Below are 57,671 nucleotides of genomic sequence, written 5' to 3' on the forward strand. Positions count from 1 at the left end.
TCAAAATGACAACCTTGTTAGGGATGAGTTTTGGTTGTGTCAACTTTTATAGTAAACAGTGACGAAATGTGACAACCAATTTTAGGATAAGTCAATTTCCCCAAAAAAACGGAACCAAAAATTCATTTGATAATTATCGAATGATCGTTTCACAATTATGGAATGATCATTTGATAATTATAGAACCATCGTTTGACAATTGTCAAATGAATCTTCCCTCCACAGATTTTTCTGAAAGCCAAGTGTCAGTTTTATAAAGAGATCTGTCAAAATTCTTAATTGCATCAATCAGTAGAAAGTCTATTTTTGTAAAAAAACAACCTGACTCTAATCAGACAATAATACTATTCAGATGAAAACAATTTTCCACACCTTCGTTTGTCTATTTATGATGGTCGCATTGACCAACTGCTCCAACACCAGACAACATCCACAGAATGAGTCCATTGAAGCTATTTTCACGAACGCCCCCGACTCCATCCAAACTTCTATTTATTGGTATTGGATATCCGATCACATTTCGGAAGAAGGAGTCGTAAAAGATCTACACGCCATGAAAGAAAAGGGCATCAACCGGGCCTTTATCGGTAATATCGGCCTGAGCGATGGGGAATCAGGAGTAGGAAATATCAAATTTTACAGCGAAGAGTGGTGGCGTGTATTACATACTGCTTTACGAACCGCAACGGAGTTGGGTATAGAGATTGGCATCTTCAATTCTCCCGGCTGGAGCCAGTCGGGAGGACCTTGGGTAAAACCGGAACAAGCCATGCGCTATTTGGCCTCAACAACAACACAATCCGAAGGTGGCCGTCTGATCAGCCTTACGTTACCCAAACCCGATCACCCCTACAAAGCCCACTTTCAAGATGTTAAAGTAATTGCATACCCATCCATTGAGAACAAACACGCGTTACTTACTCTGGCAAATACCGACATTCGATCAACTCCTGCCTTATCTGGCATTTCGGCCATTATGGACGGGAACAAATCGACAGAAGTACTCCTTGCCAACAGCAATGAAAAACAAAAAAATGTCACTATTGATTTCAAAGCCAAAGAGCCTTTTCTGCTCAGGAGCGTTAAAATATATGCCACACAAGCTGCTATTAACTGCCCGGCTAAAATAGAGGTAAAAGAAAACAACAGCTATAAAACAGTGACCGAATTCATAATCAGCCGCTACAATTCGCAACTAAACGTGGGGTTTGATCCGTATGCCCCTATTGTGCTTTCTATACCGGAGACGACGGCTACCGAATTCAGATTGGTTCTTCCTGAAGTCACACCCGGAAGCGGCATAAAAGAGATTGAGTTTGCTTCTACTCCTATCGTCGAACGTTATCCGGAGAAAACAATGGCTAAAATGTTTCAGAGCCCTCTCCCCTACTGGCATGAATATCAATGGGATCCACAACCTGTCATTACCGACAAATCGTTGGTGGTTGACCCCTCAAACGTATTGGATATTTCAGACCATCTGAAAGGCGACCTATTAACTTGGGATGCCCCGGAAGGCCATTGGAATATTATGCGCATGGGGATGCTTCCAACAGGAGTAACCAACTCCCCTGCCCGACCGGAAGCGACAGGTTTAGAGATCGACAAGATGAGTAAGCAACATGTGGAAACACATTTTGAAGCTTTTTTGGGAGAAATATACCGACGGATACCTGAAGCCGATCGCGCGTGTTGGAAGGTGGTCGTACAAGACAGTTATGAAACCGGAGGACAAAACTTCACGGATGAGTTCCTGACTGCTTTCAAAGAGAGATATGGCTATGATCCGATCCCTTTTTTACCTGTGTATGCCGGTACAGTTGTGGAGAGTGAAGATATATCCGATCGGTTCCTTTGGGATATGAGGCGGTTGGTGGCCGATAAAGTGGCTTACGACTATGTGGGCGGCCTGAGGGAAGTCTGTCATAAATATGGACTAACGACCTGGCTGGAAAATTATGGACACTGGGGATTCCCCGGTGAGTTTCTTCAATATGGAGGTCAGTCGGATGAAATCGGCGGGGAGTTCTGGAGTGAAGGAGAGTTGGGTGATATAGAAAACCGGGCGGCCTCCTCATGCGGACATATTTATGGAAAAAACAGAATTTCGGCAGAATCCTTTACCGCCGGAGGAGGTGGATACCATCGTTACCCGGCCATGATGAAACAGCGGGGCGACCGCTTCTTTTCAGAAGGGATCAACAATACATTATTACATCTTTATATCGCCCAACCTTATGAAGATCGCGAGCCAGGGGTTAATGCCACGTTTGCCAACGAATTTAATCGAAAAAACACCTGGTATCCTCATCTTGATCTGTTTACAGCTTACTTGAAAAGAACCAACTTTATGCTTCAGCAAGGTACGAATATCGCTGATGTAGCTTATTTTATCGGAGAAGACGCGCCTAAAATGACTGGTATAACAGATCCGGCACTACCTAAAGGGTACCAGTTTGATTACATCAATGCTGAAGTGATTGAACGAGATATGCAGGTAAAAAACGGACTTTTAACCCTTCCCCATGGTACGCAATACCGCCTATTAGTATTACCCAAACTGGAAACAATGCGACCGGAATTACTCCGTAAAATACAGCAACTCCTTGAAGATGGAGCGACCATACTCGGCCCTGCTCCCCTTCGTTCCCCCAGTTATGCAAATTATCCTCTGGCTGATCAGGAGGTGCAACAGATTGCACACGTTTTATGGTCGAATATAGACCCAGCCTCCGGATACGCAAAAATAGGCAAAGGAACTTTAATTGACGGAATGACGATGGAAGATGCATTGGCGTTGATCAACTGTGTCCCTGACTGCAAACTGTCACCGGACGATCCTGTATTATACGGACATCGTTCATTGGAGGGTATGGAGATCTATTTTATCTCCAACCAGAGCGATCAAAAAATTACGATCCGACCGGAACTACGGGTCAAAGGGTTTAAACCCGAACTCTGGGAAGCTACCACCGGATCGATCAGACCATTACCGGCTTATTCAACAACTCCAACCGGTACTCTTATCCCGATGAAGCTGGACGCATTTGAAAGTGTATTTCTCGTATTCCGGGAAAAAGCCCCAAAAGATCCTGATTCCAATGATATCCAACTCAATTACCCCACTGCAGAAACACTGTTGACAATCAACGAACCTTGGTTGGTCTCATTCGAAGAGAGCCGTCGGGGACCGGCAACACCCCTATTGATGAATGAGCTTGCTGATCTGACCTCTTTTAAGGACTATGATATACAACATTATTCCGGGCAACTCATATACACAACACATTTCAATTTGGAGCAAACACCTGTTAACGAAAGGTTATATCTCAATTTAAATGATGTAACGGCTATGGCTAAAGTAAATATCAATGGACATTATGCGGGTGGTGTATGGACTCCTCCTTATCGTGTCGATATCACAGACTATGTGACAAAAGGAAAGAATAATATAGAAATAGAAGTGACCACCACTTGGAAAAACCGTTTGATAGGAGACTTAAAACTTCCGGAAAACGAACGAAAAACATGGGTAGCCTATCAACCTTGGAGAGCGACAGAACCGCTTCAGAAATCAGGTTTGATCGGGCCTGTTACTCTTGAAAAATATACATACAAAAAAGAGTAACTCCCTCCTTGCTACTTATTTACGAATCTTTGGACGAACAAGAGTTTCTAAAAAACTACACTTTCGTGAACAAAATACGTTCTCGATTGTTATATATATGAGTAAATAAGCTATAGAATCAATCTTTAATAAAACCAAAAGAGATAAATTGAATCGATTCAATTTGTTTTTTTAGTGTATTTAACCGTTAATTATTATTTAAACACCAGTAGTCCAAAAGATTACACTAGACTCTATTATTATGGCAGATGCATCGTGCATTAAACATGTGATAACAAAAGTGCTCACTTTGCTTTTTCGCTCGGATAAAGAAGAAGATATAAAAAAAGCACTTGAACTGCTTATTGACCATTTCAAAGCAGATTGGATATATATTGCCGATTTTGAAGAAAAGCAAAAAAACATCCGTCTGTTATATAAAGCAAAATCACCTTATACACAAGAGAAAAGTGAATCCGAAACAGTAAAAGAGTTTTCAACGATTCCCTGGACCATGGAGAAATTATTAGATGGTCAGAATATCGTTATCAACCATATTGATGAACTTCCCGAAGAGGCTGCTGTGGATAAATCTTATTTTAAAAGTCTTCATTTTATCTCTTTATTAGTCATTCCATTATCGGTACATGGCCAAGTAAAGGGATTTATCGGTTTTGACTATATCCATTCACAAAAACAGTGGCAACAAGCAGAAGTAGAAGAGCTGAAATTACTCGCTAATATCTTCTCCATCATTATAGAAAGGCTTCATAACAAAGAAAGTGTCGAAGAAGAAAAGCGAAGAAACGAACAAGAATTACAAAAAAAGTTTGAAGCGGATAAACTGAAATCAGCCTTTCTGGCCAATATGAGTCATGAAATCCGGACACCATTGAACGCAATTGTTGGTTTCTCCGGTATCATCACGGAAATTGAAGACATTGAAGAGCGTCGGAATTATCAGGAGATTATTAATAAAAACAATGATTTATTATTGCAGTTAATCTCCGATATTCTTGATTTTGCAAGTATTGAGTCGGGCACTCTCAGTTATCAATATACAGAGGTCAACCTGAAAAAAATATGTACGAAGATACATCAAACCTATACAGCACGCAGAAATTCAAATGTCAAGTTTATTTTCGATGCAGATATACACCCTGAAATAACACTGCATACAGATGCACAAAGAGTCATGCAAGTTATCTTGAATTTCATATCCAACGCATACAAATTCACAAAAAAAGGAAATATTGTACTATCTTATAAAGCGTTATCTGACCATATATTAATTGAAGTTACAGATACTGGGATAGGTATCGAACAGAAATATCATAAGAGTATATTCAACCGGTTTATCAAAATAAACAATTTCAGCCAGGGTACTGGTTTAGGATTGACAATCTGTAAAATGATAATAAAAGCGCTACATGGTGACATCGGAGTAAAATCTCAACCAGACAAAGGATCTACTTTTTGGATTACTCTCCCGTTTTCTCCTCTGGAGCAGAAAAAAAATCACCGAAAAACGAGTGCGCATTATCTGATATAAGCTATCTATAGATGTTATAAAATTTATCAATCAGAATAAGAGTAATAAAAATAAGGAACAAGCTATCTTTGCTAAAAGAAATATCCTCCTTTAGCACGCCAAATAGTATCTACTAAATCGTTGATATTTTCTCATTATCCCTTTTACTTTTTCCACTCAGATGTTGTATATCTAATCGCATAACCGCTGTTCGATGGAATGAACCTGCAATATATTTTTCTCCAACAGCAGTAAAAGTGGGCGAATACTTCTGAACCAGTAAACGTAGCGCTCGAAGCCGTTCTTCCTTAGACAGATCAAGTTGCATTTTCCCAAAAACAATAACACTCTCATATTCCGTCGTAAATTTTCCGGATAACACATGTGTTCTTCCTACCACACAGAAACTCACACACGGATTTTCCTTTATAGACTCCAATTTATAACCTTCCGGAGCACAATGAAAATAAAGAGCGTCTCTGTCTTTTACAAAGTTAATCGGAATACCGTATCCATAACCGTTTTTCCCAGCCATAGCTAAAAAGCCATACTCGCCTATCTCCAACAATTTTATTGCCTCTTCATGACCCAACAGGCGATCTTTTCTTCTTACTTCCTCAAACATAAACTTCTATTTTTTTCACAAAACTATCAAAAATGAATTACTTTTGTGTGATATAAAAACAGACTATTTCTATTAAACATGAAACACGCATTTATTCTTGTCCTTATCACCTTTTGTTTTCAACTAAAAGGATATGCAGGTAATTTCGATCAATATTTCGACAAAAAAAGTCTACGCATAGACTTTATATTAAGTGGTAATGCTGAATTTCAGACAGCTTCTCTATTACAATTACGCCAGGAACCCACCTGGGGCGGACCTGTAAAAAATCTGATCGATCAATTTTATTATGGAGGTTATTATGTCAATATTTACGACCCTAAAAGCAACCAATTGATCTATTCCAGAGGATTTAACACACTCTTTGAAGAATGGCGATCTACGGAACAAGCACAATCAGAAACACAGGCTTGGACAAATAGTGTTTCAGTTCCTTTCCCTAAATCAACCGTTGTATTGGATATCACCGCACGGAACAAAGAAAATATGCAGTTTGAGTCTATACTGAAAATGAATATAGACCCGACAAGTATCTTTATCGATCGTGGCAAATTGACTGATCATCCGATAACTCAGATACAGTATAAAGGCGATAGTGCAGATAAAATAGATCTTGTTTTTTTGGGTGAAGGATATACGGATCAGGAACAGGAGAAATTTATCGCCGATGCCAAACGGTTTACCGAATCTCTATTCAAGACTCCCCCGTTTGCGGCTTATCAGGATGACTTCAATGTCAGTGCCGTTAGTTTAATTTCCGAAGAATCAGGTACAGACTTCTCCGGAAAAGGTATTTTTAAACATACCGCTTTAAACGCAGGTTTCTATACATTCGGAGTAGACCGTTACCTGACCACTCCAGATATGAAGTCCATCCGTGATGCGGTCTGGAACGTACCTTGCGACGCAATCTTCATCTTAGTCAATACCGAAACATACGGCGGAGGAGGAATGTATAATTTCTACGCTATCGGTTCGGCCGATAATGCCCGGACAATCGAAGTCTTCGTCCATGAGTTCGGCCATAGTTTTGGAGGATTGGCGGATGAGTATTTTAGTTCGGAAGTTGCTTATGATGAAGAGTACTACAACCTGAACCATGAACCTTGGGAACCCAATATTACCACACTTGTCGACTTCAATAGTAAATGGAAAGATATGTTGCCTACCAACACCCCTGTGCCAACACCTTTGGAAAAACCTTTTTCAGACAAAATTGGGGTATTTGAAGGAGCCGGATATATGTCGAAAGGTATATATCGCCCGGCAGATCATTGTATGATGCGTGATCTTGTACCTTTCTGCCCGGTATGCAGTAGAGCCATTGTCAGAATGATTCACTTCCTATCGGACAGGGAGTATTAATCACCCCCTCTATGGGGATATCAATCATTCCGTTTTATTAAAATTACAGAGGAACTTTGAACATCACCTCCTATTGGCGGATTTAATTTAGATAATTTTAACTCTATCGCATTAATCTGAGGAAAGGCAGTCATTATTGACCGAATTATTCGTCCTGCAACATGCTCCAACAGATTGGATGGAAGATCCATTTCCTCTTTTACAAGCTGATAAATTTCCGCATAATTAATTGTATCATCCAGATTATCAGTAGCAATGGCACGATCCAACACAGCTTCTAAAACAAGATCCACCTCAAAATTATTACCGACGATTCTCTCCTGTTGACCAACTCCATGATACGCATAAAATTTCATGGATTTCAGTTCTATTTTTGAGACCATAATTATGTATTTATATGCAAATGTAGATAAAAGTAGGGTTTCGTGCGAAAAAATAACTTATATTTGCAAAAACACACGCATTAAATATGATAGGAATAAAGCAAAAGGAAGATGTCCCTGTTTCCGGATTGCATAATACCATGGCCGCAGGTACAACAATCAAAGGCGATATTATTACTGAAATTGATTTTCGTTTAGATGGTAAAGTTGAAGGCGATATAACCTGTAGAGGAAAATTAGTGATTGGCCCTAAAGGAAAGATTACCGGCAAAGTGATTTCTACTAATGCCGAAATAATGGGCGAAATTGAAGGATCTGTTCAGATAAAAGGAAAGTTGGTACTCAAATCGACCGCCATTATCAAAGGTGACATCGTCACTCAGATGCTTGAAATTGAACCGAATGCACGATTTAACGGTGTTTGCACCATGTCGAGCGAATTCCGAGAAAACAGCAACGAAAAATAAACTGTATTTCTATAAAGTGTCTCTCTCTGACACTTTATTTCTTTCCCTCTTGATTAGCCCCTCCATAAGCAAGACTATTACTTCTTACCATTTTTTCCCTGAATTTCACGTATTTCAGATGAACAAATAGACCTTAAAACTCAGTTATATCAATAGTCATTTGAGCTCCGTCAAAGTCTATATTAAATAATGTAGAATAAGTCTCAACACGAATTTTACCCAATAATAACATCGAGAAAAAACAACAGACACAGTCAGATTCTCTCTAAATGATTAAAAATACCTATCTTTGCAAAAAAGAGAACCGATGTTTGAGGATATATCCCTCAATGTTGTCAGTAGTCTGTTACTCACAAACAAAAAAATTATCGACTCCTTTTAAGTATCAATTCGTTATAAAAATCTGGGGCTGACCGGTTTTGACAGCGGGTAGAAGTGGTTTGTAAGCATGTAGTGCGTCGTTGGCTTGCACTTAAATCTCAGACAACAGAATTTTAACTGGCGAAAATAATTACGCTCTCGCTGCTTAATCGAAGCATAGTAGATTAAAGCTTTATTCCGATACAAGGTGTTGGAACGAGACATCACCCGGATGCTGTGGCTCCGAAGCGGTCTGATCAGGTGGTGCAGCAATATCGGAGATAGTCTGAAGTAAGTCTCGGACTTCGGGCGAAAATTTAGAGACTAAGGTTTGAGTTGGTAGCTTCGGTCTTGCTCTTTCCCGACAATCTAAGCGAAGATAAACATGTAGAAAGCAAATTAGTTCCTCGTTTGGACGAGAGTTCGAATCTCTCCAGCTCCACCCAAAAGATTTACGAAAGTTTTCAAAAAGCTAAAAAGCACTGCAAATCAACAAAATAAAGATTGCGGTGCTTTTTTACGTTTATCTATAATTGTTTGTAATTGTCGAAAATGGTACTTATTTTTGTGGTAAGAAGTACCGAGTTTTACAAAAAGTACCAAATATGGAGATCCGACACAGAATATTATTCTTTCTGCAGAAGGTGTATAAAGACGGAGAAGAAAGAAAAGAGGGACCTATACGCATGCGTGTATCGTGGAACACGCTACGTTTGCAAATAAATGTAGGGTATAGTATAAGTCCCGATAAGTGGGATAACAAAGCACAAAGGGTAAAGAAAAGTACCACCAATAAGAATAAAGATTCAGCCTTTAATATCAATAAGGAAATTCAACGACTTGAAAATTTAGCCGAAGATATATTCAAAGCGTTTGAAGTGTCCGGGCATACCCCTACACTGGAAGAATATAAAGAAGCGTTCAACCGTGCCGAAAAGAAAGACAGAGGAGAAAAGGAAGAATCAAGAGAGATAGGCTATTATTTGACTTTATTCATGTCTGAAACTGGCAAAGAGCATAGTTGGTCGGATGCAACCTATAATAAGTTTAGAGCCTTAGGAAAGCATCTGAAAAAGTTCCGGCCGGATCTGAAATTAGAACAACTGACAAAACCGGTTTTCTCTGATTTTGCCGATTACCTTTTAAACGATGCCGACATGAAGAACACCACTATTATAAAAAACATTAAGTTCATCAAGTGGTTTTTAGGCTGGGCTGTAGAGAAAGGACATTTAACCTCAACGGATTGGAAAGAGTACGAACCTAAGTTCAAAAAGCTGTCGAACAAGGTTATTTATTTGGAATGGGATGAACTTATGAAGCTATACGAATGTAAGTTCCCGGAAGAGAAAAAGTACCTTGATCGTGCCCGTGACCTGTTTTGCTTTTGCTGTTTCACCTCATTACGGTACTCCGATGCCGTTGCACTCACCCGGTCGAATATTGACCTTAAAAACGGTGTAATCAACGTAGTTACGCAGAAAACAGATACGAGGCTCACCATAGACTTGAATAAGTATAGTACCGCCATACTGAAAAAGTACCAAAATGAGGTTTACGATAAAGGCAAAGCGTTACCCGGCATAACGAACCAACGGGCAAACGAATACATAAAAGAGGCTTGTTTTGTTGCCGGTATAGATACCCCCATAGAAACCGAGTACTACAAAGGTGTTGAACGAATAAAAGAAACAACACCTAAATATAAGCTGATCGGCACCCATTCGGGTAGGCGTACTTTTATTTGCAATGCGCTTATTATGGGGATACCGGCCAGTACTGTTATGCAGTGGACGGGACACACTGATTATAAATCTATGCAGCCGTACATAAGTGTGGCAGATAGTGCGAGAAAAGAAGCAATGAGTAAATTTAATGAGTTATGACAGACGGAACACGTGTAACATTATCGCGAGAACAAACGCGAAAAGTATTTGAAATTAAATTACGTGAAATTACCCCCGACAATATCGCCGAAAGATACCGCGTACACTTTAATGCTTTTTGCTATTATATGAGCGCCTCGGTCAAGGTGAACGGCAAAGATATTTCTAAAGGGTTCGATCGTTATTTTTATGCTTTGGATCCAAAAAATGATGGCCAATCCGTTACATGCATCCCCGTGCTGTCTAACGGGTTTCAAATCCGTGAATCCGATTTTTTAGGCTACGAAATAGATACATTTGCGACACTGTTAGATATGTTCGGTAAAGAAATCGAATTCGGGTTAAGAGCGGCCGCTAACGCTTACTTATCTTTTTTGAGAGCCAAACAGGTAGAAATAAAAAAAGGTGTTTCAGGGGGGCTCGATTCTCCGCAAAATCTCTTTACATTTAATACGGAGGACTGCAGACACCTATACACCGAACTCACTAAAAACGGATCTTTTTTACCTGAAAATACAAAAGAAAGTCATTTTAATTTTGTCTTTAGCGGGGGAGCAATCCCCAGTGATTTTACACCCCTTCAGTGGAAAAAGGGCAAAAACGCATTGAGCGATTTAGTTGTGTTTCTTGCATCCATTAAAGCCGCCCCTGAACAAATCGACAAAACAGTGAAAGCCGTCCCCGCATATATCAATAAAGCAGCGGGGGGGGTATTCGTACTATTTCGTAGTGGAGGAATAACACCAATAGGAACACTCAGCAATCCCGGGCGTAACAGGGTGTCAAGTGAGTACAAAACACTGGAAACAATCATAGCAGGTATAAAATCTACACCCGGCACAACTATCTGATTATCAAAATCAATTAAACAAACACCCTACCCCACCTGTCACCCGCCCGGGTGGACATTCCACTGGTATTTACGCCTTAAAACGATTTTCCGCGATTACATTTGCTGTCATATTGATCGATATAAACGAATTATTAATTCAAAAACTCAATATTATGCAAATGGCAATAAATCAAACATTAGCGCCCACCCTTAATAAAAGGGTGATCGATGCTACCGTGGTCGAACTGGCTGAAGCCGTCGCACAAATAATAGGCGGTGCGCAACATGAATCACAAAAAGAAAAGAAGTATGTACGCGGTATTCCCGGTATAATGGACACATTCCATTGTTCCCGGTCCAAAGCGTCTCAAATGCGAGGAAGCGGTATTCTCGATGCCGCCATTATTGAAGATGGCAGAATCTTTTTACTCGATGTGGATAAGGCTTTGGAATTGGTAGGACGTAAACAGGGAGGGCGTAAATAATGACAGTCAAAAGAAAAGCCGCCCCAAGTGGAAACGGCAATCCTTATTCTATCGGCGTGCGCAGCAAAGATATTAAACCCCGTCGAATAAAGCAAAATATCCTACATACGATTGACGTATGGAACGGAGAAATAAAAACCGGCAAATATGATGATCTATTTATTTGGCCGAAACGTGGATTGTTCGCATTGATGATGTACGGAAAAAATAAACGGTTATACTTAGCCGGGCCGCCAAACAAATGGCATTGTGACGCTTTTATAATTGCTGTTAACGCGGGGGTTAAGTGTATTAATTTGGTAGATTCCGATGATGCGCGACAATTGGACATACCCGAAAGTTTAGGAGTTGAGGTATGTCGGGTGTAATAGACTTCAGTAAGTTCGATCAAAGACGGTCCGCGTCTTCATGGAATGATTATGCCATCGATTTAACCCATGATTACCCGCCGGTGGACTTCCTGTTGAAGTATAACGGCATCGGGTGTATTCCGCGTGGTGATCTGCAAGTCATAACCGGTAAAATGAAGACAGGGAAGACGTTTGCCGCTCTTTCGTTAGAGGTCGCCCTGTTACGCGGCGAATTTATGGGATTTGAAAGCCCTAAAGAAAATATTAGGGTGTTGCACATCGACACGGAACAAAGTGCGGGAAACGTGGTTAAAAAGATTAAGACGGCACACACTCTCTGTGGTTGGCACGAATCGGTCAACAGCGAACGGTTTCAAGTTCTATCCCTGCGGGAATGCTCATACGAGGACAGGATACGGATAACGCTCGAAGCCGTTGAGCAATTTCGCCCGTATTTTGTTTTCATAGACGGGATTCGCGACCTCTGCGAGGATTTTAACGATATCGGAGAATCTGCGGCACTCGTGGGCGAACTAATGCGTGTCAGCAGTCTGCAGAAATGCGCTATAATGTGTGTGCTACATGAGAATAAAGGGGACGGCAACATGCGCGGACATCTCGGGTCGGAATTAGCCAACAAATGCTCCGAAGCTTATCAAGTCACAAAGAAAGAAGATATCATATCCGTGGAGCAAACCGTATGTCGTAACATGCCGATTGAAAAGTGGGCGTTCCGCATTGACGACAACGGAATACCGGTACCCGACTTTGCGAATACGTTAAGCCAGGTTCAAGTAAAACGAAACTCGACCCTCGTTTCAGTCTTCAAAGACAAAAGATCTTATTCATACGCTAAACTGGTGAAAGAGTTCGGCGAGATATACGGATGCGGCGAACGGACGAGCAAATCACATATTGCAAATGCGCGTGCCGATGGATTTTTAATAAAAGACAAAAACGGGTTTTATTCTTACACAGATTTCGAAGATGATGAAAACGATATTTTCAAGTAAAAAATTAGCAGCAAAAAAATACGGCAAAGGGTGGTGCAATAGTGCAAATTGCACTAAAATTGCACCATTGCACCAACTGACAATCAATCAGTTATGAAAAACATATTAAATACAACAGTTAGTTTTTATCGGTGCAATACGGATATTCAGCCAAAGACACAAAATTTGTATGATTGGCTGACATCTTCGGAGTATAAAAACGTGATCGAAAAGATTCGTAATTGTACAAACGATGACAAAGTAAAAAAGTTGAAATCGAAGTTGCCGGCCGTAACACCTTCGGGGTTGTTTCTCCAAAGAAACGCCAACGGTCTGATCCGACACAGTGGTTTTATCTGTATTGACATTGACGGAAAAGACAACGTCAAACATCGTAATTTCGACAGAATGAAAGAGTTTATAACCGTCGTTCCATATGTAGCATATTGCGGCTTATCTGCTAGCGGAATGGGATATTTTTGTATTATACCCATTGCCCGACCCGACAAACATAGGGAGCACTTTCTTTCCCTACAAGAAGATTTTGCCCGATGCGGGGTTACGATTGATAACGGATGCAAGGATATTTGTCGTCTCCGTTACGCATCATACGACCCTAAACCATACATCAACCTCAACGCGAAAACTTATACCTATGTATGGGAACCTCAACACCGGCGAGATGTACGAAAGGGTAAAATAAAACCGTCCGGGATAACGGCAAAAGAAGTAACAGGAATTATATCAGTGATCGAAACAAAAGGAATAGATATTACGGGGGATTATCACCAATGGTGGGAAATCGGTTGCGCTTTGGCGAACGAGTTCGGCGAGTCCGGCCGGGGTATGTTTCATTCGATTAGTCAATTTGGAGATTACGATCCGGACATAACAGATGACAAATTCGATGAGGCATTAAAAGGCTATGATTTTAGTATCGGTACATTTTTCCATTACGCCAAACTCTATGGGGTGGACGCTATAATGGATTTTCAAGAATATTTGAAATAAAACGATTACACAATGAAAGGGGTGGCAATAGTAGAAACCGATGAGTACATAGAGATCGAACCCGGCGACGGTCTACGGTATCGTTATTGGTTCGACACCGGAGAATATTATGTATGTCTTAATGATAATTTTACACGTATGCAATGGGGTTATTCCTTATCAGAGGCCCGGGATAAAAACCGTGTATTGAAAGGGGTTAACCAGCTGCGATTATCCGGCATAAGCGAAAAATTACTAACGATTTTCGAACAAGCATTGCAAACTAAACAACATAGACGAATATGGATACAAAAAAGAACCCCGGCGGACGACCGCCTAAATTTAAAACAGCGATTGAATTAGAGATTGCAATCGATACGTATTTTCTTGAATGTGACGAGAAATGTTTTGTACGTGGCAAAACCGTAGATTCTACGCCTTATACCGTTGAGGGTTTATGTCTTGCACTTGACATAAGCCGCGAAACACTGTTATGTTATGAGAAAGGCGATGCCGGGTTTTCTGACACGATAAAAAAAGCAAAGATGCGGATTCAACAGGATGTTATGGAACGGGGGTTATCCGGTCGTAGTAACCCGGCGGTAAGTATATTCAACCTCAAAAATAACTTTGGATACGTCGACAAACAGGAGCACGAGGTAAACAACAGGATCAATATTGAACAAATAACAGGGATGAAGGTTATTAAATGATTATTTTGTTATTCATCGGTAGGTTTAACATACCCTATCGGGTTCCGGGGTTTATTCACTTGTTTATGCTTTGCTGCCAGTTCGGCCAATGCGATGTAAATATCGTCAAACTCTTTTCGGTTATCCTCTGACAGATCATTGATAGCTGCTAAAGTTTCCTCACTGACTTCTTCTAAAGCCTTTATACGGTCCATAAGAGCCGGTAACAGGTCATTTTCTTTTATGGTAGCTAGGACATTGCGCATTGCAACGAAAGCACGCATGATGCTTCTATTGATTTCTATAGCCGTATTACTGTTCAATACACTAGAAAGCATTGATACTCCTAATTCGGTAAAAGCAAAAGGTGCATATTTGAAGTTATATCCTCTTCCTTTTTTCAAGATCACAATTTGTGATGTTGAAAGTTCCTCTTTAGTGAGTTCAAACATAAAGTCATCTCCTTCAAATCGCTTAAAGTTACGCCTAACAGCTTGTTTGAGCACCCTTGTTTCAATACCGTACATCTCTGCTAGATCAAAGTCTAACATTACCCGGACACCCCGAATTTCGTATATCTTACTTTGAATAACTTGTATTTCCATAAATAGAGATTTTCGTCAAAGGTAATTATTCTATTATTTGCCCCCAAATGAAGTCTTTCAGTTCGTCGATACTGTCGAAACGGTACAACTTACCCCCGTGGTCGATTAAAGCGGTAAAGTCACCCCTATTATGTGAAAACAATTCTATAACTTCAACACCGAGGGCGACGGCGATCTTTTCGAGCGTAGACAATGTAGGGTTGCCGTTGATGTTTCGGGTGAGGGTGATCCGGGTTACACCCAATTTAGTAGCCAAATCTTCCATTAACATACCTTTCTGCTTGCAAATCTCTTTAACTCTTAATTCCATTTTAATAAAACATTATGATGTTACACCGCAAATATAGATAAAAACATTTAAACGTATCTAAAATCAAATAAAAATCATCATAATGTATCTTTTTTCGTTTAAAACATTTTGACAATAAAACATTATAATATATCTTTACGCTATTAAAAAAACAATAAACTGTTACAACCATGGCAACAACATCAAAATACAACCGCAGCGAGATAATGAGAAACGCATGGAACATATACCGGTTCAATCGTAAATTCAACTGGTCATTCGGCAGATGTTTAGCTATCGCGTGGCAGAACGCTAAAAATCGGATCGCCGTTGAGGAAGCAAACGAGAAAAGAAGAATAGCAGACGAAACGAGAAAGGCGGCCTATCAGACAAACGCCCTTAAATATGTTTACGGAATCGAAAGTTACTACCTGAATGGAGTTTATTCGGGTGATTAAATAATAATTTAAATACAAACAAAATGGAAAATTACAGCGAAGAAATGAAACGACTTTTTGAAGAATTGAAAGATTCACCATTGGTAAACGAAGATTTCCCCCTCGCCCTATCAAACCTTTGCGGCGCAATTCAAGACATCGGAGATTCGGTGTTAGGGTATATTGATTTCTTAGAAAGGGACATTAAATATGGATTACCTCCCAATGACCGCATTGATAACCTCCGACAGCGAATATACCGTATTCATACTTTAGCAGATATCATTGATAGTAAAATTGTCACAGATGATTTTATAGGTATCTCTAATCTAATGCACGAATATAAAAAGTCATAAGTCCCATGGATACAAACGAAGAATACGGCACCGCTGCATATTGGAAAAATGCGTATGATCGCATGTTAGATGTCGCCAATACAAACGCAAAACTTTGTGCAGACATGAGCGAAAAATATGCAGATCTACTGGCGGAACGGAATAATGAGACCCTGTACCGGCTTGATACCTCAACGCGGAAGAATCCCTTTTCGTCCAGTAGTGCGAACGAGAACAACGAAGTAGATAATAATATTTATTCAACATCGGACGGTAGGGGGGTGTATGTACGAGTAAACAAAATGGTTCAGGTCATTAAATATCTTTCCCCTGTAAAAGATGATGGTATGGTTTATCAAATATCACTCACCGGTTACGCTAACCGTGTTATTCTCGATCAAGAAACAACATTAAAGGTTATTTCAGCATTAGAGGTATTAATGAAAGATTCTTCGGTAAAGGAAATTTCCCCTAAAGGTCCCTTGATCGTCGACCTGAAAACACGGCGCTTAGTGGAGTAAAACAGATAACCCCGCAGCCGGAGCGCGAAAAATGGTATACGGCTACTGAAACGGCGAAAATGTTATGTTACAAATCGACCGAAGCACTTCGTCGGTTACGTGTGTCGGGTAAGATACATGCTAAAATCGCGCATAATGGCCGGTGGGTATTTCCCGAAAGCGAGATAATACGGCTGCAAACGCCCATGTCTTATGAGGAATACATCAAAAAACTTTGTGAGGGGTAGGTATTGCTTTTGCTCGCTTCGAAATAATAATTATCTTCGCATTGTATAGAGCAACAAAAAACATTGATTATTTGATATTTGGTACTTCATACGGTACTTTACAACTATAAATCATTAATTATCAGAGTAACGGTTAGTATCTCCAGCTCCACAATAAAGCCTGATATTCAGGCTTTTGTTGTTTTTACACCCGGTTTTACACCCATTATTGATGCTTTGAATGTTATTCACTTGCTAAAAAATTACCAGATTAAATTTCAATATTTTTTAATCCCAGTCTCCGACAGGATCTGTTTCTATGTCGATACTATTACACTCAGGACAGATTATAGGATTATCTAAACTGTTGCAATATCCTCCACACTCACATCTGAGAATTGGATTATTACTTTTATCTAAAGAGATCTCTTTACCACACTCTGAACAATGATAAAATATAGCCATCATTCCCTCTCCTTGATACCTAATCCAAGAGTTATCACATTTTTTACATTTGCAGTCTATCAATTCTCCCATAATTAGTTATTTATATCCTGTATTGAAAACCAATTCCCAATTTGTATTATCTCCATTCGGATTAGGAGATTTACCTGGTAGATACTCCTTTAAAAGTTCATCCTTCCATACGTTATAAGAATCTTTCAAGCTCTTTTCAGTATTGAGCCCATCCAAGTAAGAAAAGTGAAAATCTCTTTCATAATACCAGAAAGCAGCAGCCATAGGACGCTCAGTGTCTCCTATATATGGATTATCGCTCTCACCATTGTACCATTTGTAGTTGGAATAGTCCTCTGTTATACCAGAAGTCTGATTTAAAGTATTCATAATCTTTATAAAGAAACTTGTTGCTTTTCCCAAATATCATCAGCTACTGTATAACCTATAATATTCCCCATAAGATTGTTTAAAGCACATATCTCGGCATCAGCTTCACTTATCTCAAAATTATACATTTCGTAAATAACGGCATTATTATTTAAATTATCAATATTGCTTCTCAACGCTTGAAGATCTCTCATGATGCCTACTATATATGATCTAATCTTATCTCCATTTGTGTCATCTGAGATCTTTTGAATTTCTGTGTTCTTTTTCATGACTTGTAATTTATCGGTTTATTATGGAATCTAATTTATAAGCTACTTCTATACCTATGAGCTCTGATCTGGAATAAAGAATCTTTGATCTAATTGTGGATCCACTTCTTTTTACCTCCTTAATTAATCCTTGTTTTACCCAGTTTTTAATCTTTGCTTCACCATAAAGCCTATAGGCTTCCCGTTGTGAAATTTGATCTGTTGTAGGCTTGATCCTTTTTACATAGGATGCTACTCCCAACTCAGCCATTTCCATGGAAATGTTTTTGAGCTCATAAAGTTCTAATGTTATCATATCTGTAGGAATTATAATTAATTTAGTACACAAATAGAAACGGTGTGCCTTTCCCGTTTGCTATCACCTATTACAAAGGCTGTGATGGCATTAACCATTCACACGGGGGTACACACCGCTAATATTTTTAGCATAATACCTAACTAATGAATACTAAAAATCCACTGTTGTAGAATCAGTGGACATATCCACCTTTGTAATATGTGATAGCATGACAAAAATAGTTTTTTTGTTTTTATCGAACAAATATTTTTTCATATTTTATTGATTACCATTGAAATATGTGTTTGTCAAACACACTTGTTAAATCCTTCCATCATCTTTTAAGATTTATGCCTCTGGTGTTGATAGAACTTATATCCTCTTTTACCTCTTTAAATTATTATTCATAGTAGATATATTATGCCCTATTGCCTCTAAATGAGCTGTATTGTTTTGTATCCCTGATAAATACTCCAAAGCTTTAGCTGAATGATGAGTTAATTCTTTCATACCCTCACTAATTGTATATGTATGTCCTTGTATGGCTGTTGCACGTCCGTTTAATTCACTGACAGTTTCCTGGCTGGCTGTTGCTATCCCTTTACTGGATCCTTCTCTTGTGCTACTCCAGAGGTCGAGCCCCTGCTTGTTAGCCTCCTCTTTCCATTCTTGCATCCAGTTTTGGGCATTTTCCATGTCGCTACTGATACCATTATAGAATGAAGAAACCAGATCACGAGCATCTTTAGCTATCTCTTCCTCTGTTTTACCACTACCATATATTTTTTCAAGATCAGCCTGTAGCTTTTTGAACTTATCAGAGAAGAATAGAGAATAAGCAATTTGCTTGCCCAGATCTTCTAATACCGATGATCCAGCCTCTCCAAATTTTTCCCAGGCACTAATGCCATTGTTTTCTATGGCTGCTGTAATAGAATCCATTATACCATCACCAAGAGAACCAAATGTATCTTGTAGATAGCTCCTAAGCTCTTCCTGTGCTTTTTCTGCCTGTTCCTGTAATTCGATGAGAGCCTGTAGCTGTTCTTTACTTGCATCACTCATTTCATGTGCATCCATGATAGCTTTAGCCCGTGCTATATCCAAATTGCCCTCCTCTGTCACAAGATCCTTGTACACTTCCAGGACAGGAGTCATTACGTCATGCTGCTTTTTCCAAAACCAGGCACCAGTAGTATAGCTACCTGTTTTGATTTGAATGTCATTGAGAACAGCCCCCATTCCTGTCTTAAAATTCTCCAGTTTAATGAGGTATGAATCAGCTTCCCTATTGGTAAACTGTTTGAACATCTGCTCAAATTTATTCCGCTCAGGATATACACCTTTTAAGGTTTCCTTAAATTTGTCGATAGCATCCCTATAAACCTCAATAGACCTGACTGCTTTAGCTATTTGATCCTCTCCAAAGATGGAAGTAGCTTCTTTCATCAACAGATTTTGCTCCATAAGCAATAAGTTATACTCATGTTGCATTTTTAATTTACTGGCAGCAACTTCCTTCAATGTTTCTTGGTGTTCTTTTTCTGCTTTAGAGGTCATAGAAAAAAGAGCTGTCATTATTTGAATGGCTGCACCAACAACGGCAAGGATTACCGAGGCTCGTTCCACACCTTTGACCTGTTCTGCTGCCATAATTGCAAGTTGCTGTATCCCCATTATCATAGCAATAGTTCCTCCTGCAATATTAGTAGCAGCAGATAAAGCAACCTTAGTCGCTTCATCAAGTCCATCAAAACTGTTACATATATTATCAACTGTTTCCTGAACTTCGTTCATTGTTTTCAGGGTGGAGTCCCATCTTCTTTTAACCTTATCAGAAGCAGAAAGATCAGCATCCTCAGCCTCTGCTATCTCTAATTTTTTCTCCAGTGTTTTGATTTTTGCACGAAGTACGGCTTTTTCCTTTTCGGAAATAGTACCTCCATCTTTGTCCAGAGCGTCTCTTGCAGTCTGCAAAGCTGCTCTTAGCTGCTTTAATCCAAGGTTCGCCATCTTGTCTGCCCAGACTGTAAAAGAGGCTTCACGGGACGCTATCTCTTGATCCAGAGTATTCAGAGCCTCCTGCGTATTCTGTTCTGCTTGGGCTATATTATCATCAGAAAAAACAGGGGATTTTCCTTCTAACTTAGCCTTATCATTAGCGTCTCTCATAGCAGCCACATCTTTCTGTAGCTTTTCCTCCAACTCCTTGCGTTTATCAGTATAAGTCTGGTATTGTTTCAGCATACTGTCTATTGCGCTCTGATTACTCAGAACGAGTTTATCTCCAGCTGCTTTTTCAAGATCTTTAAACTGATTTTTATCATCTTCTGATAGCTCTGTGGTTTTAGGAGTAAACTTTCCTTTCTTCCCTTGTGATTCCCAGATAGTTTTCTCCCATTCTTGAATTTTATTGAGCTTATCCTCCTTTTGTCGCTTAATCTGCTCCATTTCCTGCTCATAATTGAGCTGGTTTTGCTCCATCGTTTTGGAAAAACTATCCTTCTGAGAGTCTATTTCAGCCTGTCTTACGGCAAACTCCATATCTTTTTTAATACGGATCTCATCCTGAGCATTTTTCTTTATTTCATCAGAATAATCCTTTTGGGAAGTTTTGGAGGTTTTTGTATCGGGAACTCTTTTACCAAGTTCATTTATGCGAGCCTGTAAGTCGTCATATTCCTTACTTCCCTTAACTGTTTCTTTTTGTTCTTTTTTGAGCTGGTCTATGCGCTCCTCTACCTCACGGATTATTTTAAGCTCATTCTCCCTCTCCAATACAGCCTTTTTTAATGAATCGACATACTTTTGCTGAGTAGCTACTGCTTCATCTGTTACAGATGTCCCATCCTCCAGTAGACCATTATTATCATTGAGAGCCTTCTTAAATTCATTTAGTTTTTCCTGCCCTGCTACTATGGCATCCTCAATTTCCTTTATTCGTTTCCCATCAGGAGAAAAAACCTCCGGCTCTTCATTTTCCTTTTTGTTGGAATTAGGGTTTTCACCAAATTTGTCTTTAGCATCTTCAATGGTATTTTCATATATACGTTTTGCCTTTGCTATTTTGTTTAGCTCATCCTTTAAGTCATTTTCAAGTGAAAAATATCCACCTGATGAAAACATACCACCGCCAGTGCTTCTATAAACTTCTTTGTCAAATTGAGAGATGATTTCTTGAACCTCTTTTTTTGTAATATCTGCCTCTCCTTCAATAACTGCTACTATCTCTGAAAAATATTTTTTTGAAAGACTCATGCCCTCCTCATCTTTCTGCCCCTTAAATTTTTTATCCAGCAATTTCTTAATTTCAGATCTTACATCTCCTTTCTTTTCTGCATAAGTGTCTGAGGCATCTTTTACAGCAACATCCATAGCACGGGCACGAGCAGATTTAGCTGCTTCCTTCGTCACGGTTTTGTATGCAAGAGCAAGATTATCCAGAGCCGTCTTTTCGTCTCCCAATCCTTTTAAGTAAGATCCATAGGTGCTCATTATTGCATCCTTGGCAGCTTTATATTCCTCCGTCCCCTTTGTTGCTACCTTCATACGGGCAAACATGGCATCAATCTGTAGGCGTTCTGAGTCTATAGATCTATTGCTTTCATTTATCGTATCATTTAGTTTAGACTGGGCTTTTTCTGCATCGGTTTGGTATGTGATTAACTTATATATAGCATATCCCAGTGCTGCTACAGCTGCTGCTGCAATAGTCCAAGGATTTGCCATGATAACAGCGTTCAACTTAGTTCCAATAACAGCCAGTCTTGCATAAGCTGTAGAAAGCACATTAGTTACTGCTATATTTGCCGATTTGGCAGCAGTATTGGCAGCAGTAATACTATTATTTACAACTTTAGCAGTATTTTCAACTGCAAGCTTTTTAGCATGAAAATCACGTGTCGCTGCTTGAAATTGAATAGTGGCGGTTTCACGAGCTGTTTCAGCAGCAGCCAGTTTTCTCTGTGCAGATTCTATGGCTTTAGCTTTTCCTGTGGCTTGTGCTGTAGCGAGCTCAGCGGTTCTCGTAGCTACCAATTGTTTAGATTCAATATATTCCTTTCTTTTTGCAGCAACCATTTGGCTGGCAGCAACCACCTCCGTTCTTGCTTTCAACAGTGTGCTTTTCAGTGATTCAGCATTAGCTGCTACCTCAGCCTGTACAGCAGCAACATATTCAGCGGATCCTCTTACCAGATTTTTCTTAGAAATAACGGCTTGCTGTTCCACTGTAAGAAGTTTTGCCAACTCCTCAGCCTCGGCTCCTGCTTTCATTGATGAAACAGCCTTTTGAGTGGCAGCTATGGCTATTAATACAGCTTTGTACGCTCCGTAAGCCACAATCAATTCACCAAGTGTACTGCCAACAGCCTCATAATTTTCAACAATAGTGGATGCTCCATCAATTACGGTATTGATTATACCCTCCTGAGACTTTCCAAGGTTATTAAACATGGTTTCGATGGCATCCCCCAGATTTGCAATCTTACCAGAAATAGTCTGGCTCTGTTTGTCCATAAGGTTAAAGAATTGACCTCCAGCTTTAGTCATATTATCAAGAACCTTCTGTACTTCTGGGAAACCAATTTTACCAGCTGTAACCATTGCGTTTATTTCTTCCTCAGTCTTACCGAGCTCTTTCGATAATTCTTTTACCAGAGGAATACCACGCCCCATAAATTGTCTAACATCCTGGGTAAACAAACGCCCTTGCACCATTGTGGTTCCATATAAGTAAACAATATCATTCAAAGGTATAGATAACCCAGCAGCAATATTACCGAGCTGTACAAGGCGATCCGTGACCTCTTCTGATGCAACACCATAAGCCAGCAACTGTTTCGCTCCAGATGCAACACCTTGTAGATCGAATGGAGTTCGAGCAGCAGTATCCACAACCTGAGCCATGAGAGCATCAGCTTTCTGCTTATTGCCCAGCATAGTCTCAAATGCAACCTCCAGCTTTTGGAACTCACCTCTGACAGTAGCCATTTTGTTAGCATAAGAGAGAGCTTGCTGAGCGGTAAAGAAGCCAGTTGCTGCAACTGTTACCTTCCGAAAAATGGAGTCTATTCTTGCTCCCTCAGTATCAGCAGTATTGCCTATGCTGCGAAATAGGTTATTGGATTTTGCAACATCACTCTCAAATTGAGAGTTGTCGAGCCCCATTGCCCACCATGTTGTACCTTCGTTGTTATTCATGATTTTTGCTTATTTTTTATCCTGATTAGAAATCTTGTCTAAGAATGAATTATAAATTAAAAGTTCCTCTGTTGTAAGTACAGAGAGATCTATTTCTTGTTTGCTGGATATAGTTGCCCCTATTTCACTTTCTATAATCTGAGTCGGTTTACCAAACAAGCGATCAAATAAAATATTGAGAGTGGAGACTTTACCTGCTTTTGTATCGGTGAATATTGAGCTTATAATATTTGAAACCCATATTGGAGTCTGTTCACATTTTGCAATTGTTCTTAATTCACTTGGTGTACGTTCCATTAGGTAGCGGAGTATATTATAGTAATCCTCCTTACTTAATTCAATCTCGACACGCTTTGCAGTAGCTTTAAAAAGCTGTTTATATAATGTCGGTTTTCTTCCTGATTTTTCAGGTTGCCTGGTTGCTGAAAACTGTTTTCCTACAGTGTTTCCTGGCTGAAATCCCTTTTTCCCTTTAGCCATATTAATGTCGATTTAATGCCGATTTATATGGATGGGAGATCACAGGATAGTAACCTCCCATCTTTGATTATATAATAAAACCAAAATTTTTACTGTTTATGCTCACTTCTCCATCATGATCTACTGCTAAAATGCTGAGGCTTGATGTATTCATGGGAGCAACAGCATAGAATTTTGCATACTGGTCTAAACCCTTCTTTTGAGCAGAATTAAGACTTTCCTGGAGATCTTTTACTGATTCAATAACCTTTTGCATTTTCTCAAAAATCTGATTACGACTTTCAGAATCTACATAAACAGAGCACTCATCTTCTATTTCGATTAACCTCTCAGGAGTGATTGAAACTTTTCCATTCTCAATACAGAGTCGACTAAACTCAACAGGGTTAGGATCGTAAAATGGGGTTGGTGTATAGTGATTTATTGAGTTGTATGCTCTCACTCCCAGATCCTTAATCCTCTTTGAATGTTCACTATATTTTTTTTGGATAATTTCCTCTAAAGCTGGAACTTTCTGTATTTCTTCATTTGCCATTCCTTTGAGAATATTTTCCAAATCTATGCTTTTACCATCAAACCGAACAGTACTTATCACAAGATCATAAGAAGGCTCTACGCCAATGGCTTTCAATTCATCTGCTATTTTCTGGAGGTTTACCACTGCTACATTATGAAGATTTTTAGTATCCTTGATGGCACGTTCATCTCTATCAATCAAAATTTTATTTTCCATATTTTTTATTTTAAAGAGTTTATACTGTGAGGATTTAATAAACACCCTTTGAACCGCTCCCTTTCATACATGGGGCACAGGCACCTATTTTTGTATCATCAATTGGTACCGATATATCTATAAGGAAATCATCTATAATGGGATCCTCATTTGGTTTTTGATCTGCTATTTGTTGCTCTAACTCAGCAATTCTTGCTTCTTTTTTGCCTATTGCATTTTTGTACTGTTGTTCTAAAGCATCCAATCTTTCTGTTAAATTTTCCATTTTTTTTAATTTAAAATTGTTTTTTTATATGCCTCTGTATCCATCAGAGTTGTTTAATCTATTTGTTTTGGTAATCAGATTATTACAAATTAGATTCTGTTTTGATTTTTCCGTAACGCCTCAACTCTTTCTCCTACTTTTTCCTAAGAATGGAACAACATTGAACATTTCTCTACATCTATCCCGAATATAATTACCATAATACTCTTGGGCTGTCTGTGGATCTAAGTTTGTTGTTATAAACGTTCGTAATCCTGTTGTCTGCCATAGAGAATATCTAATGTGTAGAATGTGTTGCATTACATTTAATTTTTGCCCGAAGTGGTTAGCCGGAATACTTTCACGCCCTAACTCATCAAAACACATAATCACTGGTTCACCGCAATATCCATCTTGATTGTATGTGTATTTATCCAGATCTCCATTTATCGAATACTGATTTGCCACATGTGAACAATCATGAATTAAAAAACCATCATTTTTAGCAATCATGAATTTTGAAAATACTTGCATTAGAGAGCTTTTCCCTGCCCCAATATCCCCCATAAACCATAATCCCTTTTTCAGATCTAATTCTCCTGGTATTTTTAGGAAGTAGTTAAATAAATCTGAGATTATTTGTCGATTACTTTCATCAACTTGAAAATCAGGAATAATAGACTCTGCTATCTCCATAAAAGCTATTTTTTGAGTATAAACCTGTTCTTTGGTCTGATAATCAGAAACGTTCGCTATAGTCTCTTTGTGATTTCTCATCTGGTTTAATATGTTGATTACTTGCATTATTACCTCCTTCCCTATTATCCTCTCGTTTCTCCCATGTCCTAACAGCAGCTTTCCAATCTTTCATTTTATTTTTTCCAATCATCCAATTTTTAGACAGATAGAAATCATAGAATTTTTCAGAATCAACTTTATTACCTCTTTCAAGACAATAAATTTTTATTTCTTCAACCGTAGGAGGTGAAAAGCGATCAGCTTTTAGTCTATTATCTCTTTTTATCTCTTTTCCTTTTATATTTTCTTCTCTTATTAGCATAGCATTTGTATTACCTTCGCTATGCGATTGTAATGCGTTTGCATTGCGTTCGTATTTTTTCCATCTAATTTCAGCTGCTATCCTTGCTTTCTCTTTTTTATCCTCCAGTGGCAGCATTCGTTTGATGAGGCTCTCGGAAAAGAAGATCTTTTCATCTTCAATATTGAAAAGTTCATAAGATCGTACCACAGTACCTATTTTTTCAGCAGATGTATTGTATCTTCTTGCAAGTGCGGGTAATAAATTCAGAGGATACTTGTAATCTGGCTGTTCTCTTAATGTTTCGATTAGGATCCAGAAAATTCCATACCCCTCTAATCCCAATTGATCTATAAGTAATACACACTTAGGATCATCTTTAGCATTACTGTCATGAGGGAAATAATAAGCATCCTTTTTCATATATCAGATCCTCCTTGAAATAGTGATAATTGTTTACTTGGTGAAATGAGCCAATATAATTTACGATTGTCGGGTAAACGCATATCTGTAATATTCCAGCCTTCACGTCTTAGATTTGATATTTGTTTTCTGGCATCGTTTGATCCTGTAATAGAATTGATTTCTTTAGCTGTTAATTTACGACCAGAAGAAAAAAGGTTTTGAATAGTAGATTGTATTCGAGAAGAATTATTACCTTTGTATTGTTCCTGTGATTGCCCTTGCTTGCCTGCGGGGCTTTCTTTTTTTAATTTCATGCCCTACGTCCTCCATCTTTACGCCCTGCTAATTCCAAAGCCAGCTCTGCATCTACTACGATTTTCCGACCGATCTGCTTGATTGCCTTGTCTATCTTTCCACTTGCCTTAATTCGGTTAGCGGTTGGAATAGAGCAGTTAAATAGTCGTGCAAGACCAGCGATACCATAGACATATTTTGCTTCGCTCATCGGAGCATGAATCACTTCTGTATGATTGTTCCCTAATACTTCCCGAAGTTGCCCAACTGTGAGCATGGCTATCGGAGTGTCATTTGTAACCATCGTAATCATATTCTTATTGTTATCTTATTAATTACTTGGTGCGTCCACCTGTTATTAGTAATCGATTACGATAGCAAATGTATATCATTGAGTATCGGTCAAAAAGGAATGTTAGTAGGAATGTTTAGGGAATAAAAAAAGGCTAATACTCAATATATTAGCCTCTGATAAAATGAACGTTGGGAAACTATCCTATTTGATCTGGGAATTTTCCTATACTTTCCCTTCGTTTTCGTAATATTCCGTGATGGCATTTTTGAATGATTTTCCAAAATTAGTCCTTAAAAACTCACTTTTTTCGGTCTTAGTACTGCCTTTTTCTACTTGCGGAAATACTCCCCTATCTATCAAAGGTAGAATTATAGAAGCTATACTTTTGGCAGTTGCTTCATCTTTTAGAGACAAAACTCTATTTATACCCCCATGATTTAAGAACATCTTTATATCATTCTCTTTTTCATTGCAGAGGGATTGTATAGCAGGAATATGTTCTTCAATACTTTCCTCCTCTCCCTTGTCTCTACTTGGTAGTGGTTTTCCTACAGCTTCTAATACAGCTCTCTTTTTGTATATTTGATCTACATAGGCTTCAAATGATATTTTGTATTTCCACTGGATATTAATATCAATGGAAAAACAATTCTCAAACTTATCATTCTTGCGAAGGATATCACCCATAATATAGATATAAGTTGCTACATCATTTTCATTATTTAGTCCTCCCGAATAGCCTCGTGAAACTGCGGGGTAAAAAGAAGAATAGTCTTTTTGACATTCTCTCAAATGATAGTCCAGCTTGCAGGTTTCTGTTAATGGGCTATGGTATTTTTCCGGCAAGTCTTTTTTGGAAAAATACTCTGCAAGTTCTCCTGCTGCACGTTTGAATTTTATTGTTTCTGTTTCATTTGTTATAGTATTATGTATTACATTTTCTGTTTCGATTTCTTTAGTAGTCTCGTTATAGGATAGATCCCTATAATGATATGACTCTATCACAGTATTGCATAGATCATTAAACACAGCAATAACTTGACTTGCTTTTTTCTTGTAATGTTCGTTATATCCATGTTTTACAAGCTCATCACTTAAGATACTCAAAAGGGTTTTGAAGTCAAAAACTTTATAATATTTCTGAGTTGGAGCTTCGTATAGTTCTATCAATTTGTTATCTATAAGATCAAATAAATCATCTATATCTTTCATATCTTATCAAATTTACTCATTGCACTTGCTTTTATCTCATCCGCTATGTCAATATAAGGCTTCATCGCTTTGTAGTCGCTATGTCCCGTCCACTTCATTACAACCTGTGCTGGGATACCCAGAGAAAGAGCATTGCAAATAAATGTCCTACGTCCGCAATGCGTACCGATTAAAGCGTATTTGGGTGTAACCTCATCTATACGCTCATTCCCTTTATAATATGTTTCCCGGATCGGTTCGTTAATCTCTGCCAGCTCACAAAGTTCTTTCAGGAACTCATTCATCTTTTGATTGCTGATAACTGGTAATACCTTACTATTTAGTAAATGCACGTCTTTGTATTTGTCCAGTATTGCCCGGCTATGGCTGTTTAGTTCAATGATGAGGCTATCTGCTGTCTTTACGGTCGTTATTTCAATATGGTTATCTTTTATGTCGCTACGTTTTAGGTTATACACATCCGAATACCTTAACCCTGTGAAACATTGGAATAGGAATACATCACGAACCCGCTCCAGGTACTGTTTGCTTTCTGGTATCTTGCATTCCCGAAGTAAGGCAAGCTCTTTCCATGTCAGAAAGATTATTTTTTGTTGGGTAGTGCGTAGATTAGGCTTGTAATCTTCGTATGCAGTGTTATTATGATAGCCTTTCTTATGTGCCCACCGAAGAAACCATTTAAGAAAGCAACTGATCTGTTTTTTTATCGTACTGTTTCTCATATCAAGAACATCCCGAAGGTAAACAATATATTCAGATAGCCCTTTCTCATCGAAATAGTCAAAAGTTATATCGTTGTTATATCGTTGAAGGTGATTTCTTACTACTCCAAATTTTCGGTAGGTAGATTCTGTCCAATTGTTTTTTATGCCACATTCTTTAGTGAACTCATCAAAAGCTCTAAAAAAGTGAATCTCTTTTGTTTTGGTATCTACATTGTTACTTTTTGATCCAAAAGCTTCTTTCAGTTGATCCGGTGTTGGGATCATATCTTGTACCTCAAATTCTTTAAAAATAACCTCTATTTTGGAATATAAGCTTGATAGATTCGAGTTTATCTCGGATGCACTCTGTTTCAGTTTATTTGTACACCCTTTCTTTACTCGTTGTTTATCCAATTCCCATTTTGATACATCAATCCGGTAGCCAGTAGAAAAGTCCACACGATTACCACAATAGATTACACGCATACGGATAGGCACATTCTCTGTAATAGGAACACCGTTTTTCTTTCGGCTTTCAAGTGAAAAGATTATATTTCGCTTTATATTCATGGGTGCAAAATTGGGTGTAAAATTAAATCCACACCCAAAATTACACCCATTTTTTGAGATATGCAATAATGTTTTAAGATATTTTGCTTATCTTTTGTTTTGTAAAATGCTGGTTAATAGCGTGATTTTAAGATGTGTTGATGTTCTGTATAATATAACGTGCTGGAGTCTCCAGCTCCACCCAAAAGATTTACGAAAGTTTTCAAAAAGCTAAAAAGCACTGCAAATCAACAAAATAAAGATTGCGGTGCTTTTTTACGTTTATCTATAATTGTTTGTAATTGTCGAAAATGGTACTTATTTTTGTGGTAAGAAGTACCGAGTTTTACAAAAAGTACCAAATATGGAGATCCGACACAGAATATTATTCTTTCTGCAGAAGGTGGAAAACCCAATGTGTATTGACCCCTGAAACCAAAACAGGTTTGACCCTTGAAAATTATTTAATTTTGCCCCCAAAGCATCTTGATAAGTGGGGTCATTTTTATTTTGGAATACCATCCTTAGGCGGATACACCATTATTTTTTCTTTTTTTAATTGATATACATTTCATTCATGGAAACGATAGATAAGACAACACTTTATGGAAATTTACTCTTTCGGCACGAAAGGAAGAAATTTCTATAAACCGTTTGCGGCTTGGTGTTGGCGTTCTATCGTTGGAATGTACCTTTGTATATCTCTTAAAAAAGGATTTAGGAGATTCTTTATTTCGTTCATTCAGTTTTCTTTTCCTTCCCTGTAATCTGTATTATGGAATTACGTAAAAGTCTATGTTGACATACATTTCAATGGGGTCATTTTTATTTTGGATATAAGGGTCAATCTTATTTTGGAGCAAGGGGTCAAATTCGTTTGGTTTCAGGGGTCAATCTGAACTGGATTTTCCACCTCCAACAGAAACGTGTGACAAGAGGGGAAATGTTTTTTTGTTTTTGCATCAATACAGATTAGAGCGAATAAATTAAATTCATTACTTTTGGTGAATACAACTTATTTTCCTTAATCTTTAATTACAGTAGACAGATGAAAAAACTATCATTCACAGTATTGCTATTTATCCTCTCTTTGGCAGCTTTTGGTCAGTCCGACTTCAACATTCTTTATGGCCCTTATCTGCAGAATGTCTCAGAACATGAAGCAACAGTCATCTGGGTGACCAATAAAAAAGCCGTTTCATGGGTTGAAATGGCTCCTGATGATGAGACCCATTTTTATGCTGAAGAACGCCCACAGTTTTTTCAAACAAACTTCGGGAAAAAGATGATCGGTACTTTACATAGTGTACGACTGACCGGATTGAAAACAGGAACTAGTTATCGCTATCGCATCTATTCAAAAGAGGTACAGGAAATACAACCGTATCATATTCAATATGGGAAAGTGGTTGCCAGTAATGTGTATTCAGCCAAACCTTTTAAATTCAGGACTCTGGATAAAGATCAATCCAAAGCATCTTTCCTGATGGTGAATGACATCCATGGAGACAACACACTTTTTGCCCATTTATTAAAAGACGAGCCGTTGAAAGATTTCGACTTCGTACTTTTCAATGGGGATATGTTAAGTGACATACGCTCTGAGCAGCAACTGTTTGATGGCTTTATGACCCTTGCCGTTCAGCAATTTGCGACAGAAATACCGATGTTTTTTGCCCGGGGCAACCATGAAGCACGCGGTCTATTTTCAACCGAATTCATTAATTACTTCCCTACTCCTACCGGACAGCCCTATTACTCTTTCCGACAAGGTCCAGCCTTTTTTATCGTCTTGGATGCAGGAGAAGACAAACCTGATAGTGATATTGAATATCATGGTTTAGGTGCTTTTGATATCTATCGGAAGGAACAGACGCAGTGGCTTAAAGAAACATTGGAAAGCGAGGCATTTAAACAAGCACCGGTAAAAATCGTGATTATGCACGTTCCGCCGATTCGTTCGACCTGGTATGGTCCGATACAAGTAAAAAAAGAGTTTATTCCTTTATTGAACAATGCGGGTATTGACCTGATGTTGAGTGGGCATCTCCACCAACATTTTTATATCCCTGCCGGAGAAGATGATCTTCAATTTCCGTTGCTCATCAACTCCAATAAACATGCTGTTAGGGTTGATGTAAATGGAAAGCAAATCACACTTCAGGTGAAAGATGAAGCGGGTAAACTGTTTAAAGAGATAAAACTACAATAGTTCTTTCTTAGGATTAGTTTATAAAAAGAAATGATCTTAGAAAACAGAAAGGCCGTCACAGTTCAAATCTGTCTACGGCCTTTTTTATAACAATCAAGCGTTTAAAACTTTCCTAAAACGAATTAAGAAATCAGACGCTTCATCCATTGTCAGACAAAGTGGAGGAAGCAAACGAATCGTATTTGTTCCGGCAACTCCTGTAAATACGTTCTCTTCAAACAGTAGTTTATTTCGTACTTCCTTGATCGACTCTTCGAACTCGATACCGATCATCAATCCCCGTCCACGAATTTCTTTAATACCTGGGAATGATTTCAACTCTTCCAAAAGATAATTACCTACATGCGCTGCATTATCAATCAATTTTTCTGTTTCAAAAATAGTCAATACAGCTATTGCTGCTGCACAAGCCAGGTGATTCCCGCCAAACGTTGTACCCAACATTCCATAAACAGGTTTGAACATCGGACTAATAAGCAAACCACTTACAGGAAATCCGTTTCCAATCCCTTTAGCCACTGTAATTAGATCAGGTTTGATACCAGCATATTGATGAGCAAAAAACTTACCGCTTCTTCCATACCCCGACTGTATCTCATCAAGAATCAAGCACGCTTCATAGGTAGTACAGAGATCACGCAACTCTTGCAAGAAACGATCTGTCGGAAGTTGAATCCCTCCTACCCCAAGAATTCCTTCAATAATAACAGAAGAGACATCGCCTTTTTTCAGTTCCTGCTCTACTGCTGCTGCATTATTTAATGGCAGGTAAGTCACAGCCATATCTTCATTAACAGGTGCTATGATCTTCGGATTATCGGTCACGCGTACTGCGGCAGAAGTGCGTCCGTGAAAAGCGTGTTCAAATGCCAATACCCGCTTCTTCCCATTATGAAAGGAGGCCAGTTTCAATGCATTTTCATTCGCTTCAGCCCCTGAGTTAATCAGAAATAATGAGTAATCATCATAACCACAAGCTTTACCCAGCTTATCTGCCAATTGCTGTTGCAGACTATTGATTACCGAATTAGAATAAAAACCAAGTTGATTCACCTGGTCGGTGATTGCTTTTACATATACAGGATGACTATGCCCTACGGAAATTACCGCATGGCCTCCATAAAGATCCAGGTATTCTGTTCCCTTCGAATCCCAGACTGTACATCCCTTTCCTTTTACAATCTCTATATTGAATAATGGATAAACGTCGAATAGTTTCATATTAATTATGAATTATGAATTATAAATTATGAATTAGATGCATTCGATTTTGTCGTTTTAATGATAGATGTCAATAATCGGATAAGTTCGTCTGCATCTTTATATAAACTCTCGTAGGCTTTATCTTCTATATACTCGGATTTATAAAGTAACTCTAACCAATAAAGGGTTTCATTACATTCTTTTTGAGCCACAGCCAATTTGTGAATAAAATCCGGTGTACTTTCGGCATGTTCGCTTTCACGTTGCATTGCTCCTATTGATGTTCCCGAACGAAGTATCTGCTTTGACAAAACAAACTCTTTATGTTCATCACATAAATACTTATATAACTTGACTATACGCAATGCAAAATCAAAACTTTTTGTTCTAACTATATTTCTTTTATTGTCAATCATAATTCATAATTAACAATTCATAATTAATTAAAACGCACTCGGTTTTAAATGAAGTCCTACTTTTTCTTCAAGACCGAACAAGAGGTTCATATTATGAACAGCTTGTCCGCTAGCTCCTTTCAATAAGTTATCAATCATGGAAATAATCAATAATTTATCGCCATATTTCTCCAAATGGATCAAACATTTATTGGTGTTTACCACCTGTTTCATATCCGGATTTTTATCCGTTATGAATGTGAAGGAATGATCGTCGTAATACTCTTCATAGATACGGGTGATCTCCTCCAGGTCTATTTTGCAATTGATGTATGTCGTGGCAAAAATGCCACGTGAGAAATTCCCCCGGACAGGAATAAAGTTGATCGGACTATCGAAACTATTCTGCAACTGAGATAAACTCTGGTGTATTTCAGCCAGATGCTGATGAGTAAATGGCTTATATATAGATATATTATCATTCCGCCAACTGAAGTGAGTGGTCGAAGATGGCTTTACTCCTGCCCCTGTCGATCCGGTGATTGCATTGACATGAATTTCTGTATTCAGCATCAAATGTTTGGCCAACGGAAGGATTCCCAACTGAATACAGGTCGCAAAACATCCCGGATTAGCCACATATTTCGATTGGCAAATGGCTCTTCGGTTCAACTCCGGCAAACCGTATATAAACTCATGATCATCACTTTTGATCCGGTAATCCGTACTCAGATCGATAATCTTTACGTGATCTGGTATGGTATGACTCTCCATAAACTTTTTCGAATCACCATGTGCCGAACAGAGGAAAAGCAAATCTACTTCATCCATCGGCAATTGATCCGTAAAAACCAAATCCGTCTCTCCAAACAAACCACTGTGTACATCGGTGATTTTATTGCCCGCATTACTCGTACTGTTGACAAATACTATTTCTACATCCGGATGATTAATCAATAAACGGATTAATTCTCCTGCGGTGTATCCGGCTGCACCGATGACTCCTACTCGTATCATATATATTAATTATGGATTGTTAATTATGAATGGTTAACTGTGGATTCATCATTAACCATTCATAATTCATCATTGTATTTAACGTTTTTCGTCGTTTACGTTATAGTATATCTTCATTTGATTACCCAGAATACGTGTGAATCCTTTCACATCGTCCGCCGTCCATGCTTTTTGCTCTTCGCCATAGACCCCAAAGTCGCTCTTCATCAAATCGTGATCACTCTCTACGCCTACTAATGTATACGTATACGGACGAAGCGTAATGATTACACGTCCGGTAACGTTGCGTTGCGTACTTTGCAAAAAGGCTTCCATATCGCGCATAACCGGTTCGAGGTATTGTGCCTCATGCAAAAACATACCATACCAGTTCCCGATCTGATCTTTCCAATATTGTTGCCACTTAGTCAAGGTATGTTTCTCCAATAGTTTATGGGCATTGATGATCAATAACGGGCCAGCAGCTTCAAAACCTACCCGTCCCTTAATACCGATGATCGTATCTCCCACATGCATATCCCGTCCGATGGCCCAGCGACTACCGATTTCTTCCACTTTACGAATAGCCTCTGCTTTATCCGTAAAAGTTTCACCATTCACTCCGGTAATCTCACCTTCTACAAAATCGATAAACATATCTTCTTCGACTTCATCTTCGGCCTCCAGTTGCGAAGGATAAGCGATATCAGGTAAAGTCTGGTTGGAATGAAGCGTCTCTTTTCCGCCAACACTCGTACCCCAAAGCCCTTTATTGATCGAATACTCCATTTTCACGAAATCGGCTTCATAACCATGTTCTTTCAGATAATTGATCTCATAGTCACGACTTAGATTCATATCACGTGTAGGGGTAATAATTTCAATCCCGGGAGCCAACACTTCAAACGTCAAATCGAAACGAACCTGATCATTCCCTGCTCCTGTACTTCCATGAGCGACGGCCGCTGCTCCTATTTCCTTGGCATAATGAATAATGGCCAACGCCTGAAAAACACGTTCCGAACTGACTGAGATCGGATAAGTACCGTTTCGCAGTACATTTCCGAAAATCATATATTTGATACTTTTTTCGTAATACTCCTTTTCGACATTTATAGTCGCATGTTTTACCGCACCCAATTTGTATGCACGCTCTTCAATAGCCTTACATTCTTCATCCGTAAAACCGCCGGTATTAGCCAAGGCTGTATACACCTCATACCCCATCTCTTTCGTTAAATACATCGCACAAAAAGAGGTGTCCAATCCCCCGCTGAATGCTAATACTACTTTCTTCTTCATTTGTCTGATCTTTATTATCGTTTTTTATTATTCTCTTTCTCGCTCTTCTTTTTCACGTCTGGCTCGATGAGGATCTTTCGGGTCAAACAGCATAGCCGTACAAATACAGTATTTGCGCCCCGTCCGAATCAATATATCGTGATTGATGCATCCCTCACATCCTCTCCAGAATGCTTCATCATCCGTCAACTCAGCAAAAGAAACAGGGACATACCCTAGTTCCGTATTCATTTTCATCACCGCTGCTCCAGAAGTCAGACTAAATACCTTTGCCCTGGGCCATCGCAATCGGGCCAAAGTAAATGAGGCATCCTTGATACGCTTAGCAATCCCCAAATGTCGGAATTTCTCCACCACAATCAAACCCGAAGTCGCAACATATTGTTTGTTCCCCCACGATTCAATATAACTGAAGCCAACAAATTCATCCCCGGCCAAAGCAATGATCGCTTTACCTTCCTTCATTTTCTGTGCCAGATAGTCATGTGTGCGTGCTGCAATCCCTGTGCCACGTACTTTTGCAGCCGCTTCTATCGTTTCCAGTACGGTATCCACATATACTTCATGCGAAGCATCGGCAACCATCACATCTACTTCAATTATCTCTTTCATGTATCTAATATTCCTCTTTTAGACTACGACTTAAATAAACGGAGACAAGGCTTCTATAAGCTGATCCCGACTGATCCCATCACGAGGGATTATCAATATAGTATCATCTCCGGCTATAGTGGCCAAGATCTCTCTCGGTGCATGCATATCAATATCGGAAGCAATCCCCATAGCATAACCGGGACGCGTTTTTACCACAGCCAGATTCCCTGAAAATTCGATTTTCGGCTGATTACCCTGTTCAGAAACAGGTTGCATAAAAACAGAATAGTCCGGTAAACGATACACATACTTTCCTTCCTTATCCGCCACTTTGACCACCTGCAACTGTTTGATATCACGTGAAAGTGTCGCCTGAGTCACTAAAAATCCGTTTGCATTCAGATATTGAAGCAACTCCTCCTGATTACCGACAGATGTAGTCTGGATGATTCTGCATATAGCTTCTAAACGTTCTTTTTTGGTGCTCATATTGTATATTTATGCAATAAGGCTGCAAATATAAACCAAATAAATGAATAAATATACACGCTGTTCGCCATTTTTAATTGTTTTATTAGAAAACAATCTCGCTTGTATTATCCACTCACCTGCAAACTGCCATCTTTCGACCCGACTTCTATTGCATCTGTTCCTTCGGTTGTTTTTCAAAAAATCCAGATCCTTTTTCTACATCATCCCATAGTAATAAAAACATGATTCCAACTATTTTTCTGTAACACCTACCTCTGTTTTTTGTTAGAGGTACGTCTAAAATAATTTAGAGGTACGTCTAAATCCGTTTAGAGGTACGTCTAAAATCATTTAGAGGTACCTCTAACAGAAAAGTGTTGTTAAGGTACAAATAAACCGACAGCGACATGATGGTTTTTGTTTATAAACAATACAGGCTGTTATTCCCACCAATTTTCATTTTTAGTCTCTCATATTGCTGGTATGTTCTTCATGAAACACTATATTTGCAATCGAATTTAAACATCAAAAGGAAAAGTATCGTATGAAAAAGATTTTAGCGCTTCTAACAGTTCTACTGATTATTACAAGTTGTTCAACCGTTCCACTTACCGGCCGCAAACAGATGATGCTGGTCTCCGATCAGGAAATTCTTACCGCCAGTCTCAGTCAGTACAATGAGTTCATCGGTTCTGCTAAAAAATCCAATAGCAAAAATCAAACCGAAATGGTCGTTAGCGTAGGTAAAAATATTGCAGCGGCTACCGAAGAGTATTTACGAAACAACGGGATGGCCGAAGAAATCAAAGCATTCTCATGGGAGTTCAACCTGGTAGAGGATCCGCAACTGAATGCATTCTGTATGCCTGGCGGAAAAATCGTCGTATACACCGGATTAATGAATATCATATCCACAGCCGATGAATTAGCTGTTGTTGTCGGTCATGAAGTGGCACACGCTGTCGCTAAACACAGCAATGAGCGGATGAGTCAGCAGCTGATGACCCAATATGGTGCGGCCATCCTCGGTGTTGCCGTAAGTAATAGAAGTGCTGCTGTACAAGAACTGGCCAGTACGGTCTACGGTGTCGGATCGCAGGTCGGCGTTATGCTGCCTTTCTCGCGCAAACATGAATCGGAAGCCGATTATATGGGATTAGTTTTCATGAGTATGGCTGGTTACGATCCTGCTTCCGCAGTAGGTTTCTGGCAAAAAATGTCAGCGGGTAAAACAGGATCTACACCTGAATTTATGAGTACACACCCCAGCGACCAGACACGTATTGCCAACATTCAGAAGTACCTGCCTGAGATGCAGAAATATCGTACAAACAAGTAATTATAAATTGTTAATTATGAATGATGAATTAAATACCTAACTTAGCCCATTAGAAAAACAAAGAGAAAATACTTTTGTTTTTTGTCTTTCAATTCATCATTCATAATTAACAATTCATCATTAGAAACGTGTTGAGCAAAAACCAAATCAAATACATCCGCTCCCTCGGGCAGAAAAAGTACCGGGACGAATATCAGACATTCGTAGCCGAAGGCAACAAACTGGTCGCGGATATACTTCCCTATTTCGAATGCGACTTGATGATTGCCAAACCTTCCTGGATGGCTACTCAAGGAGATATTCGGGCGAAAGAGTTATTGGTTGGCGACGAAGAGACGATCCATAAGATCAGTTTCCTTAAAACACCTCAGGATGTTGTTGCTGTTTTCAGACAGCCTCAATGGAAGATTGAACAGGTGAATCCGGCCGACCAATTAGTATTGGCGCTCGACAACATTCAGGATCCCGGAAATTTAGGGACAATCATCCGGTTGGCCGATTGGTTTGGCATCTCACATATTGTCTGCAGTACGGATACAGCAGACGTTTTTAACCCCAAAGTGATACAAGCCACAATGGGGGCACTTGCACGTGTACAGGTTCATTACACCCATCTCGAGAGTTATCTTCAACAAATGAAAGGAAACAATATTCCGGTATACGGCACTTTTTTGGATGGCGAAAATATATACACCAAGGATTTATCACCCAATGGGGTTCTTATCATGGGCAATGAAGGAAATGGAATCCGGCCGGAAATAGAAAGGATTGTCAATGAGAAGCTTTACATCCCCAACTATCCGGCAGCGTGTCCAACTTCAGAGTCGCTGAATGTGGGGACAGCTACCGCCATTGTTTGTGCCGAGTTCCGCCGCCGTTTGGGATAAACCTTGCAGATGATACAGTTGTACGGGTTGACCCGGCTCTACTTCTTGAGTGAATCGCTTCCAGTGATCGATCAATGTCTCTTCCTGAATGTCCAACTCTCTGGGCAGAGGTATGATAATTCCATTATAAAATTCGGTATTTGCCATCTCTTCTTCCAATGGCCGGATCGTTAAAAGACAATGAGTCTCATCCAGTTCGAGATAATGCATTTTGTATATCCCCTGAAACCAGATATAATGAGCGGCAACTCTCCTTCTCATATCGCCTATTAAAACCTTGGGATAAATGTAGATGGATCTAATTCGGTCGAGTTTTCATTTTCTGCAGGAGCCTCTTCCTCCTCTCCTTCATATTTCTTCAACGCCTCCGAACCATAGTTGTATTTCATCAGGCTTAAACTATCGACAAAAATCTTATAATAAGACCGTTTTTCATCTTCAAACCGTATAGAACCATACACCTGTTTGACCTGTTTGGCTGCCTGCGTTCGTAAGATAAATTCGTGATACCCATCACGGTCTATCTGTTTCCTGATTGAAATGATTGTGTCATTATGAACGGCATTTAAACGAATTTCCGGACGATTTTGCATCGAATTGGTTAGTCCCCATACCCGTAAACCGATTACAAAAGCACTGCCTGAGGAATAATTCTTTTCCGGCACGATATCAAAAACAACTCCGCGAAACAAATCCTTCGGTTGAAATGTCAGGTATTCACGACGCGGCCATATATTGACTGAATCTTGATTGGTCACCGGAGCAGCCGAGGCCTGTACATCGCCCAGAGCGGTTATCGCATTGTTCAGATCGGCAATAACCCGCTCATAGACCTTCATATATATATCCAGATTTCGTCCATACCAAACCAATGAACTATCATATAAGGCGCGGTCAATATCGTATTTGCGGAAAACAGATTCATACAATGCCACTTTAGCCGTATCAGTATGATAACGCCCATAGTCGTTACCAATCATAGATTCAGCAATCAACATATCTTTCATCACCAGTTGCATTTCCTTTTCAGAAAGAATATGAGACGGCACCTTACTACACGACGCTATAAGAATACATGTGAGTATTGTCAAACCAAATGTTCGCATATTATGCTGCATCCGTATGTTCTTCTTTTTTCTCTTTGGAAAGGCTACCCGATAAGGTCTGACGATAGAATATTAAAAGTAAAAAAACACCTACACAAATAGCCGAATCTGCGATATTAAAAATCGGACGGAAAAAGACAAATTCATTTCCTCCCCAGATGGGTAACCACTCCGGAAGTACGGTTTCTATCAAAGGGAAGTAGAACATATCCACCACCTTTCCATGAAGCCAGGTCGAATACCCTCCTCCTTCAGGCATAAAAGTTGCAACCTGCCCGTAACTACTATCAAAGATCACTCCGTAAAAGACAGAATCAATGATATTTCCGGCTGCTCCGGCCAAGATCAACGCAATACAAGCGATAAATCCAAATTTATATTCTTTCTTTATCAGTTTATACAGGTAGTAACCGATAAAAACAATGGCCACCAGACGGAACAAAGAAAGAAAAAGCTTACCGAAAATTTCCATTCCAAAAGCCATTCCCGGATTTTCCGTAAAATAGATATAAAACCATGAAGTGATCTGAAAACTCTCATGCAACTGCATATTTGTTTTCACCCAGATCTTTAAGGTTTGGTCAAGCAGAAGGAGCAGTATTATAATTAACACTGCTCCCCATGCCTTTTTATAATTGACAATGGACGTTTGAGAATTGTCAATTAAATGCGTATTATTTTCTGTCATATTCAATTGTCAACTGTCAATTTTCAATTGCTTATTTATTTCGCTCCTCCCTGTTTCGCTTCAATACTTAATGTCGCATGAGGCACAGCACGTAAGCGTTCTTTCGGAATGAGTTTCCCTGTTTCACGGCAAACACCGTATGTTTTATTCTCGATACGAATCAGCGCAGCTTGCAAATTCTGAATAAACTTCATCTGACGTTGAGCCAGACGACCCGCTTCTTCTTTCGACAGAGTGGCAGCACCTTCTTCCAACACCTTAAAGGTCGGTGAAGTATCTTCTACATCATTGCCGTTGGTTACACCGGTTCTCAACTGCTCATAATCTTTTTTAGCAATCTCCAACTTCTCTAATATAATGGCGCGGAACTCTTCCAGTTCTGCATCCGAATATCTTGTTTTCTCTGCCATGATTCTAAAATTTAAATGTTCTACAATTAAGTCTGGTCCAGTCCGGTTTCATACCGAACAACAAATACGATCGTATACTATGCAACAAATATAACGTATTTTTCCAACCAACACTATTTATCATTCAATATTCTTACTCAGACTTTATCTATTCTTATTGACAAAGTAAAATCTTCAAAATCAATATCTGTCGGTTCACTCAGAATATCTACCACTTTGACCGATACCGCCAATACCTGATTCTTGATATAATCGTTATACGCCATAACAGCCTCATCCATTTCAGCAGAAGAAAGCACATGTATCTTTACTTTATCGGTAATTTCCAACCCATTGCTCTTGCGCAGATTCTGTATACGATTAACCAACTCACGGGCTAATCCCTCTTTACGCAGATCTTCGGTGATGGTTATATCCAAAGCGACAGTCAATCGTCCTTCATTGGCCACCAGCCAACCGGGGATATCTTCCGATATAACATCCACATCCGCCAGTTCAATAACAGCCTCCTGCTCTTCGACCTCAAAGCGGAACTGTCCGGTCGATTCAAATGCAATGATATCTTCCTGCGACATCGACTGTATAACCGCAGCCAGCGATTTCATGATTTTACCGTAGCGCGGACCTAGTTTCTTGAAATCAGGCTTGATCTTTTTTACGAGTATACCGGCAGCATTATCGACAAACTTCAGTTCTTTGACATTCACCTCATTCAGGATAAGATCTTTGACTGCTTCTATCGCTTCCTGCTGATGTTCATCTGCGACCGGCACCATAATGGTTTGCAGTGGCTGACGTACCTTTATATTCACCTTCCGGCGTAAGGCCAGCACCATAGACGAAATACTTTGGGCAATTTGCATCCGTTCTTCCAGATCTTTATCAATAAATGCCTCATTAGAAACAGGGAAATCGGTCAGATGGACAGATTCCACCTTTTCACGAGCTGTCACCGCCACTAAATCCAGGAATAACTTATCCGAATAGAATGGTGAGATTGGAGCCATCAACTTAGCCACTGTCTCCAGACAGGTATAAAGCGTCTGATAAGCCGACAATTTATCTTCAGTCATTTCACCTCCCCAGAAACGACGGCGGTTCAAACGAACATACCAGTTACTCAGGTGATCATTGACAAACTCAGAGATTGCCCGTCCGGCACGTGTCGGTTCATAAGCATCCAGATACGCATCCACATCCTTAATCAACGAATTCAGTAAGGATAAAATCCAACGATCGATTTCCGGACGTTTATCATAGTCCACTTCCGGTTCCGAATAATCAAAACCATCGACATTGGCATATAAGGCAAAAAATGAATATGTATTATATAATGTACCGAAGAATTTTCTCCGCACCTCTTCTAATCCGTCGACATCAAATTTGATATTATCCCATGGCGAAGCATTTGTAATCATATACCAACGCAAAGGATCCGACCCATACTGTTCGATCGTTTCAAACGGATCAATACCATTCCCCAGACGTTTAGACATCTTATTTCCATTCTTGTCTAACACCAGTCCGTTGGATATCACTGCTTTAAATGCGACGCTATCAAAAATCATCGTACCGATCGCATGGAGGGTAAAGAACCATCCACGGGTCTGATCCACACCTTCCGCGATAAAATCAGCCGGGTAAACCGCCCGTTTATCTAAAATATCCTTGTTTTCAAACGGATAATGGATTTGTGCATAAGGCATTGCACCCGAATCAAACCAAACGTCAATCAGATCGGTCTCCCGTTTCATCGGTTCCCCTTTGGAAGATACCAACGTAATATCATCCACATAAGGACGATGCAAATCTATTTTGTCATAGTTCTCTTTCGTATAAACGCCTGGTTTAAAATCGGCAAACGGATTACTTTCCATCCGTCCGGCTTTAATCGATTTTTCGATTTCATGATACAACTCCTCAACCGAACCGATGCATTTTTCCTCATCCCCCTCTTCTGTACGCCAGATAGGTAATGGAGTTCCCCAGTAACGGCTACGGCTCAGGTTCCAGTCTTGCAGGTTTTCCAGCCATTTCCCAAAACGTCCGGTTCCGGTACTTTGCGGTTTCCAGTGAATGGTGTTGTTCAATTCGATCATGCGATCACGACAAGCTGTAGTCCGAATAAACCAGCTATCCAACGGATAATATAATACCGGCTTATCAGTACGCCAACAATGTGGATAATTATGCGTATGTTTTTCAATTTTGAACACCCGGTTCTGCACCTTCAGCATGATACAAATACTCACATCCAATGTTTCGTCCTTATCAGTGAGTGCCGGATCATAGGCGTTTTTCACAAAACGTCCGGCAAACGGATCGTAATCCGCCGCATTCATGCGTGTCTGTACAAATTCAGGATCCAGGTCTTCCAGTTGATAATATTTACCAGTCAGATCGACCATCGGACGCATATTCCCCTCCTTATCTTTCAACATCAAAGGAGGTATACCATTTAGTTTACCGACACGGTCATCGTCTGCTCCGAAAGTAGGTGCAATATGCACAATCCCCGTTCCATCTTCCGTCGTTACATAATCTCCGGTGATGACACGGAACGCACCTTCACCCGGATTGACCCACGGTATAAGCTGCTCGTAGTTCATTCCGGCCAGTTCAGATCCTTTCCATTCGCCTACCACTTTGAACGGAATAAGTTTGTCGCCTTCTTTATAATCCGACAATGCCAACTCGGCCGCTTGTTCATTAAAATAAGCCGAAACCAAATCCTTTGCCAAAACAGCTGTCATAGGCACACCCGTATACGGGTTATAGGTCTGTACCGCTACATAGGTAATATTCGAACCGACACAAAGGGCTGTATTCGATGGCAATGTCCACGGTGTAGTCGTCCATGCTAAAAAGAACGCATCACCAAAAGCCGCCATCTCCGGTTTGGGGTTCAGAATATGAAATTGCGCCGTACAAGTGGTATCTTTCACATCCCTGTAACAACCCGGTTGATTCAACTCATGTGTGCTCAGCCCTGTACCGGCTGCCGGCGAATAAGGTTGAATCGTATATCCTTTATATAAATAGTTTTTCTGATTTAACTCTTTCAGTAAATACCATAACGTTTCAATATACCGATTGTCGTAAGTGATATAAGGGTCATCCATATCTACCCAATACCCCATTTTCTGCGTCAGTTCCTCCCATTCACGGGTGTACTTCATCACATCTTTACGACAAGCAGCATTATATTCAGCAACAGAAATCTTCTTGCCGATATCTTCTTTGGTAATACCCAACGCTTTTTCGACACTTAGTTCTACCGGAAGGCCATGGGTATCCCAACCTGCTTTACGGTTCACTTCAAAACCTTTCATCGTTTTGTAGCGGCAGAAAATGTCCTTAATGGCGCGAGCAATCACGTGATGAATTCCGGGCATCCCATTGGCTGAAGGCGGTCCTTCATAAAACACAAATGAGGGATTGCCGGCACGTATTTCAAGACTCTTATGGAAGATGTCACCATCTTGCCATCTTTTCAGCATCTCTTTGTTCACGTCCGAAAGGTCAAACTTCGAATATTCGGCAAATTTCTTATTCATACTTTAGTCAAATTATCTTGCTTTTAAAAAGACTGCAAATTTACTCATATAATTCGACATAGACAAGATAAGACAAGCGTAGTAAAAATCGGAACAGCCAAAATAGAACAGAAGCTATCCGGCACCCGTTTGGAAGAATACTACAACAACTTATCAGAACTAAACTCACACAATCCAAACAAAAAAACCAAAACAACCCATCGTTTATTTTCACCTCTTCGAACACTTTTCTGTTAGAGGTACCTCTAAAATGTTTTAGACGTACCTCTAAATCGATTTACACCTACCTCTAAATTTATTTAGACGTACCTCTAACAAAAAACAGAGGTAGGTGTTTCTAAAAAACAATTCCGATGTTGCAGAAAAACGGACAGAATATTGTTGTTTTTTATATAGGATGGTGTAAAAAACGTTTGCAAATCTCCTGAAAACCAGACAAAAGAAAAGACCATCTCTCGCGAGACAGTCTCTTCTTTTCAACAAATCAAACTAATACTCAAATTATTAACCTATAAACCAATTACAACCTATAAAGTTATTTTTATTCACCTTAGACCGGAGTTCAATCACCGGCCTTCACTTTATGGATATACAATTTCAGTGCCACAAGGGATATTTGCCATTTTGACATTAAATCGAAGACAAAATGACATCATCTTTTTGCCTTTCGTATTCTGAGAAACAGGTATGATCCGTAGATTAAGATCAGCGAAATCATATGGATATATCCTTTGGTCTGACTATTGAGTTTTATATCTGCAAAACCTTTGGTTGGCATACGTCCGTTAGTTGCTGGTTTTACTGCAGAGGTACTTTGTCGGCTGTTCTCTTCCGATTTAGCAGTTTCACCACGCCTTTCATTTGTGACCGGTCTGGCTGTCTCACGCTGTCTGTTTGTTGTTTTCTCCTGTGCAACAGTTGTTTCAATAGCCGGTTTAGGAGTTTGTCCGCCTCGCGGATTCAACATCCCCCCGATCTGTATAGCCATGGCATGGATGAATAAAGTAACATACAGTACATACGACCATTTCTGTAGTTTTTTCCATTTAACGTGACCCATACGTTTGCGAACCGCATCAAATGAAGTCACCCAAAGAGGAATAAACAGAATGAGCATAAAAACACCCAATAAAAAACTAAAACTGCTGAATCCAGCCCCCAGAGTACTGACGACTTTTGTATTTGCCATATACTCTTCATTGTTGGCAAAAAAACGAAATGCGCCGGGCACACTGTTCATCACACGGATCAACGAATGAGCAAAAACGGCGAACCCGGAGATGATAGACATCTCTTTACGTATTGACATCAGCTTTTTTACCGTAGGCCTTCGCACTTCAAGTGCACCGATATACATAATAATGATTAACAACGGATGTCCGAATGCACCCATATGGATATAATCACGGATAATCTCCCCGAGGAATGGTACCCGGACAAATCCGGCAATCTCTATACCGAAAAGTTTGCCGAGCGAAGGTAACGCAACCAATACAAAAGGTATGGCAAAAAGCGTATAATAGAGACCGGAATGTTTTTTTATCGATTTAGCCAACAACACCAATAACAGAGTAAGAACAGCCAGTGAGGTAAGCAACGGTGCACTCTCTCTCAGATAGCCTAATAATTCAATGAGTAGTTTAACCATCAGTTTTCTTGTTTATTCTATAATTGTTTAATTTCACCTAATACCCGGAACAGGAGTTCCCAGGTAAACAAAGAGTTTATTCCTGATAAGTCAGCTTACCGACGCCGGAAATCTGAGTCGTTTCAACTGTAAGTCCCTTGGTTGCTTTAGCTGTCACTGGATCGATACAATAAATTGTCGGTTGCGCATCTTTAATTGTTACAGCGACATAAGCCGTCCCGTCTTCCACATAAGGGGTATTACCAAACCCTGTAGTGATCTCAGCCGAAGGCATACCTTCCACATAGGTCAGTTTTCCGGTTTCTCCTTTGAAAATCGCCAGCTGATTTGCCGTATAACCTGCTTCAGAGAATGGACGGTCATACATCAATAGCAAGAAGTAGTCTTCTGTCAAATGCCAGCTGCGTACAAATGATCTACCATCGCTCTGTTCTTCGATATTACTATAGTAGGATGCATCAAATGCTTCGGTTCCTGCTTTGATACGAACAACACCGGCAGGCAGAGTCGTTCGCTGTACCTCCTCGGTCATCACCTTCGCATAACTGGGTGAAAACACATAAACATCATTATTATCGGCCGCCCAGATCATCTGATAATACTGCGAACGGTTACGTCCACAGGCATAACTGATTTTGTCTGTTTTGATCAGTGTAGGATTTTCAAACTTCTCATTGTCATAGATGGCCACCCAGGCTTCATCCGGATATTGCGTCCATTGCAGTTCTCCTTTCAGGTATGAACTACTATTCGTTCCTCCCGATTCTGTTTTTACCAACTCCGGATATTTGACCCATTTACCTCCCTCGGCAGCTCCACCATACTGGCTCAGCCCCATAGGCACAGGCGCTGAATAGATTTTATTTCCGACTTGCAGGATACCTGCCAGAGTAACATATTCACCATTGCCCAGGTAGTTCTCTACCATAATGGCTTCCGAATCTGTTTTTGTCTCCTGCTCAACATCTAAATAAGAGAACAAGAATCCTTTCGGCAAAAAATCATTTTCATCGGCATACTCTTTGCCCATATCACCGGCTGAAGAGGTGATCAGATAGTTATTATATATACCATAGGAAGTGAATCGTTTAGTTTCGAAAGTCACATCGCGTTCTTCTATTTTTTCCTCTTTCGTCAGGAGATACGAAGAACCGACTCCTGCATTTCCCTGGTTATACACTAAACGATAGAGATATTTATCTTGAAAGTAAACCCAATAGGTTCCACTTTCGGTTGTTAATCCATTGTTTTTAGTAGTGATCGTTCCTTCGTCCAACGTCTCTGCCGTAAGTAAAATACCGTTTTCACCACTTGAGGCGGCAATAACATAGTTTGATACCACCTCTATCGGATCGGGATCCGGGTCGGGATCCGGAGTCGGTGGGATCGGATCATCACTATCATCACCACAAGCAGTAAACAGACTACAAGCCAACATCATAGCTATAAGTCCTCTTGTCAAATAATTCTTTTTCATGTTGTTATTTTTATATTGTTTATGTATTGATATAAAACATCGCTAATTCTTCGAAAGATCCTTAACGTCCTTAAAGACCTTAAAGCCTTTAATCCCCCAAATAGACCCTCAGCTTCCCATAGAAAGCCCGTCCAGCTTTCTGTAAACTGAAATTGTCATACAATTTTTCACCCGTGAAGTTCCGGCATTCAAAAGAGAAATTGTAACGCCCATTCCGTATACCATACGACAAAGTCAGGTTATGCGAGAATTGACTCGGTATAATAAATTTTGTCTCACTTCCCAAGGCCTCCGAATAAAGTGGAAAACTATGCATATACAGATTGTCATATGTGAGGGTTAACACATTACCTTTTTGTCCCAAATCACGCCAGTAGAAAGAGAGATCCGAATTCGCATACCGATAAGGCAGGTTCGGCATACGAGCACCATAAGTCAAACTCTCTTGACTTGTCCCTCCGGCAATTGTTTTTACATTGTCACGCACATTCATCTGTGTATAATTTCCTCCTACACTCACCCAGTTGGCAAAACCGTAGCGGACGGAAACAGTATATCCTTTCGTCTCCACTTTGCCGTGGTTCTCATAAGCCGCTCCTGACTTTCCTCCACTCAGATCGACCAGCTTACGTTGTATGTAGTCTTTCGTATCCCGGTAAACAAGTCCTCCTTCAACATACACACTGTGTTGCCCGAACGTCTCGTTATAGCTTAGGTTGATATTATAATTATCGCTGTTCTCCGGTTTTATCCCTACATCGCCCGATTCAAGATCTTCGTCGCCAAACATCTCCTCATTGGTCGGAAGACGGTAAGCTTTTTCGTAAGAGAGTTTAGTCTGCAGACTTTTCAATATAAAATAAGTGCCGGCTGCACCATATCCCATACTATTGATCGTATGCGAAGTACGTACATACTTATCCTGTGCCGACGAGGTTGCTATAGGCCCGGCAACATACTGGTTGTAGTATTTTCCAAAAGCAGAAAAATTCCAGTATTCCGATGGCATCAGGCGATACGACAGGCCGGTGATATTTTTACGCGTCTCCTTCGGAATCGCATCATTACCCGAATTTTCATTCAACATCGAACGATTTGTACGTTTGAATGAGTTTAATACATGGTTGAGTGTAAATGTATGCGCACTTCCTATGCGATAATGAGCCGTAAAAGTGCCATTCCAGTTATCATTATTTGAACGGGTATGCTGGTAAGACTGTTCTCCCGGCATCCGAAGAAGACGTTTTTCGCCACGCCAGTTATACTCATAAGTCGAAGTATCTACATTATGAGTAATATTTTTATTGTAATTGGCAGTCAGCGTAACATCCAACCCTTGTGTGAAAAGATTTTGTTTGCGATATTCCAACGAAGGCATGAACGAATGCCCTTTGCGGTACTTTCCGCCAAATACGACTTCCTGACGCACACCGGTTTGTATATCCTTATACATATTGGAATAAGTCAATCCGAACATCAGGCGATCGGCCCATTTTTTATCTACAACCCCCACTTTGCCAACAATCGCTTCATTGTGATAATTATCGTGAAAACGTTTCACATGTTCTATCTTCTTCCGGTTGATCGCTCCCGTCTCAAAGTCTTTGACCGGCGTATCCACATAATAATTATTATCCGAATAATTCTGGAAAGTATTGATCTCGTAAGTAAGACCATTGCGGAATGTCTGACCGAAGTTGATATAAGACTTATGGGTATTGAATGACCCATATGAGTAGGAAGCATCCAGAAACCAACGGTTTTTATTTTTCTTGGTTACGATATTGATAACCCCACCGATAGCATCCGTACCAAAACCTACCGGTACGACTCCTTTATAGACTTCAATACGTTCGGCATAGTTGACAGGAATATTATTCAGTCCAAACGAACTGCCAACGCCTTCCTGTGGTACTCCATCGATAAATATCTTGATATGTTTGCCGCTGAATCCGTCCATCATCAGTTGCATATCGGAACCGACACCTCCCGATTCGCGTAGTTTCATTCCTGGCGCCTGTGCCAATGCCTGGCTAAGATTTTGGATAGAGTTCTGCATCGCTTTGGTATCGATGGCTACAGCATTGAATGGTGAACGTTTAATCCGACTTACTCCATTGGAAACGACAACGACCTCATCCAACTCAGTAGTCATCGGAGTTATTGTGATATGCACCCGTGTTCCTTCGCCGGTCGTAAGTTTGACCTGTTTCTCTACCGTTTTATAACCGATAGCCGAGACCACCAGCGTATATTCTCCAACCGGAGCGTGTAAATGGTAAATACCTTCCTGATTGGTACTACTGCCGTAATTCGTATCTTTCAAATATACTGTAGCAAAGTCGACTACTTCTTTTGTCGAAGAGGTTACTTTTCCAGACAATTTTGCTTTCTGCTCCGCATATGCAGGAAAAATAATCAATAAGAACAATAGCGCAATGGCGCTTGCACGAACATCTGTTTTCAATTTGTTATCCTTTTAAAGTGTGAATTGAAACTAACTTTCAAATCTGGTGCAAAGTTCCACAAAATGTTTCGCGTAAATAATCGCTTATTTTAGGTAAATTGAAGGGATGAAATACCCTAAAATGGTTAGATGGTTTTTAAATTTATTCTATAAGAAAAAGTAGAGAATGGGATATAAAAAGTAACTGCATTCTGTTCATTTATTCGCAACACCCAGGTCTGTTTTCTGTTAGAGGTACGTCTAAATGTATTTAGAGGTACGTGTAAATCAGTTTAGAGGTACGTGTAAAACAATTTAGACGTACCTCTAACAGAAAAGTATTCAAACAGAAACAAAAAAAACAATCGGTTATTCTGTTTTTTTTTGACTATTCCACCGTTCCGGCTATTTTGTTTGCCTGTCAAACGTCAACAAACATAAACTAATATCTAATTCACATCTGATTAATAATTCCCCCAATTCCGATGATCGCCATGAGGACGTTCTGTTCGTTTAAGCGGAATACTCATTCCGTCTGTTTCTTCCAACCAGTTATACAGATCATGGTTGAGTTGTTTGATTATTTCCTGATGTTCCTCTGATGCTATCAGATTATTCATCTCATTTGGGTCTTCCTGCAAATCATAAAATTCATTGGTATCCCAGATACCGTGATAACGGATGTATTTATATCTATCGGTTCGTACACCATGCATCGTCGGGGTTTGTGGGAATTCATGCTCCCAATAGTATTCGTAAAAAACACGTTCCCGCCAGTCTGTTTCTTCCTTTTTCAGTAGAGGGACAAAAGAATAACCGACCATTTGTTCGGCTTTTGGTAATCCCAGATAATCCATAATCGTCGGGGCTATATCCACATTCTGAACCATTTTCTCGACAATCTCTCCTCCTTCAAACAGTCCCGGAGCACGAGCCAACATAGGAACTCTAACCGACTCCTCGTAAAACTGACGTTTATCGATCAAACCATGCTCACCCCACGCAAAACCGTTATCTCCCATATAGATTACCAATGTATTTTCATCCAATCCGGCGGCTTGCAGATAATCCAAAACAGATCCAATGCTTTCATCTACCGAACGAAGTGTCTCACAATAGTTTCTCACCTGCACATCCCAGGGTCGACCATGATAGGAGTAATCTACCCCATGCCAGCTTTCCCGTTGATTCTTGACCCAGTCGGGCATCATCTGCTCGCCATAATAATCCTTATAGGCAGCAGCTTTTCCTGTTTTCGGATCGATGGAAGGCAACTCTTTTATCCCATACTTCGGTGTATTGAATGAAGCTGGCACAACTAAATCTTTCTCCTGATAAATGCCTCTGTGACGTTTGGCCGGTGAGAAGTTATCATGTACCCCCTTATGAGAGAGATAAACAAAAAATGGTTGCTCGGATTCTACTTGCTGTTTCATGAAACCAATCGCGTGTTCGGTCAAGAGATCGGTCACATAAGTGCTATCTTTATACTCAACCCATTCCCCGTTTGTATTGATTCGAGGGTTCCAGTATTCACCCTGTCCGCGGAAGCCTTCCCAATGGTGAAATCCCGGTTGCGGATCACCCGAATCGTTTCCCATATGCCATTTACCAAAAAATGCTGTTTGATAGCCGGCCTGTTGGAGGTACTCCGGAAAAAAGGTCAAACCAGCGGGTAACGGTGCTGAATTATCAACAACTTTATGCTCATGTGAATACATCCCTGTCAAAATAGAAGCCCGACTCGGAGAAGAGAGTGAAGTCGTCACAAAAGCATTCCGGATATAAGCACCTTCACGAGCCATGCGGTCCATATGTGGAGTCTCCAACCAGGGGACTGCTCCCGTAAAACCCATATAATCATATCGGTGATCATCCGAAAGAATGAACACAACATTTAATGGCTTTCCATTTTTGCCCAATGGACGATCTATACTTTCAGAGTTATTTCCTGTCGTACAACCGACCAACCCTAATGTAAGTAAAACCGGATGGATGTAGATTGATTTCATACGTTCGTTGTTTATTAATGCATGTAAAGGTAATATGTTTTCGTTTTTATGCAAATGTACTTTTCCTGAAGAAATATAATACAAAAGCAACTTCAGTTTCGACTGATCATATCTTTTCGTTATTACTTCGCTGCGATGTCATGATAAATTGTTACTTTTGCGGTTCAAAACAAAGCTTATCATTAGTACGAGCCGATGGATATTGTCATTATAAAATACAATGCAGGAAATATATACTCTGTGGATTACGCCTTGAAACGGCTGGGAATCGCCCCGGTGATTACCGATGACCAGGAGTTGATCCGAAAGGCTGACAAAGTGATATTTCCCGGAGTAGGCGAAGCTGGTTCGACAATGAGCCATCTAAAGGCGAATGGCCTGGATCAGTTAATCCGTGATTTACATCAACCGGTTTTAGGCATTTGTTTAGGCATGCAGTTGATGTGTAAACATTCGGAAGAGAGTGATGTTCCCTGCCTGGGTATATTTGATGTAGAGGTCAAACGATTCATTCCGCAACGACATGAAGATAAAGTGCCCCACATGGGATGGAATACCCTCACGGATGTACATAGCCGGATGTTTCCAAAGACACTTGAGAACCAATTTGTCTATTTTGTTCATAGCTATTATGTGCCTCTCAATGACTATACAGCTGCAACGACCGACTATATCCACCCTTTCAGTGCTGCTTTGCATAAAGACAACTTTTATGCGACACAGTTTCATCCGGAAAAGAGCGGTTCGGTTGGCGAAGAGATTTTGAAACATTTTATCCAATTATAAACAAGACAACGATGATAGAACTGATTCCGGCCATAGACATTATCGAAGGAAAATGTGTTCGACTCACACAGGGAGACTACTCGACCAAAAAAATCTATAATGAAGATCCTTTGGAGGTAGCCAAAATGTTTGAAGATCATGGTATACGACGTTTACATGTTGTTGATCTGGATGGTGCACGCCAAGGAAGGATTATCAACTACAAAACATTGGAAAAATTAGCCGTTAAAACCGATCTTATTATTGATTTCGGTGGAGGGTTGAAAAACGACGGTGATCTGGAGATTGCCTTTGAAAGTGGTGCACAGATGATTACAGGAGGGAGTATCGCAGTTAAGAATCCTGAAAAATTCATTTCGTGGATCAAACGATACGGCAGTAAAAAGATTATTCTAGGCGCTGATGCCAAAGAGAACAAAATAGCAATCAACGGTTGGGAAGAGACCACCGGTGAGGAACTTATTCCTTTTATAGCAGGCTATCACGAAAAAGGTATTACCAAAGTCATCTGTACAGATATCAGCAAAGACGGTATGCTGCAAGGTCCCGCTGTTGATCTGTATAAAGAGATCAAAGCTGCTGTTCCGGTTTATCTGATCGCCAGTGGCGGGGTCAGCTCGATAGCGGATATCGAACGGTTGGTCGATGCCCATATTCCGGCAGTTATTTTTGGAAAAGCCATTTATGAAGGAAAAATTCAATTAAAAGATTTAATTCGCTTCGTTTGATAACTATAGAACAGAAAAATTATGTTAGCAAAAAGAATTATCCCTTGCCTGGACATTAAAGACGGTACGACTGTTAAAGGTGTTAATTTCGTTAACTTCCGGGATGCCGGTGATCCGGTTGAGTTAGGCGCTCAGTACAGCCGTGCAGGAGCAGATGAATTGGTTTTTCTGGATATTACCGCATCACACGAAGGGCGAAAAACGTTTACTGAATTAGTCAAGAAAGTGGCTGCAAACATCAATATCCCTTTTACAGTAGGAGGTGGTATCAATGAGATGAAAGATGTAGACCGCTTATTAAGTGCCGGAGCAGATAAGGTCTCGATCAACTCTGCTGCACTTCGAAATCCGGATCTCATTGAAGAGATCGCCAAGAATTTCGGGAGTCAGGTATGTGTTGTTGCGATTGATGCCAATTTTGAAAACGACAACTGGGTCTGCTACTTGAACGGTGGTCGTATCCCCACCGAAAAACACCTTTTTCAATGGGCTGCAGAAGCCGAAAGTCGTGGAGCCGGAGAAATCTTATTTACCAGCATGACGCATGACGGGGTCAAAAACGGATATCCGAACGATGCTTTAGCGTCCCTTGCTGAGACATTACATATTCCGATTATCGCTTCGGGTGGAGCAGGAAAAAAAGAACATTTCCGTGATACTTTCATCGAAGGTAAAGCTGATGCTGCACTGGCTGCCAGTGTCTTTCATTTTGGTGAAATCGGTATTAGTGAATTAAAACAGTATCTTCACGAAGAAGGTATAAATGTACGATTATAAACTGACAACAATGAAATTAGACTTTGATAAAATGGGAGGACTGATTCCTGCCATTATCCAGGATAACAATACGAATAAAGTGCTGATGCTGGGATTTATGAACGAAGAAGCGTTCGAACAAACCCGCCAAACCGGGAAAGTCACGTTTTACAGCCGTTCAAAAAATCGACTATGGATGAAAGGCGAAACAAGCGGTAATGTGTTAAAGGTGGTTGATATCACCGCAGATTGCGACAATGACACATTATTAGTCAAAGCGATACCAGCCGGACCTGTTTGTCATACAGGAAACGACACATGCTTTGGTGAAGAGAACGCTGAGGATATCATGTTCCTGAAATATCTGCAGAACTTCATCGAGCGTCGCAGACAGGATATGCCCGAAGGTTCTTATACGACTTCGTTATTCTCAAAAGGAGTAAATCGTATGGCACAGAAAGTAGGTGAAGAAGCTGTAGAAACAGTTATCGAAGCTACAAATGGTACGGAGGAAGGTTTTATTTATGAAGCGTCTGATATGATCTATCACCTGATCGTATTGCTGACCAGCAAAGGAATGCGTATAGAAGACCTGGCACGGGAATTAAAAAAGAGACATAAAGAATAAAAAAATATGGACGAAATTCTGCTTAGACTTGAGGATGTAGAAATTTGCCGCGATGAGAATGTGATCCTGCAAAATGCGTCACTGACTTTACATAATGGCGAATTCGTTTATGTCATTGGTAAAGTTGGTTCCGGCAAAAGTAGTTTGCTAAAATCGCTTTATTGTGAAATCCCCATCAAACAGGGAGAAGCCTGGCTGATGGAATATAACCTTTTAAAAATTAAGCGGAAGGAAATACCCTACCTGCGTCGAAAAGTAGGTATCGTATTCCAGGATTTTCAACTACTGACAGACAGAACCATTATCAAAAACCTGGAATTCGTATTGAAAGCAACCGGCTGGAAAAAGAAAAGTGATATCAACGACCGGATAGAAAATGTGTTGTGCCAAGTCGGTATGCAAAACAAAGGGTATAAAATGCCACACGAATTATCCGGAGGAGAACAACAACGTATCGTTATAGCCCGGGCATTATTAAACGAGCCGAAATTAATCTTGGCAGACGAGCCGACTGGGAATCTGGATCCGGAAACAAGCAGTCAGATCGTTCAGCTTCTACATGATATCTGTCAGAACGGAACAGCGGTAATTATGACAACACATAATTATACCATCGTCCATAATTATCCGGCTCGCATCGTGAAATGCGAGAACGCACATTTGAGTGATATCAAAGAATAGTTTTTTATATAACTTTGCAGTCGATCGTCTATTTTCGATCGATCTGATATACAACAGAAAAGAATAAACCATTTAATATAAAAAAGGAAATGAAAGTTTTAAAGTTTGGCGGTACTTCTGTAGGATCTGCACAGCGGATGAAAGATGTAGCAAAACTCATTGTGGGCAACCGTGATATCGTTGTTCTCTCTGCCATGTCGGGAACCACTAATTCGTTGGTTGAAATATCCGATTATCTCTATAAGAAAAATCCGGATGGTGCCAACGAGATTATCAATAAACTGGCGCAGAAATATGACGGACATATTGATGAACTATATAGTACCAACGAATATAAACAGAAAGCCAAAGAACAGATTAAAACTTATTTCGATCATATCCGTACATTCACAAAGGATCTATTCACCCTTTTTGAAGAAAAGGTGGTATTGGCACAAGGTGAATTGATCTCTACGGCGATGATGAATCTATATCTACAGGAACTTGGGGTGAATTCTGTTTTACTTCCGGCTTTGGAATATATGCGCACAGACAAAAATGCCGAACCAGATCCACTCTATATCAAAGAACAGTTATCGAAACTTCTAGAAGAGTATAAGGATGCCGACATATATATCACTCAGGGGTATATCTGCCGGAATGCCTACGGAGAAATAGACAACCTACAACGGGGCGGTAGCGACTATACCGCATCATTAGTCGGTGCTGCTATTCATGCCGAAGAGATTCAGATATGGACCGATATCGATGGTATGCATAACAACGATCCCCGTTATGTCGATAACACTTCTCCTGTTCGCCAGTTGCATTTTGAAGAGGCAGCCGAATTAGCCTATTTCGGAGCGAAAATACTTCATCCGACCTGTATTTTACCTGCCAAATTGAATAATATTCCGGTTCGTTTATTGAACACCATACAACCTGAAGCACCGGGCACCATTATATCCAACGAGACAGAAAAAGGAAAAATCAAAGCTGTTGCGGCAAAAGACAATATCACATCCATAAAAATAAAGAGTGGACGTATGTTATTGGCTACAGGATTCCTGCGTAAAGTCTTCGAAATATTTGAAAATTATCAGACACCTATTGATATGGTGACGACCTCGGAAGTAGGTGTGTCGGTCACTATCGACAACCGGAAACATCTGGAAGAGATTGTAGATGATCTGAAGAAATTCGGAACAGTAACAGTGGACGAAGAGATGGTTATTGTCTGTGTTGTAGGCGATCTTGAGTGGGAAAACATCGGATTTGAAGCACGCATTATCCATGCGCTTAAAGAAATTCCTGTCCGCATGATTTCTTACGGAGGAAGTAATTACAATGTCTCGCTGTTAGTCAAATCGGCCGACAAAAAAAGAGCTTTACAGGCATTAAGCAGCCACTTATTTAACGATTAATAGTTAAGAATTAAGAATATCCATTTACAACTATTTTTATGCTCAAAGGTGTATTTCCGGTAGAAAAGTTCAACACGATACCGACTCCATTTTACTACTACGATGTGGATTTATTGCAAGAGACGTTAGATTTTGCAAAAACAGAAGCTGACAAATATAGTTTTCATCTTCATTATGCCGTAAAAGCCAATGCTAACCCCCGCATTTTATCTATCATCTCCGGTTATGGGATGGGAGCAGATTGCGTGAGTGGCGGAGAAATTCAGGCGGCACTTGATGCAGGATTTCCGGCTCAGAAAATCGTTTTTGCCGGAGTAGGTAAAGCCGATTGGGAGATCAATCTGGGATTAGACCATGACATTTTTTGTTTTAATATCGAATCAGCAGCAGAACTGGCCATTATCAATGAACTCGCTACTGCTAAAGGAAAGATAGC

At 39.9% G+C, this 57,671-nt stretch carries 57 protein-coding genes and 1 other RNA gene (1 of these 58 running past the window's edge); 26 read left to right on the plus strand and 32 right to left on the minus strand.

Translation table 11 applies throughout. The annotated features are described in order from the left end of the window. Positions 1 to 352 precede the first annotated feature (352 nt). Positions 353 to 3,628 carry a glycosyl hydrolase gene (locus M2135_RS07215; protein WP_280747855.1) on the plus strand — a complete coding sequence of 1,092 codons (3,276 nt, stop codon included), beginning with the start codon at positions 353 to 355 and terminating at the stop codon, positions 3,626 to 3,628. A gap of 268 nt (positions 3,629 to 3,896) precedes the next feature. Next, entirely contained in the window at positions 3,897 to 5,159 is a 1,263-nt protein-coding gene (locus M2135_RS07220; RefSeq protein ID WP_280747856.1) for an ATP-binding protein, read from the plus strand. Positions 5,160 to 5,271: 112 nt separating this feature from the next. Here the strand turns inward: M2135_RS07220 and M2135_RS07225 are convergent, their stop codons facing one another. After that, on the minus strand, positions 5,272 to 5,763 hold the full coding sequence (locus tag M2135_RS07225; RefSeq protein WP_280747857.1) for a pyridoxamine 5'-phosphate oxidase family protein: 492 nt from the start codon (positions 5,761 to 5,763) through the stop codon (positions 5,272 to 5,274). Between the two features lie 78 nt (positions 5,764 to 5,841). On the opposite strand from M2135_RS07225, the gene M2135_RS07230 reads away from it, so the two are divergent. After that, a complete protein-coding gene (locus tag M2135_RS07230; RefSeq protein WP_280747858.1) occupies positions 5,842 to 7,128 on the plus strand; it encodes a M64 family metallopeptidase in 1,287 nt (428 codons plus the stop codon). Between the two features lie 20 nt (positions 7,129 to 7,148). Here the strand turns inward: M2135_RS07230 and folB are convergent, their stop codons facing one another. Then, entirely contained in the window at positions 7,149 to 7,511 is a 363-nt protein-coding gene (gene folB, locus M2135_RS07235; RefSeq protein WP_280747859.1) for a dihydroneopterin aldolase, read from the minus strand. An 86-nt stretch (positions 7,512 to 7,597) separates the two neighbouring features. Between folB and M2135_RS07240 the strand changes: the two genes are divergently transcribed. From M2135_RS07240 to M2135_RS07285, 10 genes are all read left to right on the plus strand, one after another. Beyond that, complete coding sequence (locus tag M2135_RS07240) at positions 7,598 to 7,978, plus strand: polymer-forming cytoskeletal protein (protein ID WP_280747860.1); 381 nt, start codon at positions 7,598 to 7,600, stop codon at positions 7,976 to 7,978. A 405-nt stretch (positions 7,979 to 8,383) separates the two neighbouring features. Continuing rightward, positions 8,384 to 8,783, plus strand: a transfer-messenger RNA (tmRNA) gene (gene ssrA, locus M2135_RS07245). A 160-nt stretch (positions 8,784 to 8,943) separates the two neighbouring features. After that, positions 8,944 to 10,224: a site-specific integrase gene (locus tag M2135_RS07250; protein ID WP_280747861.1), complete on the plus strand. Its 1,281-nt coding sequence runs from the start codon at positions 8,944 to 8,946 to the stop codon at positions 10,222 to 10,224. After that, positions 10,221 to 11,075: a hypothetical protein gene (locus M2135_RS07255; RefSeq protein ID WP_280747862.1), complete on the plus strand. Its 855-nt coding sequence runs from the start codon at positions 10,221 to 10,223 to the stop codon at positions 11,073 to 11,075. Before M2135_RS07250 ends, M2135_RS07255 begins: the two co-directional genes overlap by 4 nt. Positions 11,076 to 11,235: 160 nt before the next feature. Further along, positions 11,236 to 11,541: a DUF3853 family protein gene (locus M2135_RS07260; protein ID WP_280747863.1), complete on the plus strand. Its 306-nt coding sequence runs from the start codon at positions 11,236 to 11,238 to the stop codon at positions 11,539 to 11,541. After that, a complete protein-coding gene (locus M2135_RS07265) occupies positions 11,541 to 11,909 on the plus strand; it encodes a hypothetical protein (protein ID WP_280747864.1) in 369 nt (122 codons plus the stop codon). Before M2135_RS07260 ends, M2135_RS07265 begins: the two co-directional genes overlap by 1 nt. After that, positions 11,897 to 12,904 (plus strand): AAA family ATPase, encoded by a 1,008-nt coding sequence (locus tag M2135_RS07270; RefSeq protein WP_280747865.1) that lies wholly within the window; start codon positions 11,897 to 11,899, stop codon positions 12,902 to 12,904. Before M2135_RS07265 ends, M2135_RS07270 begins: the two co-directional genes overlap by 13 nt. A gap of 93 nt (positions 12,905 to 12,997) precedes the next feature. Further along, a complete protein-coding gene (locus M2135_RS07275) occupies positions 12,998 to 13,894 on the plus strand; it encodes a BT4734/BF3469 family protein (protein ID WP_280747866.1) in 897 nt (298 codons plus the stop codon). 12 nt (positions 13,895 to 13,906) lie between these two features. Then, positions 13,907 to 14,236: a hypothetical protein gene (locus M2135_RS07280; RefSeq protein ID WP_280747867.1), complete on the plus strand. Its 330-nt coding sequence runs from the start codon at positions 13,907 to 13,909 to the stop codon at positions 14,234 to 14,236. Further along, positions 14,176 to 14,586, plus strand: coding sequence for a DNA-packaging protein (locus tag M2135_RS07285; protein WP_280747868.1), 411 nt, complete (start codon positions 14,176 to 14,178; stop codon positions 14,584 to 14,586). The genes M2135_RS07280 and M2135_RS07285 overlap by 61 nt, the downstream gene beginning before the upstream one ends. An 8-nt stretch (positions 14,587 to 14,594) precedes the next feature. Here the strand turns inward: M2135_RS07285 and M2135_RS07290 are convergent, their stop codons facing one another. Continuing rightward, positions 14,595 to 15,170 (minus strand): ORF6N domain-containing protein, encoded by a 576-nt coding sequence (locus tag M2135_RS07290; protein ID WP_280747869.1) that lies wholly within the window; start codon positions 15,168 to 15,170, stop codon positions 14,595 to 14,597. Between the two features lie 25 nt (positions 15,171 to 15,195). After that, a complete protein-coding gene (locus M2135_RS07295) occupies positions 15,196 to 15,480 on the minus strand; it encodes a helix-turn-helix transcriptional regulator (protein ID WP_280747870.1) in 285 nt (94 codons plus the stop codon). Between the two features lie 170 nt (positions 15,481 to 15,650). Here M2135_RS07295 and M2135_RS07300 point away from each other — a divergent pair, with 170 nt between their 5' ends. Genes M2135_RS07300 through M2135_RS07310 form a run of 3 tightly spaced genes read left to right on the plus strand, consistent with a single transcriptional unit; the run spans position 15,651 to position 16,752 of the window. Next, on the plus strand, positions 15,651 to 15,917 hold the full coding sequence (locus M2135_RS07300; protein WP_280747871.1) for a hypothetical protein: 267 nt from the start codon (positions 15,651 to 15,653) through the stop codon (positions 15,915 to 15,917). A gap of 23 nt (positions 15,918 to 15,940) precedes the next feature. Continuing rightward, a complete protein-coding gene (locus M2135_RS07305; protein WP_280747872.1) occupies positions 15,941 to 16,252 on the plus strand; it encodes a hypothetical protein in 312 nt (103 codons plus the stop codon). Positions 16,253 to 16,257: 5 nt separating this feature from the next. Continuing rightward, complete coding sequence (locus M2135_RS07310; RefSeq protein WP_280747873.1) at positions 16,258 to 16,752, plus strand: hypothetical protein; 495 nt, start codon at positions 16,258 to 16,260, stop codon at positions 16,750 to 16,752. Between the two features lie 749 nt (positions 16,753 to 17,501). On the opposite strand, the gene M2135_RS07315 is transcribed toward M2135_RS07310, so the two are convergent. From M2135_RS07315 to M2135_RS07375, 13 genes are all read right to left on the minus strand, one after another. Further along, entirely contained in the window at positions 17,502 to 17,804 is a 303-nt protein-coding gene (locus M2135_RS07315; RefSeq protein ID WP_280747874.1) for a hypothetical protein, read from the minus strand. A 5-nt stretch (positions 17,805 to 17,809) separates the two neighbouring features. Continuing rightward, positions 17,810 to 18,076 (minus strand): hypothetical protein, encoded by a 267-nt coding sequence (locus M2135_RS07320; RefSeq protein WP_280747875.1) that lies wholly within the window; start codon positions 18,074 to 18,076, stop codon positions 17,810 to 17,812. Between the two features lie 10 nt (positions 18,077 to 18,086). Beyond that, complete coding sequence (locus M2135_RS07325; RefSeq protein WP_280747876.1) at positions 18,087 to 18,371, minus strand: hypothetical protein; 285 nt, start codon at positions 18,369 to 18,371, stop codon at positions 18,087 to 18,089. A gap of 366 nt (positions 18,372 to 18,737) precedes the next feature. Beyond that, positions 18,738 to 23,555: a tape measure protein gene (locus M2135_RS07330; RefSeq protein WP_280747877.1), complete on the minus strand. Its 4,818-nt coding sequence runs from the start codon at positions 23,553 to 23,555 to the stop codon at positions 18,738 to 18,740. 9 nt (positions 23,556 to 23,564) lie between these two features. Continuing rightward, on the minus strand, positions 23,565 to 24,035 hold the full coding sequence (locus M2135_RS07335) for a hypothetical protein (RefSeq protein WP_280747878.1): 471 nt from the start codon (positions 24,033 to 24,035) through the stop codon (positions 23,565 to 23,567). A gap of 67 nt (positions 24,036 to 24,102) precedes the next feature. After that, the gene (locus tag M2135_RS07340; RefSeq protein WP_280747879.1) at positions 24,103 to 24,768 is read right to left on the minus strand and encodes a hypothetical protein; all 666 of its coding nucleotides are present in this window, start codon (positions 24,766 to 24,768) and stop codon (positions 24,103 to 24,105) included. Positions 24,769 to 24,802: 34 nt separating this feature from the next. Continuing rightward, the gene (locus M2135_RS07345; RefSeq protein WP_280747880.1) at positions 24,803 to 25,033 is read right to left on the minus strand and encodes a hypothetical protein; all 231 of its coding nucleotides are present in this window, start codon (positions 25,031 to 25,033) and stop codon (positions 24,803 to 24,805) included. 120 nt (positions 25,034 to 25,153) lie between these two features. Continuing rightward, positions 25,154 to 25,789 (minus strand): hypothetical protein, encoded by a 636-nt coding sequence (locus M2135_RS07350; RefSeq protein WP_280747881.1) that lies wholly within the window; start codon positions 25,787 to 25,789, stop codon positions 25,154 to 25,156. After that, positions 25,752 to 26,474: a DUF4373 domain-containing protein gene (locus M2135_RS07355; RefSeq protein WP_280747882.1), complete on the minus strand. Its 723-nt coding sequence runs from the start codon at positions 26,472 to 26,474 to the stop codon at positions 25,752 to 25,754. The genes M2135_RS07350 and M2135_RS07355 overlap by 38 nt, the downstream gene beginning before the upstream one ends. Then, a complete protein-coding gene (locus M2135_RS07360) occupies positions 26,471 to 26,770 on the minus strand; it encodes an AbrB family transcriptional regulator (RefSeq protein WP_280747883.1) in 300 nt (99 codons plus the stop codon). Before M2135_RS07360 ends, M2135_RS07355 begins: the two co-directional genes overlap by 4 nt. Next, positions 26,767 to 27,054 (minus strand): DUF3853 family protein, encoded by a 288-nt coding sequence (locus tag M2135_RS07365; protein WP_348537109.1) that lies wholly within the window; start codon positions 27,052 to 27,054, stop codon positions 26,767 to 26,769. Before M2135_RS07365 ends, M2135_RS07360 begins: the two co-directional genes overlap by 4 nt. Positions 27,055 to 27,267: 213 nt before the next feature. Next, on the minus strand, positions 27,268 to 28,257 hold the full coding sequence (locus M2135_RS07370; protein WP_280747884.1) for a hypothetical protein: 990 nt from the start codon (positions 28,255 to 28,257) through the stop codon (positions 27,268 to 27,270). After that, a complete protein-coding gene (locus M2135_RS07375; RefSeq protein WP_280747885.1) occupies positions 28,254 to 29,531 on the minus strand; it encodes a site-specific integrase in 1,278 nt (425 codons plus the stop codon). Before M2135_RS07375 ends, M2135_RS07370 begins: the two co-directional genes overlap by 4 nt. Positions 29,532 to 30,558: 1,027 nt before the next feature. Between M2135_RS07375 and M2135_RS07380 the strand changes: the two genes are divergently transcribed. Then, positions 30,559 to 31,722 carry a metallophosphoesterase family protein gene (locus tag M2135_RS07380; RefSeq protein ID WP_280747886.1) on the plus strand — a complete coding sequence of 388 codons (1,164 nt, stop codon included), beginning with the start codon at positions 30,559 to 30,561 and terminating at the stop codon, positions 31,720 to 31,722. A 93-nt stretch (positions 31,723 to 31,815) separates the two neighbouring features. Here the strand turns inward: M2135_RS07380 and M2135_RS07385 are convergent, their stop codons facing one another. From M2135_RS07385 to M2135_RS07410, 6 genes are all read right to left on the minus strand, one after another. Continuing rightward, the gene (locus tag M2135_RS07385; RefSeq protein WP_280747887.1) at positions 31,816 to 32,943 is read right to left on the minus strand and encodes an aminotransferase class III-fold pyridoxal phosphate-dependent enzyme; all 1,128 of its coding nucleotides are present in this window, start codon (positions 32,941 to 32,943) and stop codon (positions 31,816 to 31,818) included. A gap of 26 nt (positions 32,944 to 32,969) precedes the next feature. Continuing rightward, positions 32,970 to 33,341: a four helix bundle protein gene (locus tag M2135_RS07390; protein WP_280747888.1), complete on the minus strand. Its 372-nt coding sequence runs from the start codon at positions 33,339 to 33,341 to the stop codon at positions 32,970 to 32,972. Positions 33,342 to 33,368: 27 nt separating this feature from the next. Beyond that, positions 33,369 to 34,337 (minus strand): N-acetyl-gamma-glutamyl-phosphate reductase, encoded by a 969-nt coding sequence (argC, locus tag M2135_RS07395; RefSeq protein WP_280747889.1) that lies wholly within the window; start codon positions 34,335 to 34,337, stop codon positions 33,369 to 33,371. Positions 34,338 to 34,415: 78 nt separating this feature from the next. Then, positions 34,416 to 35,618 carry an argininosuccinate synthase domain-containing protein gene (locus M2135_RS07400; RefSeq protein ID WP_280747890.1) on the minus strand — a complete coding sequence of 401 codons (1,203 nt, stop codon included), beginning with the start codon at positions 35,616 to 35,618 and terminating at the stop codon, positions 34,416 to 34,418. 27 nt (positions 35,619 to 35,645) lie between these two features. Beyond that, on the minus strand, positions 35,646 to 36,230 hold the full coding sequence (locus tag M2135_RS07405) for a GNAT family N-acetyltransferase (protein WP_280747891.1): 585 nt from the start codon (positions 36,228 to 36,230) through the stop codon (positions 35,646 to 35,648). Positions 36,231 to 36,260: 30 nt separating this feature from the next. Continuing rightward, the gene (locus M2135_RS07410) at positions 36,261 to 36,701 is read right to left on the minus strand and encodes an ArgR family transcriptional regulator (protein WP_280747892.1); all 441 of its coding nucleotides are present in this window, start codon (positions 36,699 to 36,701) and stop codon (positions 36,261 to 36,263) included. A gap of 526 nt (positions 36,702 to 37,227) precedes the next feature. Here M2135_RS07410 and M2135_RS07415 point away from each other — a divergent pair. Beyond that, the gene (locus M2135_RS07415; protein ID WP_280747893.1) at positions 37,228 to 38,022 is read left to right on the plus strand and encodes a M48 family metallopeptidase; all 795 of its coding nucleotides are present in this window, start codon (positions 37,228 to 37,230) and stop codon (positions 38,020 to 38,022) included. A 128-nt stretch (positions 38,023 to 38,150) separates the two neighbouring features. After that, on the plus strand, positions 38,151 to 38,909 hold the full coding sequence (locus M2135_RS07420) for an RNA methyltransferase (RefSeq protein ID WP_280747894.1): 759 nt from the start codon (positions 38,151 to 38,153) through the stop codon (positions 38,907 to 38,909). On the opposite strand, the gene M2135_RS07425 is transcribed toward M2135_RS07420, so the two are convergent. The 9 genes from M2135_RS07425 to M2135_RS07465 form a co-directional block, all read right to left on the minus strand. Next, entirely contained in the window at positions 38,841 to 39,170 is a 330-nt protein-coding gene (locus tag M2135_RS07425) for a hypothetical protein (protein WP_280747895.1), read from the minus strand. The two genes, M2135_RS07420 and M2135_RS07425, sit on opposite strands and share 69 nt — an antisense overlap. 8 nt (positions 39,171 to 39,178) lie before the next feature. Continuing rightward, positions 39,179 to 40,027 carry a DUF4296 domain-containing protein gene (locus tag M2135_RS07430; RefSeq protein ID WP_280747896.1) on the minus strand — a complete coding sequence of 283 codons (849 nt, stop codon included), beginning with the start codon at positions 40,025 to 40,027 and terminating at the stop codon, positions 39,179 to 39,181. Then, positions 40,017 to 40,703, minus strand: coding sequence for a lipoprotein signal peptidase (locus M2135_RS07435; protein ID WP_280747897.1), 687 nt, complete (start codon positions 40,701 to 40,703; stop codon positions 40,017 to 40,019). The genes M2135_RS07430 and M2135_RS07435 overlap by 11 nt, the downstream gene beginning before the upstream one ends. A gap of 35 nt (positions 40,704 to 40,738) precedes the next feature. Then, the gene (locus M2135_RS07440; protein WP_280747898.1) at positions 40,739 to 41,113 is read right to left on the minus strand and encodes a TraR/DksA C4-type zinc finger protein; all 375 of its coding nucleotides are present in this window, start codon (positions 41,111 to 41,113) and stop codon (positions 40,739 to 40,741) included. Positions 41,114 to 41,250: 137 nt separating this feature from the next. Continuing rightward, complete coding sequence (gene ileS, locus M2135_RS07445) at positions 41,251 to 44,670, minus strand: isoleucine--tRNA ligase (protein WP_280747899.1); 3,420 nt, start codon at positions 44,668 to 44,670, stop codon at positions 41,251 to 41,253. 652 nt (positions 44,671 to 45,322) lie between these two features. Continuing rightward, the gene (locus tag M2135_RS07450; protein WP_280747900.1) at positions 45,323 to 46,318 is read right to left on the minus strand and encodes a ferric reductase-like transmembrane domain-containing protein; all 996 of its coding nucleotides are present in this window, start codon (positions 46,316 to 46,318) and stop codon (positions 45,323 to 45,325) included. 76 nt (positions 46,319 to 46,394) lie between these two features. Continuing rightward, a complete protein-coding gene (locus M2135_RS07455) occupies positions 46,395 to 47,795 on the minus strand; it encodes a DUF4374 domain-containing protein (protein ID WP_280747901.1) in 1,401 nt (466 codons plus the stop codon). A gap of 88 nt (positions 47,796 to 47,883) precedes the next feature. Then, positions 47,884 to 50,235, minus strand: a complete 2,352-nt coding sequence (locus M2135_RS07460; protein ID WP_280747956.1) for a TonB-dependent receptor — start codon at positions 50,233 to 50,235, stop codon at positions 47,884 to 47,886. A 470-nt stretch (positions 50,236 to 50,705) separates the two neighbouring features. Next, positions 50,706 to 52,253, minus strand: a complete 1,548-nt coding sequence (locus M2135_RS07465; protein ID WP_280747902.1) for a sulfatase — start codon at positions 52,251 to 52,253, stop codon at positions 50,706 to 50,708. Positions 52,254 to 52,448: 195 nt separating this feature from the next. On the opposite strand from M2135_RS07465, the gene hisH reads away from it, so the two are divergent. The 7 genes from hisH to lysA form a co-directional block, all read left to right on the plus strand. Next, a complete protein-coding gene (gene hisH / locus M2135_RS07470; RefSeq protein ID WP_280747903.1) occupies positions 52,449 to 53,039 on the plus strand; it encodes an imidazole glycerol phosphate synthase subunit HisH in 591 nt (196 codons plus the stop codon). Positions 53,040 to 53,050: 11 nt separating this feature from the next. Next, the gene (gene hisA / locus M2135_RS07475) at positions 53,051 to 53,767 is read left to right on the plus strand and encodes a 1-(5-phosphoribosyl)-5-[(5-phosphoribosylamino)methylideneamino]imidazole-4-carboxamide isomerase (protein WP_280747904.1); all 717 of its coding nucleotides are present in this window, start codon (positions 53,051 to 53,053) and stop codon (positions 53,765 to 53,767) included. 21 nt (positions 53,768 to 53,788) lie between these two features. Beyond that, positions 53,789 to 54,544, plus strand: a complete 756-nt coding sequence (hisF, locus tag M2135_RS07480) for an imidazole glycerol phosphate synthase subunit HisF (RefSeq protein ID WP_280747905.1) — start codon at positions 53,789 to 53,791, stop codon at positions 54,542 to 54,544. Between the two features lie 10 nt (positions 54,545 to 54,554). After that, on the plus strand, positions 54,555 to 55,151 hold the full coding sequence (gene hisIE / locus M2135_RS07485) for a bifunctional phosphoribosyl-AMP cyclohydrolase/phosphoribosyl-ATP diphosphatase HisIE (RefSeq protein WP_280747906.1): 597 nt from the start codon (positions 54,555 to 54,557) through the stop codon (positions 55,149 to 55,151). A 6-nt stretch (positions 55,152 to 55,157) separates the two neighbouring features. Further along, positions 55,158 to 55,832, plus strand: a complete 675-nt coding sequence (locus M2135_RS07490; protein ID WP_280747907.1) for an ATP-binding cassette domain-containing protein — start codon at positions 55,158 to 55,160, stop codon at positions 55,830 to 55,832. An 89-nt stretch (positions 55,833 to 55,921) separates the two neighbouring features. Further along, entirely contained in the window at positions 55,922 to 57,235 is a 1,314-nt protein-coding gene (locus M2135_RS07495; protein ID WP_280747908.1) for an aspartate kinase, read from the plus strand. A gap of 38 nt (positions 57,236 to 57,273) precedes the next feature. After that, positions 57,274 to 57,671 carry the start of a diaminopimelate decarboxylase gene (gene lysA, locus M2135_RS07500; protein ID WP_280747909.1) on the plus strand. It continues 760 nt past the right edge of the window, so the window shows 398 of its 1,158 coding nt (coding positions 1–398); the start codon lies at positions 57,274 to 57,276; its stop codon lies beyond the right edge, outside the window.

This window comes from Parabacteroides sp. PF5-9, assembly GCF_029893105.1.
GTDB lineage: Bacteria > Bacteroidota > Bacteroidia > Bacteroidales > Tannerellaceae > JARXWG01.

Bases quoted from the DNA above. Each gene is read 5' to 3' on its own strand.
- M2135_RS07215 (WP_280747855.1), top strand. From the start codon at position 353: ATGAAAACAATTTTCCACACCTTCGTTTGTCTATTTATGATGGTCGCA.
- M2135_RS07225 (WP_280747857.1), bottom strand. From the start codon at position 5,763: ATGTTTGAGGAAGTAAGAAGAAAAGATCGCCTGTTGGGTCATGAAGAG.
- M2135_RS07230 (WP_280747858.1), top strand. From the start codon at position 5,842: ATGAAACACGCATTTATTCTTGTCCTTATCACCTTTTGTTTTCAACTA.
- folB (WP_280747859.1), bottom strand. From the start codon at position 7,511: ATGGTCTCAAAAATAGAACTGAAATCCATGAAATTTTATGCGTATCAT.
- M2135_RS07240 (WP_280747860.1), top strand. From the start codon at position 7,598: ATGATAGGAATAAAGCAAAAGGAAGATGTCCCTGTTTCCGGATTGCAT.
- M2135_RS07250 (WP_280747861.1), top strand. From the start codon at position 8,944: ATGGAGATCCGACACAGAATATTATTCTTTCTGCAGAAGGTGTATAAA.
- M2135_RS07255 (WP_280747862.1), top strand. From the start codon at position 10,221: ATGACAGACGGAACACGTGTAACATTATCGCGAGAACAAACGCGAAAA.
- M2135_RS07260 (WP_280747863.1), top strand. From the start codon at position 11,236: ATGGCAATAAATCAAACATTAGCGCCCACCCTTAATAAAAGGGTGATC.
- M2135_RS07265 (WP_280747864.1), top strand. From the start codon at position 11,541: ATGACAGTCAAAAGAAAAGCCGCCCCAAGTGGAAACGGCAATCCTTAT.
- M2135_RS07270 (WP_280747865.1), top strand. From the start codon at position 11,897: ATGTCGGGTGTAATAGACTTCAGTAAGTTCGATCAAAGACGGTCCGCG.
- M2135_RS07275 (WP_280747866.1), top strand. From the start codon at position 12,998: ATGAAAAACATATTAAATACAACAGTTAGTTTTTATCGGTGCAATACG.
- M2135_RS07280 (WP_280747867.1), top strand. From the start codon at position 13,907: ATGAAAGGGGTGGCAATAGTAGAAACCGATGAGTACATAGAGATCGAA.
- M2135_RS07285 (WP_280747868.1), top strand. From the start codon at position 14,176: ATGGATACAAAAAAGAACCCCGGCGGACGACCGCCTAAATTTAAAACA.
- M2135_RS07290 (WP_280747869.1), bottom strand. From the start codon at position 15,170: ATGGAAATACAAGTTATTCAAAGTAAGATATACGAAATTCGGGGTGTC.
- M2135_RS07295 (WP_280747870.1), bottom strand. From the start codon at position 15,480: ATGGAATTAAGAGTTAAAGAGATTTGCAAGCAGAAAGGTATGTTAATG.
- M2135_RS07300 (WP_280747871.1), top strand. From the start codon at position 15,651: ATGGCAACAACATCAAAATACAACCGCAGCGAGATAATGAGAAACGCA.
- M2135_RS07305 (WP_280747872.1), top strand. From the start codon at position 15,941: ATGGAAAATTACAGCGAAGAAATGAAACGACTTTTTGAAGAATTGAAA.
- M2135_RS07310 (WP_280747873.1), top strand. From the start codon at position 16,258: ATGGATACAAACGAAGAATACGGCACCGCTGCATATTGGAAAAATGCG.
- M2135_RS07315 (WP_280747874.1), bottom strand. From the start codon at position 17,804: ATGAATACTTTAAATCAGACTTCTGGTATAACAGAGGACTATTCCAAC.
- M2135_RS07320 (WP_280747875.1), bottom strand. From the start codon at position 18,076: ATGAAAAAGAACACAGAAATTCAAAAGATCTCAGATGACACAAATGGA.
- M2135_RS07325 (WP_280747876.1), bottom strand. From the start codon at position 18,371: ATGATAACATTAGAACTTTATGAGCTCAAAAACATTTCCATGGAAATG.
- M2135_RS07330 (WP_280747877.1), bottom strand. From the start codon at position 23,555: ATGAATAACAACGAAGGTACAACATGGTGGGCAATGGGGCTCGACAAC.
- M2135_RS07335 (WP_280747878.1), bottom strand. From the start codon at position 24,035: ATGGCTAAAGGGAAAAAGGGATTTCAGCCAGGAAACACTGTAGGAAAA.
- M2135_RS07340 (WP_280747879.1), bottom strand. From the start codon at position 24,768: ATGGAAAATAAAATTTTGATTGATAGAGATGAACGTGCCATCAAGGAT.
- M2135_RS07345 (WP_280747880.1), bottom strand. From the start codon at position 25,033: ATGGAAAATTTAACAGAAAGATTGGATGCTTTAGAACAACAGTACAAA.
- M2135_RS07350 (WP_280747881.1), bottom strand. From the start codon at position 25,789: ATGAGAAATCACAAAGAGACTATAGCGAACGTTTCTGATTATCAGACC.
- M2135_RS07355 (WP_280747882.1), bottom strand. From the start codon at position 26,474: ATGAAAAAGGATGCTTATTATTTCCCTCATGACAGTAATGCTAAAGAT.
- M2135_RS07360 (WP_280747883.1), bottom strand. From the start codon at position 26,770: ATGAAATTAAAAAAAGAAAGCCCCGCAGGCAAGCAAGGGCAATCACAG.
- M2135_RS07365 (WP_348537109.1), bottom strand. From the start codon at position 27,054: ATGGTTACAAATGACACTCCGATAGCCATGCTCACAGTTGGGCAACTT.
- M2135_RS07370 (WP_280747884.1), bottom strand. From the start codon at position 28,257: ATGAAAGATATAGATGATTTATTTGATCTTATAGATAACAAATTGATA.
- M2135_RS07375 (WP_280747885.1), bottom strand. From the start codon at position 29,531: ATGAATATAAAGCGAAATATAATCTTTTCACTTGAAAGCCGAAAGAAA.
- M2135_RS07380 (WP_280747886.1), top strand. From the start codon at position 30,559: ATGAAAAAACTATCATTCACAGTATTGCTATTTATCCTCTCTTTGGCA.
- M2135_RS07385 (WP_280747887.1), bottom strand. From the start codon at position 32,943: ATGAAACTATTCGACGTTTATCCATTATTCAATATAGAGATTGTAAAA.
- M2135_RS07390 (WP_280747888.1), bottom strand. From the start codon at position 33,341: ATGATTGACAATAAAAGAAATATAGTTAGAACAAAAAGTTTTGATTTT.
- argC (WP_280747889.1), bottom strand. From the start codon at position 34,337: ATGATACGAGTAGGAGTCATCGGTGCAGCCGGATACACCGCAGGAGAA.
- M2135_RS07400 (WP_280747890.1), bottom strand. From the start codon at position 35,618: ATGAAGAAGAAAGTAGTATTAGCATTCAGCGGGGGATTGGACACCTCT.
- M2135_RS07405 (WP_280747891.1), bottom strand. From the start codon at position 36,230: ATGAAAGAGATAATTGAAGTAGATGTGATGGTTGCCGATGCTTCGCAT.
- M2135_RS07410 (WP_280747892.1), bottom strand. From the start codon at position 36,701: ATGAGCACCAAAAAAGAACGTTTAGAAGCTATATGCAGAATCATCCAG.
- M2135_RS07415 (WP_280747893.1), top strand. From the start codon at position 37,228: ATGAAAAAGATTTTAGCGCTTCTAACAGTTCTACTGATTATTACAAGT.
- M2135_RS07425 (WP_280747895.1), bottom strand. From the start codon at position 39,170: ATGAGAAGGAGAGTTGCCGCTCATTATATCTGGTTTCAGGGGATATAC.
- M2135_RS07430 (WP_280747896.1), bottom strand. From the start codon at position 40,027: ATGCAGCATAATATGCGAACATTTGGTTTGACAATACTCACATGTATT.
- M2135_RS07435 (WP_280747897.1), bottom strand. From the start codon at position 40,703: ATGACAGAAAATAATACGCATTTAATTGACAATTCTCAAACGTCCATT.
- M2135_RS07440 (WP_280747898.1), bottom strand. From the start codon at position 41,113: ATGGCAGAGAAAACAAGATATTCGGATGCAGAACTGGAAGAGTTCCGC.
- ileS (WP_280747899.1), bottom strand. From the start codon at position 44,670: ATGAATAAGAAATTTGCCGAATATTCGAAGTTTGACCTTTCGGACGTG.
- M2135_RS07450 (WP_280747900.1), bottom strand. From the start codon at position 46,318: ATGGTTAAACTACTCATTGAATTATTAGGCTATCTGAGAGAGAGTGCA.
- M2135_RS07455 (WP_280747901.1), bottom strand. From the start codon at position 47,795: ATGAAAAAGAATTATTTGACAAGAGGACTTATAGCTATGATGTTGGCT.
- M2135_RS07465 (WP_280747902.1), bottom strand. From the start codon at position 52,253: ATGAAATCAATCTACATCCATCCGGTTTTACTTACATTAGGGTTGGTC.
- hisH (WP_280747903.1), top strand. From the start codon at position 52,449: ATGGATATTGTCATTATAAAATACAATGCAGGAAATATATACTCTGTG.
- hisA (WP_280747904.1), top strand. From the start codon at position 53,051: ATGATAGAACTGATTCCGGCCATAGACATTATCGAAGGAAAATGTGTT.
- hisF (WP_280747905.1), top strand. From the start codon at position 53,789: ATGTTAGCAAAAAGAATTATCCCTTGCCTGGACATTAAAGACGGTACG.
- hisIE (WP_280747906.1), top strand. From the start codon at position 54,555: ATGAAATTAGACTTTGATAAAATGGGAGGACTGATTCCTGCCATTATC.
- M2135_RS07490 (WP_280747907.1), top strand. From the start codon at position 55,158: ATGGACGAAATTCTGCTTAGACTTGAGGATGTAGAAATTTGCCGCGAT.
- M2135_RS07495 (WP_280747908.1), top strand. From the start codon at position 55,922: ATGAAAGTTTTAAAGTTTGGCGGTACTTCTGTAGGATCTGCACAGCGG.